The sequence below is a fragment of the Mucilaginibacter terrigena genome, assembly GCF_004168255.1.
Classification (GTDB): Bacteria; Bacteroidota; Bacteroidia; order Sphingobacteriales; family Sphingobacteriaceae; genus Mucilaginibacter; species Mucilaginibacter terrigena.
On the sequence record NZ_SEWG01000001.1, the window covers coordinates 1 to 57,671 of the forward strand.

A 57,671-nucleotide genomic window follows, 5' to 3' on the forward strand; every position below is an offset into this window, starting at 1 on the left:
TCGAAAGCTAAACCGCCATTCCCGCCATACACCCGGCCCGCCTGCTTTGACGTTTGGGCCAGCGCTCATTAGAAAATAGCATCCTATAAATAATGATTCAGAAAAGAAATCCTACCAATCCCACAAATCCGCTTAATCCGGGTTCAAACACAATTATCCGTCCTGTTGTTAATAAGCTAATGGAACCCATCACCATCATAGTAGAAACCCCAAAGGGCAGCGGCCATAAGTACGATTACGAACCAAAGTTAAAGGCCTTTAAACTGAATAAGGTGTTACCGGCGGGAATGGTGTTCCCGTTCGATTTTGGGTTTATACCGGATACGAAAGGTGGCGATGGCGACCCGCTGGATGTGGTGGTAATATCAGAGATCGCTACCTTTTCGGGATGTTGTATTGATTGCCGGATCATTGGCGCTATAAAGGTGAACCAAACCGAACGCGACGGCAGCACCATGCGTAACGACCGCTTTTTAGCCGTGCCAACCGTATCGCAGCTATTTAGTGAGGTAAACACCATGCTGCAGCTGCCCGAGGCCATCATCAACCAGTTGGAGAGTTTCTTTAAAAACTACAATGAACAGGCCGGAAAAAAGTTCGAAGTGATAGAAAGGGTAGAGGCCGAAGAAGCTTACAGGATGATAAAGGACTAAATTTTCCCAGGTGTCCCACTAAATATGACACACTAAACATCAATACATAAACTATTGATAATTAATAACTTACAAAAGTAATAGTTGCACTTTTATTTGAAGTGTTTCTTTATATAAAATACAGAATATTCTGTAAATAAAGATATTATTGATTTTCGACAGGGTGTCCCACCCGTTTCTGAATGGGACACCTTGGTTTTAGATTTTAGAATTACGTCCCGATAGCTATCTGTATCGGATTTATCAGCTTCTTAAATTTTATCTGTGGGTTTACAACAGTAACAAAAAGCTAAACTTTCATAACGAGATGCATTTACCAGCCAGTTGGCCACAAGCGAGGAGGCTTGCGGTAGCAATGCTAACTTAAATTCGAAATTGAACATTCGAAATCCGAGATCTTTCTACTCTACCACCTCGTAAGTATCAACCGGTTTAACCTTATTCTTGAGGGCGAACTGGCCGTTTGGCTTACACTGGAACGATTCTTTGGCCTTGTGGTAAACATCTTCGGTAATGATGATCTGGCCGGCGGTGGCTATGCCCTGCAAACGCTGCGCAAGGTTAACCGAGTCGCCAATAACGGTATAATCAAGGCGTTTTAAGGATGCCGAACCGATGTTGCCCGATACCATTTCGCCGCTGTTGATCCCTACCGAAATGCTTGGTTTGAATATTTTACCGTTGCCCGCGTCTATCTCGGGCTCGTTAGATAAATGGGCTTTAACCGACAACGCGGCATCTATCGCCCTATCCAAATGGAACTCGCCGCGGAAAACCGCCATGATAGCATCGCCCATAAACTTATCAACGTGGCCGCCCTGGGCAATAATTTCCTTTACAATTTTATCAAACAGGCCGTTAAGCAATGTTACCACGGTGTTTGCCGGCACATGCTCGGTAATGGCTGTAAAGCCGCAAACATCAACAAACATTACGGTAGCTTCCAGCAGCTCGTTTTTCATCAGGCTGCCTTCAAACTCCTTATGATTCATAAAATTGAGCACGTTCTCGTCCACATACATCTTCAGGATGTTGTTCTCTTTGATGGCCTTTAATGTTTCCTGCAACTGCCTTACGTAAGAAATTGTTTTCTGCATGGTAAGGTCCAGATCGTCAAAATCAACCGGCTTCATGATAAAATCGAAAGCGCCGCGGTTCATGGCGGTGCGGATATTTTGCATATCGCCGTAAGCCGATACCACTACTGCCTTAAGTGTGGGGTTAGCATCGGGCAGGTGCGTAAGCAGCGTAAGGCCATCCATTACGGGCATATTGATGTCCGACAGGATAATGTCCAGGTCTGGGTTCTCTTTGATGCGCTCTAAAGCTTCTTCCCCGTTTTGTGCAAAAATAAATTCGTATTCGCTCTCCCTGATCTTGCGGCGGAACTTTTGTTTTACCAGTACCTCCAGATCAGCTTCGTCATCTACTACCAGTATTTTAGCCATTGTGATTTATTGATTATTGATCGGCGCATTTTAAATATGCATACTTGCACATCTGAAATTTGCACGCTATATCGTTTTAAGTTTCTCTTTTAATAAATTAAAATCAAGCGGTTTGGTCAAAAAGTCGTCTGCCCCTTTATCCATCGCCTGCTTGTAGTTTTCTTCGTCGCCGTAAGCAGTTATCATCATCACCACGGGCGGTGGCGGCGTTGGAAAATCCTCGCGGATGTGTGTTAGCAACTCTATACCGCTCATGCCCGGCATATTAATGTCCGACAGGATCAGCACCACTTCGGAGTGTTTGCCCTTCAGGTAATCCAGTGCTTCTTCGCCGGATTGAGCAAAGTCGAACTCTACCTCGTGGTTTTTAATTTCTTTACGAAAGCGCTGTAAAAAAAGCGGCTGAACGTCTGCTTCGTCGTCTACGACTAATATTTTCATGCGAAAATAATTATTGATCTTTTAATTGTTGAGTTAATTACCCATTTATTTACCCCGCATCAGGCAACCGGCAAGGTAATGATAAATTCAGAGCCCTCGCCCTCTTTACTGTTGATGTTGATATGCCCTTTATGGGCTTTTACAATAATATCATAGCTAAGCGATAAACCCAGCCCGGTACCCTCGCCCGCCGGTTTAGTGGTAAAAAATGGCTGCATAATTTTATCCTTTATTGCATCAGGGATGCCACTGCCATTATCTTTTACCATAATCTCTACTTGAGCCCCCCCGCCCCCTGAAGGGGGAGCAGGAATTACACGCGTAGAAACCTCCACACGTGGTTTAAAATCGCCGCCGATGGTTTTTTGCTTTTGATGCACGGCGTAAAACGCGTTAGTGAACATATTGAGCAGTACCCGGCCTACATCCTGCGATACGATGTTGATGGATGGGAGGTTAGGGTCCAGATTGGCAACCAGCTCGGCGTTAAATGATTTATCCTTGGCGCGCAGGCCGTGGTAGGCCAGGCGAAAGTATTCGTCGGCAATGGTATTAAGGTTAGTTGGTTCTTTTACATTGCTGCTGGCGCGGCTGTGCTGCAGCATACCCTTAACAATACCATCGGCACGCTGGCCGTGGTGACGGATCTTTTCGAGGTTTTGCTTGATATCGGCAGCTATGGCGTTGGCTTCTTCCATATCGCCTTTGGCCATCTCTGCTTCCATTTCGTCAATTAGCTCCATACTTACTTCAGAGAAATTGTTAACGAAGTTTAGCGGGTTCTGGATCTCGTGGGCAATACCGGCGGTAAGCTCGCCTAAGGATGCCAGTTTTTCCTGTTGGATCAACTGCGCCTGGGTGGCTTGCAGCTCTTTAACCGTTTCCTGCAGTTCGTTACGTTGTTTTGTTATTTCGGCGGTACGGGCGGCTACCATAGCTTCCAGTTCGTCCCTGCGCTCGCTGATCCGCCTTAATTCCTGCTGTTGCTTTTTTGAGGTTGACAGGCGCAGGTAAATCCACGAAAACGCGGCAAGTTGCCCGCAAATAAAAAACGCCTCGTTATTTTCGTAAAAGGTTGGGGCAACGCGGGCAGTTAAGGCGCTTATCATAGCCGTACCTACAAGTGGTAAATAGGCGTTTAGCAAAACGGTAAATGATTTAAAATCTTCCTGCCGTTTAAGATACTCAACCACTGCCAAAAGATAAACGGCCGAAATTAAGAGCAGCCTATCTTCATCAACCTGTTTATCAAGTAAGATAAAGGCGATAGCTATCCCTCCAAGAATATTAAGCGGCCATCGCCATTTGCTACGAAGCGCTGTAAACTTAATTGCTTTATTTATCCGGAGAGCTAATAAAAAAGCGGCAATCAGCGGAAAAAAATACATAATTACACTACAGGTTTAAATTTAGCCTAAGATAAATATTTATGCCGAACTATATTAACGCGAGAGATTTAAAACTTAACAAAGTATACAATTACCTGCAACACAATGTTGCCATAAACGCCGGCTAAAACATCGTCCATCATTACCCCTGTACCGCCGGGCAGGGCTTCCATTTTGCGGATGCCAAGGGGTTTTACAATATCAAAAAAACGGAAAAGCACCAGGCCTGTAAGCAGGTAATATAAATTTGGCGGGATAAACAACATGGTTACCAGCATACCGGCAACTTCATCTATTACCACCCGGTAGCTGTCCTTACCCCAAAAGGGTTCTACCTTATCGCCAACGTAAATGCCCAGCAGGGTTATGATGATGGTGGCGCCCAGTAAATATAGCGGGCTATGAAAGTTAGACTGCCATAAAAGCCAAATGAACGGGCAGGTAACAATGGCAGCAAGCGTGCCCCCACCCTTTATATACCCTATCCCGAAAATAGATGCAATGAGTTTCAATCAATTAGTGATTTAGTGAATTTGATTTAGTGATTTCCAAAAAAGCTTTTTGCTTTGGTCTCTTCGCTTTTAGCTTCCCGCCCAATCAGCTTTTATCCAATACATCCTCCGCAGCCTCGGCTACTTCGGGTTCGATAATATTCTTTTTAGGGAAGTTAAAGAAGATGGAAGTAAGTACCGGGATAACAAATACCGCTACGGTAAACACCGATACAGCAATATCAGCGGTTTCGCCTTCCATAAATTTCGAGAAACCGGCTTCGGGGAAGAAGTGTACATATAACGATGATGTTAATTTAGCCCCCAGCACACCTATCACTAAAAACGCTACTGTTTCTAAAAATGTAAATTTCTCCATCAGTTTTACAAAGGCCTGGGCCACAAAACGCATGGCCAGGATCCCGATAAACACTCCTGTGTAGATCAAAAACACATGATCTGTAAAAGCAACGGCGGCAAATACGTTATCGATAGAAAAGGCCAGGTCCATCAGTTCTACCAAAGCAACAGTAGCCCAAAAGGTGCCGATTAAGCCTACGGTTGATTTATACAGCCAGTTCTGGTTTTTATCGACAGACTCTTCCTCTCCGCCATCGGCACTTGCTGCTAACTTCTTTTTAAAATAGCCAAAAGCCAGGTATAACAGGTATAACCCCCCCAATGGTTTTAACCACCATATTTTTACCAGCCATGCCGCTAAAAACAAACAAACCCCACGCAATACGTAAGCGCCTATAATACCGTAACGCAAGGCCCGGTTACGCTGGTGCTTCGGCAGATCGAGCACCATGGTTGCCAATACCGCGGCATTATCAACCGATAAAAGGCTTTCGATAACAATGAGGTTGAGTACAACCAGCAGGCCTGCTTTAATATCCGGGCCAAGTAACGTGTGTAAAAAATCCATTGGTGATAGGGTTTTAAATTATATCTGTATTTAACATGGTTTTTAAAATATTAGCCTGCACGTCAAACGCGTTCATGTGCGCCAAAAAGTTCACATCGGCTATTTTCTTGTAATCGTCGGCCAATAGGGCCGTAATATTTTGCGGCAGATTGGTTTTTAATAAACCGGCCTTGCCCGTTAACTGTACATTTTTATCGCGCAGTTCGCGTATCATGCGTTCGCGCTTGCTTACGGTGTTCTTCAGGTCAAGGTCGCCAAGTTTGGCCACATCGCAAAACAACAGGGTATTATTCAACGGCGAAAACAGGAAATACTTATTTACATCGGTGAACCGGTAAACCTCCAGTACAATATCGTTGGCGCGCACACCACAGTAGAAATCGATCTTAAAATCGTACTTGCATAAACCGCCCATCAGCTTGCGCTGGATGGTAGCATACTCGTTCGAGTATACATCGGCGGGGTTATAGGCAAGTAATTCGTAGACCAGCTCGGTTGAGATACTAAAAAAGTAGTCGCCCGAAAAATGCGCGCTGAACTTGTTGATATTACCTACAAACGGGTACTCGGCCGAATTATCTGAAAGTACCTGGAACAGCTTGCGTAACGACTGGCTCATTTTTAGCGCCTGTCGCTGCTTATCGTTGGTGTAGTTCTGCTCGGTATAAACCGAATCTTCCATCTGCTCTATCAACTGGTTATTAAGTGCTATCTCATCAAGCAGCAGATCGGCCTGGGCCTCGTTGTTCTTCTTGATCTTTTTAAGCAGATCGATAAGCGATTGTGTAAACTGGAGATGAAACATCTCCAGCTGGTTAATGTCAAGATCGGGGTTGGTTTGAAACAGCTGGTGCAGCACCTGTGTGCGCAGGTAAATTTTATAAATTACGTCGTTATTAAAAAACACGGATAACAGCTGCAGCTTGCTGATAACCCGTGTCGACGAATTTAATATGTTTAGCCTGTTTTCATCCATATGCCAATTAACGCGTATTGGTCACATTCTTTTTCAACTCAGTTTCTAAAGTTTGCAACTCGGTATTAAGCGTTTTCCTGTTTTGTGTACCCTCGTCATGGATCCTCTTCACCTCGGTTAAAGTTTCAATTAACGATTGCGTGGTACGTTTTAAAGTATCCAAAGATACCACAGTTTTCTCATTCTCGCGGGCTACGTCAATACTGTTTGTTTTTAACAGCTCGGCATTTTTAAGCAAAATGGTGTTTGTCGTGTCCGAGATCTTCTTCTGCATCTCTACATTCGCCTTCTGCCTGTTTAGCGCTACGGCAATGGTGAGCTGGTTTTTCCAAACCGGGATGGTGGTCGATACTATCGACTGCGCCTTTTCGGCAATGGTAGTGTTGTTATTTTGCACCACGCGGATCTGCGCAAGCGATTGCAGCATAATAAAGCGCACCACTTTCAGATCGGCCAGGCGCTTATCCAGGCGGTTCACAAAATCGCGCAGGTCGGCAATTTCGTAATCCTGGTAACCGGCAGGGTTGCCATCCATTACAGCCAATTGCTCGTTAAGCTCTTTGTATTTTAACTGACCGGCAATGATCAGTTCTTCCATTTGATGAATGTAGTCTACATTACTGTCGAACATGGTTTGCAGCGATGCGTTGTCCTTGATGGAGTTTACACGGCCCGCTTTAATTTTATTGGTGATCTTGTCAACATTGTTTACCACCAGGTCGTACTTAGAGAACATCTTTTTGGTATCCATAACCAGCCTGCGCAAAAGGGGGATACGGGATATGATCCTTACAAAAGCGTTCTGCTCCAGTTCGTCAACATCAATATAATTCAGTTCGTGCAGCAGGTCGGTAATTAAGGTACCCACCTCGCCTGAGTCAAACGTGCGTACCGATGTAAGGAAGGTATTACTATAACGTTCCATAGAGGCCTGCACATCGGTACCATAGTTCAGTATCGAGTTTACGTCGCTCGGATTTAAGTCCTTGCTTTTTTCGCTGTACTTTTTAACTTCATCGGGCGTAATGTTTGTCAGGTCAACATTACCTTCTTTATCAAGTTTAACCGGGGTGGTACTGCCTGCTACCGGCGTGGCGTTGGCGGGTTCTGCACCCTCTTTGGTTAGGTTGGTTTCCATTTTGTTTGTTTTAAAAGTTTTAGCCTCTCCCTGCCCTCTCCGAAGGAGAGGGTTCTAAAAAATTGCTTCTTAAAGCCCCGCTCCTTCGTAGAGGGGTTGGGGAGAGGCCTTTTATTTTATAAAAAATTCCTCATTACCGTGTTCACGGTTTCTTCCAGTTTGCGGTCTTTGGTGGGCTCGCCAATAGCGTTGAATTTCCATTCATCATTTTTAACGTAGAAAATACCCATCACCATAGATACATGGCCCCTGAAGCTGGCGTCGTGCGCGATATCGTATGTAGCGAAGATCTCGTTAACGCGTTTTGGTGTGCCTTCGTAAATGCGGATGGACGCGAACGGGATGGTGCCAAAATCCTGGCCCCTAAAACTGTTCAGCACAAAAGCCACGTGTTTAACTGCCGGGTTAAGGCTGCCGAAATCAAGGGTGATCACTTCGTTATCCAGGCCGTCATCGCCGCCCATATCGCCGGTAAGGTCATCGCCGCTGTGGCGTACCGCCTGGTCTTTGGATTTAAGGTTGCCAAAATACACCACGTCTATCAGTTTTTTATTCTCGTCAAACAAGGCGCAGCTGGCATCAAGGTCAACCGCTTCTTTGCTGCTGCCAAAGCCAAATAAGCCCTTCTTTTCTATAGCGCCCCAGTTTATACCTACGCAAACGCTTTGCAGCTTGCTGCCGTTGCTTTTTTCAAGGCTTATACGCTGCCCTTTTTGAAGATTAATTGCCATATTTAATTCTTTTAATTTTAATGTAACGCTTAGTCCGAAGTCTGTAGTCGAAAGTCCGAAGTCGGAACGGACTTGACTTAAGACTTGCGACTTAAGACTATCGACTTAGTTATATTTATTTAAATAATCCTGCAGGCCGCCTTTCATGCCGGCGCCAACTGCTTCAAACTTCCATTTGTTATCGCGTTTGTAAATACGGCCAAACTCAACAGCTGTTTCTATCGAAAAATCCTCCTCTAATTCATATTTAAGCACATCGGTATTGGTAGCGGCATCAAAAACACGTACGAATGAGTTGCGCACCTGGCCAAAATTCTGGCGGCGGCTGTCTGCCTCATGTATGGTTACCACCACGCAAATTTCGGTAGCGCGCGGGTCAATTATGGTCAGGTCTATTTTGATCTGCTCATCGTCGCCATCGCCGGCACCGGTAAGGTTATCACCTGTGTGCTCAACAGCGCCATCCGGCGATTTAAGGTTGTTATAAAACACAAAGTGCTCGTCGCTCAGGATCTTTTTGTTATCGCCCAGTATAAAAACAGAAGCGTCCAGGTCAAACGCTGTACCGGTTGATGAGGTGTTGGTATCCCAACCCAGGCCTATAGTAAATTTAGGAGCGTCGATAGCTTCGCGCTGCCCTTTTTGAAGATTAATTGCCATTATGTATTAGTTTATTTTGTTTAAAAGTTTTGACTCTCCCCGCCCTCTCCGAAGGAGAGGGTTCTAATTATTTTATTCCCCCATTTTCTCCAAAGCCGAGGGTTCCAGTAATTGTTGTTTTATAAATGTAAGATTTTGTTCGTAGGCTTCAATGGTATGGTAACCGTTGCCCAAAGCCATGTTGTAAAGCTGCTCTGCAAACGCTGCCGACTGGTTTTCGATAAACAAGCTAAAGCCATCAAAACTATAGTTTAATATGTATTTTACAATGCGTGTATTGATGCGGAAATCGCCGCTTTTGATGATATCCTCCAGGTGAAAAATTGATTTTACATGGTGATAGTTCAGATAGTTCTCCACGTTGGGGTGAATGTCCTTGTTCATCAGTTCGGCAAAGTACAGCATGTGGATATCGTTATCCAAACCATAGGCCTTAACCATTTTCATGATCATCCGCTCGTGGCTGCCGGTAATGCGGATATCGTCTAAAAATATCAGCGTTTTGCCCGTCAAAAAGTCTTTATCGATATGGAACCGGTCGTTACCTATCAGGTTCATGCGCTGCTCGGCGTTCAGCTCGCCGTAATCTTCTTTGTAGGTGATGGTGCGGTGCACCTTGGTTTCCTGCACTACAGGCAAGCCTTTTTCGGCCAGCCAGTGGTTCAGGCGGTACACAAACCAATCCTTCATGGCAAAGGTTGCCGTCGGGATGAACGAGTACGGGCTGGAGATCACCACTATTTGCCTGGTAACCGGGTTTGTGGCCAGGTAATCGTTTATAAAACCTTCGGCCAGGGCGGTACCAAAATCTTTAGATACCGCTCCGTCGCCAAATTTAAAGCGACTGTAATCGTCGGCATCAAAGCCAAAACGGGTATCGTGGTGTATATGGTGTAACGAATATGTGGTAGATATCATTAACTTATAAGGCTTAAAATGGTAGTACTGTTTGAGTTGATCAGCAGCGAGCTGATACCCAATTCATTCGCGGGTGCAACGTCGTTTTTAGGATTATCGCCCACATGCATAATATTATTTAACGGGATATTTTTACCTGCATTACATATATCGATATTGTTTAGCATGGTTTTAAAAAATTGATGATTTGGTTTTGACATGCCTGCCTCGTCAGAGTATAGCTGAAAGTCGAAATAGTTATCCAGCCCGTAAAGCGCTAATACTTTTCGTAATGTTTTCCCGGTGATGTATCCTGTGTTGCTCAACAAACTAAAAGTTGCCCCGCTTTTTTGTTTTAGATGCTGCAGGGTATCAATTGTTACATCCGAGTAGATGCGCGGCGGGTACTTAAACAGCAGCTGTTCCATTTGCAGGTGCAGTTGCCGGTAATCGATATCATCAATATTTAACTTATCGCCGTTGATGAGGCTGATCACCATCAGGTACATTTCGTCGGCATCGATGTTCTTTCCTGTTTTTTCGTTCACGGCGTTGCACATCAGGTCAACCTGGCGGAAAACCCGCGCAACATCCTCAACAGATTGGCCTGTTTTATTAAAATTTTGGTGGAAAAAATGGGCCCGCTGGATCTTAAATTCGGGGTCGGATTTGATGAGCGTTAACCACAGATCAAAAGAATAGTGCTGATAGTAAGGCATTGGCAGATGTAAACAGGTTATAAAGTAAAGCGAAGCAAACTTTATCTAATATATGCCTTTTCTGCTTAAAAAACTAACTTTTTAAATGAAGTTTATGTTATGTTAGAGGGCTTTCGGACAGCTCAATTCCCTCCCTCGGGAGGGGTGTGTTGGAACGCGCGGTGGCAGGGAGGGGTTTGAACGAGATGTATGTCGTATAACCCCTCCCTGCACCCTCCCGTTGGGAGGGAATCGCGCTGGCCTCTGCTTTAAAAATTTAACGTAAAAATCCGATTGACCTTACTGCACCGCAAGTGCGGCCCGGTACACCTGTATAGACCGGATGATGGTTTGTACGATTTGAGTTTGGCCTTCTTCAGAGTTAAGATACTCCTCCTCGTCGGGGTTATTAATAAAACCTGTTTCTATCAGTACCGCCGGCATGGCGCTATTAGCCAGTACGTAAAGGCTTTGTTCGCGCACACCTATCGATTTGCGGCCATCGGTTTCGGTAAATTCCTGGTTTAAATATTCGCCGAAACGGATGCTTTGCTTGCGGTATTTTTTGGTGAAGGCATCCAGTATAATGGCGTTTGATGGGTCGGATGCGTCTAAAGCCTGGTATTTTTGTTTATAATCGGGCTCTATCAATATGGAAGCGTTCTCGCGCATTGCTTCCATCTGCTCGCCGGTACGTTTCGAGGCATAAACCAGCAGCATCACCCCGCTTTGCTTATGCTCGCGATAGGCGGTGCCTTCGGCAGATGAGTTACAATGGATAGAGATAAACAGGTTCCCCTGAGATTTATTGGCGATATCCGACCGGCGGCTCAGTTCTATAAAAGTATCATCAGAACGGGTCATGATGGTGGCCAGGTCGGGGATCTGCGCCTGTATGGCTGCCTGCAGCTTTTTGGCGATGGCGAGGGTGACGTTCTTTTCGTACGACGACAAGCCCTTCGCGCCGGCATCCTTACCGCCGTGGCCTGCATCAATAATAACCGTTTTTAACTTAAAGCCGCTGGCTTTAATAGTATCTGCCGCTGGCGTGAACGAACACAGCAATGTATAGAAGGACAGGATGCTGAACGTAAATATCAGCCTGAAATACTTTTTACTCATTTATATAATTAGGGAACGCTAATTTAAAACTCTGTGTATTAGCCTGCAAATAATTTGAAGTTGTTATTTGTTTTGACTGTTATTTGGCACGAAAGATTAATAAAAGAATATAAAGCAATATAGTTGCAATACGTTAATTAACCCTTGCGGCACCTTTTTTACTGCATTTTGGGCAAAGGCCCGATGCATACAGCGTAAATGCCTGCGGCTCGAAACCCGCCGGCAGGGTTAGCCTCGGCATGTTCAGCTCATTAATGCAGTACACATTTTTGCATGCAGTACAGTTAAAATGCAGGTGCTCGTCGTGATGATGGTTTTCCTTGCAATCCGAGTGGCAAACCGCGTAATTGGCGGTGCCATTAAGGTCGAACACCTTATGGATGATGCCTTTCTCCTCGAACGTATTTAAAATACGGTACAGGGTTACGCGGTCAATATCGTTCATCACGCTTTCCAGGTCGGGCTGCGAAGTGGCCGTATTTTTCGAATACATCATAGACAGCACCCTCAACCGCGGCGCGGTTTTTTTAAGGTTATGCTTTTGCAGCATGTCCTCAAACTGGTAGTTATTTTTTACTTGTGCCATTTATTGTCCAAATTTATAAAAAGCGGTTAAGCTGCTTTATGCTCATCGTGCGGATGATTATGTTTAAGGTGAAAGAAACTATCGCCCGCCTTGCAGGTACCCGCGTATTTATAGTTCACAAAGTGCGCGGCCGCTATCATAAAACCGCCCATGGGCACCACAACGGCTTCTACCCAACCGGTAATAAATAAGTGGCCAACAATGATAGTGGTAAAGCCGGCCAGCATTAAAGCCAGCGGCAACACGCGGTGGTGCTCTTTAAAATAAGATGTACCTATTGACGAGATGCCCACTACAAGCGCTATGATGATCATGATCCACTCTACCCAGGGATTGGCCAAAAAGCCCAGGCCAATTAAGGGCAAACTGGTAAAAAAGACAGGCACCGCCGCGCAATGTATAGCACAAAGGGTGGAAGCTGTCATCCCTACATTATCAAGTTTTATGGCTTTTAACCGCTGGATCATGCTGCAAAGATAATACAAATGCAACATTATTGTATTTAGAATTGTTGATGATTTGTAAAATGAAGTGTTTGCTACCGGCTGTTTGCTATCGCAAACGTTTTAGACCAGTAATGGGTTAAGCTTTCAGCTTAACAGTCTTATTCAATGAATTTGCTGCCCGTTTGCTAATTTTGCTTCGCAAGCTGAAGTTTGCTTGTTTTAGGCAAAAGTTGAAAATTTAGACCAGTATTGGGGTAGCATTAAGTCTCAAGTTCTAAGTCTTGAGTCTCAAGTTCTAAGTCTAAAGTCTCAAGTTCTAAGTCTTGAGTCGTAAGTCAAACTGAAAAATCGACTATAGACTTAAGACTTACGACTTCTCTAATGCCTTGCCCTGCGCTTCAATACGCCACCCGCGGCCTCTTTGATAATACTGGTAAAGATGAATGCTTTGGGGTCGATATCGTGTACCATGTTCTTCAATCGCCTGAGCTCTAAACGCGTAACTACGGTAAATACGATATCTACAGGGTGGCTCACGTCAAAGCTGTCTTTCAGGAACCCCCGTTCGCCTTTGTAAACGGTAATGCCCCGGCCAAGCTGCTTTACCAGCATTTCTTTTATAGCCGCGTTTTGCCCCGATATGATGGTTACGCCGGTGTATTCTTCCAGGCCTTCTATCACAAAGTTGATGGTGCGCGATGCGGTATAATAGGTTAATATAGAGTATAATGATGTGGGCAGCCCCAGCTTTATCGCCGCTATCAGGAATATCACAATGTTTATCCCCAAAATGATCTCGCTGATGGTAAAGCTGATGCGCTTGCCGGTATAAAGCGCCAAAACCTCGATACCATCCAGCGCGCATCCGCCGCGGATAGCCAGGCCGATCCCCGTTCCCATAAACACCCCGCCAAATATGGATACCAGTAGTTTATCGGAAGTTATTTTTTCGGGATACGGGATATAAAGCAGGCAAAGCGCCACGCCCACAATAGCCAAAAAGGTTTTCACCGCGAAGGATTTATTCACCTGGAATGCTCCCATAATAATGAACGGGATATTGGCAATGATAATAACGTAGGCAATGTTTACGTGGTAAAGTTCGTGTATCAACAGGGAAATGCCGGTTACGCCACCATCAAAAAACGCGTTTGGTACCAAAAAACTTTTTAATGCAAACCCACAGAAAAGGATGCCTGCAAGCGTATAAACGGTATCTAAAAAACTAATTTTTATAGCGTTATTGTTGGTCATTAAGGTTAAAGTTTTGTTTCGCAAATCTCTTAAATTTTCCTGTTTTTTCGGCTCCTTATTTTTTAGGGATGCATTGGTAAAGTAACGGTGGCCCTGCAAAAAGTTTACCTGCATGGTATCCCATTGCTTTTCGCTTTTTATGGTGCCAAGCGCCTGCATTTCGTTAAACAGCCTGTTGCCGGTACGTATAAAATCTTCGCGGCCCAGGTAGTCCAGGTCGGCATCGCAAATAATTTCTTCCAGTAAGGTCTTGGGTTGCTGGGGCAATTGTGTGGCCATTATCAGCGTACATATTTTTTCTATGTCTGCATCGGCGTAGCCAAATTTTGGTAACGCCTGGCGGGCAATATTGCATGATGCTGCTTCGTGGTTATGAATGTGCTCCAGGTAACCGCAGTCGTGGTACAGGGCGGCTGCCAGTAAAAGCCTGGTATCCTCTTCATTAATATTTTCCTGGCGGGCAATTGCCTGTGCCGAATGGTAAACATCAAGGGTATGATCTACGTTATGGTAACGGAACTGCACCGGCAATTCGTGCTGCAACCTATCCAGTATATATTTGCCTTCGGGGCTTTCAACCATATCATCAAACCATTAATCGGTTGCGCTAAGATATTAATTAGAGGGGAAAGTTGGGTTACTTCCTTTTCGCAATTTTACTCACCCCGACAACGCTGCGCTTGTCTACCTTCTCTGCTGGGCAAAGAGGATGAAGAGAAAATAGACCCTCTTTCCAGGCAGCGGAAAGAGGATGGTTGAGGGCCTATAGCCAATGGGATGGAAGCTTTTTGTCACCGCTTCCTGATTAGTGTACCCGCAACGTCATATAACATACCAGCTGCTGCAACAGCGTGTTTTTAGCATTAATTTTGAATAACATCTGTAAAAAATGGGTGTTATCATCCTTATAGGATCAATATGAGCGCAAATAAATTATCAGATATAAAATATTCCGTATTAGACCTGGCTACCGTTGTTGCAGGCAGCACTCCGGCCGATAGCTTCAAAAAAAGCATGGATGTAGCCCAACTTGCCGAAAAAGTTGGCTATACTCGCTACTGGTTTGCCGAGCATCATAACATGATGAACGTGGCAAGCTCTGCAACAGCTGTATTAATAGGCTACATAGCAGGCGGTACATCAAAAATAAGGGTAGGGTCGGGCGGTATTATGCTGCCAAACCACGCGCCGCTTATTGTGGCCGAGCAATTTGGTACGCTTGCATCGCTTTATCCGGGCCGTATCGACCTTGGTTTAGGCCGCGCACCCGGCACCGACCAAACTACAGCCCTGGCCATCCGCGGCGAAAATTTTAATGCCGCGCATAATTTTCCGCGGGATATTGTGAAGCTGCAAACCTATTTCTCGGCCGATAATGCTACAAGTAAAGTAAGGGCTATCCCCGGCGAAGGCCTTGACATCCCGATATGGGTGCTGGGCTCCAGTACCGATAGCGCCAAGGTTGCCGCTGCCATGGGTTTGCCGTATGCATTCGCCAGCCATTTTGCGCCAACCTATTTTAAAGAAGCTATCCAGATCTACCGCGATAATTTTAAGCCATCCGAATACCTGCAAAAGCCATACGTAATGGCCTGTGTAAACGTGGTTGCTGCCGATACCGATGGTGAAGCCGAATACCTTTCCACATCCGTAAAGCAATTTTTTATGGGGGTGGTAACCGGTAAAAGGCAGTTATTGCCGCCGCCTGTAAAAAGCATGGACAGTATTTGGAACGTTTTTGAAGAAGAAGCCGTGATGCAGATGCTGGCCTATTCGTTCATTGGCGGCCCCGAAAGGATCAGGGCAGAACTTGGCGCCTTTGCCCAAGAAACAGGTATTAATGAAGTAATGGCTACCTCGCACATTTTCGATCACCAATCACGGATGTACTCGTATAAAGTTTTTGCCGATGTGATACGGAATACCAATTTCGCCCCGCTAAATATTGATTTATAATAAGTGAATCAGCCATAGCTCTTAGTATAAACAGCTTCATAAATACTTTCTTAAAAGGACATATTATTTAGTATATAATAATATATTAGTGTCGGATATTGTAATGGTTCGCCGGTTACAATATGCCTAAGTATTTTTAGTAAGGCTCCCCCTGGTTAATACTAATAATGGGAATTATGCTGTTTCTGACAAGGTCAAAAAGAAAGATCAATTCAGTTTGCTGGGTATTCTTTTTGCTTGCCGGATTTTTGCGCGCCAGTGCGCAGGCGCCCGATATAACTTATACCACCCCCAAAGTTTATGCTCCCGGTATAACCATCCCCAATTTAGTGCCTTTAAATAGCGGCGGTGCGGTACCTGCTACCATTTACAGTACAGTTAGCACCTTTGCAGGAAACGGCACTATCGGCCATGACGACGGGCAGGGCGAAATGGCGCAATTTATCGAGCCAAATGGTTTGGATAAAGATGCCGCGGGAAATATGTACCTGGCCGATCAGGATAATAATCGGATCCGCAAAATAACCCCTGGTGGGCTGGTTAGCACCTATGCCGGCAACGGTTTACCGGGCAATGTAAATGGTTTTGGCAGCACAGTAAGTTTTAGCGGCCCGCGCGATATTGCGATAGACGCCGATGGGAACATGTTTGTAGTGGCTGTTTACAGTAACGTGGTAAGAAGAATAGATGCTGTAACAGGGGAAGTAACAAATTTTGCGGGCAAAGGAACTCCGGGCTTTGCCGACGGGCCGGCCAATACCGCGACATTTAACAGCCCTACAGGTATAGCTATTGACGCGGCGGGGCTTTTATACGTAGCCGATGGTGGTAACAACATGATCCGTATCATTTCTAAAACCGGGTATGTTTACACCCTTGCAGGCGCCAGGCAATTTGGCAGGGCCGATGGGCCGGGCAACATGGCCAGGTTTAACGGGCCGACAGGTATAACCATTGGCCCCGATGGTAATATATACATTACCGAAAATACCAACAGGCTTATCAGGAAAATGACCCCTAACGGCTTTGTAACAACGATAGCCGGCGATGGTACTTTTGGCTTTGCCGACGGGCCGGCATTTTCCGCCAAATTTGGGTTTCCCGCGGGCATAACCTTTGATGCCTCGGGCAATATTATTGTGGCCGACTGGGGCAATAACCGCATCCGTAAAATAACCCCGGCGGGTATAGTGTCAACACTGGCGGGCAACGGCTTGTTCCCACCGGTTAACGGCTTGGGTAAAGATGCACAGTTTAATTTACCGGCGGGCGTAGTTATCATTGATGGCAATTTATATGTATCCGAATTTAACAATAATCTTATCCGCAAGATTGTATTAACAGGTTATACCATAGATAAGCCCTTGCCCGCTGGCCTGGTATTCGACCCTAAGACAGGTATCATCAGCGGCAAACCAACCGCGTTATCACCCCCAACAGATTACGAAATTACCGCGTATAATAAAGATGGCAGCAGCGTTACTACTGTAAATATCAAAATAGATAATTTGCCGCCCCCGCCGGTGGTGCCGCCGCCCGTTATATCGTACCAAACACCGCAAAGTTATACGGTTAATACCCCGATAAGTCAGCTATTACCCGTTAATACCGGTGGCCCTGTACCTGCCAGCGCTTATTCGCAGGTTACCAGGGTAGCCGGTACGGCAGCTGTAGCGGGCTACGTGAACGGACCGGCCAATACGGCAAAATTCTCTGCCCCTTATGGTGTAGCTGTTGATAAAAATGGCAACCTGCTTGTATCAGATTATTATAATTCGGTGATCCGCAAAATAACCCCCGGCGGCCAGGTAAGCACCTACGCGGGTATCGGTTCGCCGGGCTCTGCAGACGGGCCGGCCAACTCGGCAAGCTTCGACGAACTGATGGGTATTACAATAGATGCCGACGGCAATTTATACATAGCCGACTCTAACAATAAAAAGATCAGGAAAATAACGCCGCAGGGTGATGTTAGCATTTATGCAGGCGACGGCTTACAAGGTGCAGATAACGGAGATGTGCTTACAGCAAGCTTTGGGAACCCTACAAGCATTGCTATGGATGCCGGCGGCAATATGTACGTGGCCGATCAAACCAATTCGGTTATTCGTAAAATTACCCCGGCAGGCGTGGTATCCACATTTGCCGGTACGGTGGGGGTACAGGGCCACCTGGATGGTATAGGTACAAGCGCCCTGTTTACCAACCCCGAAGCTATAGCTGTAGATGCGGTGGGTAATGTATATGTCACAGATCTGGCGGGTTACGTGCGCAAAATAACCCCGGCCGGCATGGTAACTACTATTGCAGGTAACGGCACTACCACTGTTACTGATGGCCCGGCGCTTTCAACGGGTTTTTACGGCCCATCGGGCATAGCTGTTGATGCCGTGGGTAATGTTTACATATCTGATACCTATCATAACATCATCAGGAAAATAGACCTGACAGATAAAATATCAACGCTTGCCGGCAATGGGGCACAGGGCAATATGGATGCTATAGGGGTAAAAGCAAATCTTTTCCGCCCCGCAAATTTGACTTTAGATGGCAGTGGAAATTTATTTGTAGCCGAGCAGGTTAACAACACCATTAGTAAAATATCACTAACCGGTTATTTTATAGATAAGGACCTGCCCCGTGGGTTAGTGTTCGACCCTAAAACAGGAAGCATTAGCGGTACGCCAACTATAGCTTCGCCGTTAACCAGCTATACCATTACAGCCCATAATTTAGGTGGCAGCAGCAGCACTGTTGTAAAAATCAAGGTAGATGGCTTACCACCTGTCCCGGCTGTGCCTGCCCCAAATATCAGCTATCAAACGCCGCAAAACTATACGGTTAATGCAAGCATATCACCGTTAAGACCAGCAAACACAGGCGGCGCGGTGCCGGCAAATGTTTACGGCGTGGTAACCACCTTCGCCGGCAGTAGCCAGTCGGGTAATGCAGACGGTACGGGTACATCGGCAAGGTTTAGCAGCCCCGCCGGTTTAACCATAGACAGGGATAATAATATTTATGTGGCCGACATGGCCAATAACAAAGTACGGAAGATAACGGCGGCGGGTGTGGTCACCACATTTGCGGGCAGCGGCGCCGCAGGTAACGCCGACGGGCAGGGTACGCTGGCATTACTTAATACGCCGCACAGTGTGGCCGTTGATAACTCGCGGACCGTTTACCTGGCCGACCAGAATAACCACATGATCAAACGCATCAGTCCAACGGGGCTGGTTACTACCTTGGCCGGCAGCGGTGCCCAGGGCGCCGGTGACGGGCAGGGGCTGGCTGCCAGCTTTGATCAGCCAAACAGTATTGCTGTTGATATAAACGGCAACCTGGTTGTAACAGATGCTAATCATACCGTAAGGAAAATAACCGCAGCAGGGCTTGTTTCTACTTTCGCGGGTGGCCAGTATGGCACTGCTGATGGTAATGGAACCGCCGCCAGTTTTTCGCAGGCTGCCGGTGCGGCTGTAGATAAAGCCAATAGTATTTATGTGGTAGATATTGCCACCGGCAGGCTCCGTAAAATAACGCCGAATGCACAGGTAGCCACTATTGCCGGGAGTACTTTAGGTTACGCGGATGGCACAGGCAGCGCGGCACAGCTTAATAACCCGGCTTTTGCAGCAGTTGGCCCAACCGGCGATGTGTTTATTACCGATGAATTAAATAACCGCATCAGGCGGGTAACCCCGGCAGGTGTGGTAACAACCTTTGCAGGTAACGGCGCGCAATCGTCTGTTGATGGCACGCTTTTATCAGCGAGTTTTTATTACCCTTACGGGATAGCGTTTGATAACGCGGGGAACATGTTCGTGTCCGAGATCAATAACAACACCATCCGTAAGTTATCCTTAACTGGGTACACTATTGATAAAACGCTGCCCGCGGGGCTATCTTTCGATTCTAAAACAGGTATTATCAGCGGTACGCCAACCGCAATTTCGCCGGCCACAATTTATACTATAACAGCTTATAATGCGGGTGGAAGCAGCACTACTACAGTAAGTATTAAAGTAAGCGGCTTAACACCACCACCTGTTGTGCCGCCTGATATCACCTATCAAACACCACAAACCTATACGGTTAATACAAGTATTTTGCCGCTGGCACCTGCAAATACAGGCGGCCCTGTACCCGCAAACAACTATGGCACGGTAAGTACTTTTGCTGGCAGCGGCCAACCATCAGATATCGACGGCTTAGGCACTGCCGCCGGCTTTTATTACCCCCAGGGGATTGCTTTCGACCATTCCGGGAATTTGTTTGTGGCCGATATTCAAAATCATAAGATCAGAAAGATAACTCCCGCAGGCCAGGTATCTACCTTTGCGGGCAATGGCAGTATAGGATTTAATAATGACGGGGGGACCGCCGCCACATTTCATTCTCCCTATGATCTGGCTATCGACGATGCGGACAATATATACGTTTGCGACCTGGAAAATAACGCGATAAGGAAAATAACGCCTTTGGGTATGGTTAGCACTTTTGCAAGCAGTACCTCCCCGTCGTCAAATGATGGCACTAATTCCTATTTATCGTTCTATCAGCCGGAAGCGATCGCAATTGATGCCGATGGGAACTTAATTGTTGCGGATAACAGCAATTACATCAGGAAAATTACACCTGCAGGTGTAATGAGCATTATAGCGGGTAACGGCAGTAAAGGATCTGTGAATGGGCCGGCCGCCACTGCCAGTTTCGAATTGTTCCACGGGTTAGCTATAGATAAGGCGGGCAATATATACGTATCATCCGGCGACGACATCAGGATGTTGACACCCGCGGGTATAGTGAGCACATTTGCCGGGGGCGGGCAATTTTACAGGCCGGCCAGCCTGAAGTTTGACGACGCCGGCAATTTATATGTGGCAGATTTTGGCAATAACCGCATCAGGAAGGTAACCCCGGCCGGTGTAGTTACCACCCTTGCCGGCAACGGTAACGGAGGCTTGGTCAACAGCGATCTGTTAACGTCTGAATTCAATTTCCCCCACGGAATAGCCATTAGCCCTTCGGGAAATATTTTTGTATCCGAAATAATTAACCAGGATATCAGGGAATTACAGTTAACAGGTTACAGTATTGATAAAACCTTACCTGCGGGATTAACTTTCGATGCCAGAACGGGGATCATCAGCGGTACGCCAACTGTGCCATCGCCCGAAATAATTTACACCGTAACGGCTTACAATGCAGGAGGGAGCAGCAGTGCAGCCATCAGCATAAAAGTAAATGATTTACCGCCACCCCCGGTTGTAGTGCCGCCGAATATTAGCTATCAAACACCACAAACCTATGTTGTAAATACAAATATATCACCCCTGGCTCCGGTTAATTTGGGTGGCGCGGTACCCGCAAACGAATACGGCAGGGTTAGCACATTTGCGGGCAACGGCCAGGCCGGCGACGTGGACGCTACTGGCCTTAACGCGCGATTTTACGCCCCCGAAGGCATAGCCATAGATAAAAATGATAATATTTATGTGGCCGATGCATTAAATCATAAGGTGCGGAAGATCACCCCTTCGGGGCAAGTTTCTACTTTGGCAGGCAACGGTAGTGCAGGTAATGCGGATGGCTTGGGTGCAGCTGCCAGGTTTGATTCGCCTGCTGGCCTGGCTGTTGATAAATTTGGTACGGTTTACCTTGGGGACCTAAATAATAACCAGATAAAAAAAATAAGCCCGGCGGGGCTGGCTACCACATTTGCCGGCGATGGCACTCAAAGTACTGCCGATGGGCAGGGCACCGCAGCCGGAATATACAAGCCCAACAGTGTTACATTTGATATAAATGGAAATATCATTATTACCGATAATAGTTTTTTGATAAGGAAGATAACGACTGCAGGTTATGTAAGCACCTTAGCCGGTAGCCTTTACGGCACTGCGGATGGGAACGGTACAGCCGCCAGTTTTGCGCAACCGGGCGGGGCGGTAGTAGATGCAGCCAACAATATTTACGTAGTTGATAGTGGCAGCGGAAGGCTGCGGAAGATTGCGCCCAACGGCCAGGTTACTACCATCGCCGGGAGCTCTGCAGGATATGCCGATGGCATAAAAACTGCCGCTAAATTTAATTTTCCGGGTTCTATAGCTATGGATAGGCTTGGCAACCTTTTTATAGCAGATGTAAGTAATAACAGGATAAGGCGGGTAACCCCGGCAGGGGAAGTAACCACCTTTGCAGGGAATGGTGTAGCGGCATCAACCAATGGCACGCTTTTAGGTTCCAGCTTTAACACCCCTTACGGGATCGTTTTTGATAGTTCGGGCAATTTGTTTGTTTCTGAAATTGTAAACCACACCATCAGGAAGCTATCATTAACCGGCTACACTATTGATAAGCCCCTGCCCGCGGGCCTGGCGTTCGATTCTAAAACGGGTACCATCAGCGGCAAGCCAACCGTTACTTCGCCGGAAACCATTTACACCATAACCGCTTATAATGCAGGTGGCAGCAGCAGTACAACTATCAGTATAAAAGTTGTTAATGCAATATTACCACCTGCAGTTATCACTTTCCCGCCTATTGTAAATAAAACCATTTGCGATGTAGATTTTTCGGCGGGGGTAACCAGTACCAATGCAGTTACGCCCATTACTTATACCAGCAGCAATGCGGCGGTGGCAACCGTGTCTGTAACCGGGCAAATCCATATAACCGGCAGCGGCACAACCACTATTACCGCTTCGCAGGCCGGCAGCGCGGTTTTCGATCCTGCCTTGCCGGTTTCACAATCGTTAACGGTAGCCGCCCGGGATATACCATTGGTTACCATAGCGCCTGATTTTAACACAGGTTGCGAGGGGATGACCATCACCTTTACAGCTACCAGCAGCCTGCCCAACGTAAACTACCAATGGCAAATAAACGGAGTAAATACCGGCACAAACAGCCCAACCCTTGCGGTAACCGCGATCAGTAAAACCGATGTGGTTAAATGTACGGTAACTACAACCGGGGTGTGCCCGGCAAGCGGCACGTCCAATCCATATACAAATACAAGTATCGATCCTGTTGTAACTCCTGCCGTTACTATTCAGTCGTCGTCGACTGGGCCTGTGTGCAGCGGTACCGAAATAACGTTTACTGCAACAACCGAAAACGAAGGCCCGGCGCCGGTTTATCAATGGCTTGTTAACGGTGCTAATATTGGTACCAACAGTAAAACGTTTAAATCGTCGACATTAAATAACAGCGATGTGGTGAGCTTTATGCTCACAAATACCGGGGGCGCATGCCTTACAACTTTATACGCTTACTCAGCCCCCATTACAGCGGATATTATCGAATCGCCTACGCCTGCGCCATCTGTCAGTATCAGCCCATCGGCAAATAATGTGTATGCAGGCACAGTCATAACTTTCACAGCCATACCGCTTAACGCGGGTGCGGTAAGTAAATACCAGTGGAAGGTGAACGGTGTAAACGTCGGCAATAATTCGTCAACTTATACCAGTTCTGCCATTAACAATAACGATAAAATTACCTGTACAATTACAGTGAATATTAATTGCACCTACGAGGCCACAAGCCCCGATCTGGTTGTGAGTGTATTGTTACCACCTACAGTTAGCGCCATTAATACATTTACCCCCAATGGCGATGGCATAAATGATACCTGGGCTATAGCCAACCTGGTTAATTACCCTGCTTGTAAGGTTTATGTTTATAACCGCGCGGGTACTTTGGTAATGGAATCTAAAGGCTACAACAAAGCATGGGATGGCACATACCAGGGCCGTACCTTGCCGGTTGGCGTTTATTATTATATCATCGATCTTAAAAACGGGACTAAAAGCGTAACGGGTAATGTAACTATACTGCGGTAAATGTTACCGTTGTTTATTTATCGCCCGATAAATTTGCAGCAGGGTACAACAAACAGGCGTATTAAATGTAATTTAGTCTATAAAATGCTGTTAATATAATTTACGGCACAATATCTACAAATGAGTAAAGTATTTACAATAACAGAGGGACTTGAAAACTTAGGCGCCATGAGCACCGGCGGACAAGGCTCGGTATATAAGGGCCGGCGTATGGGGCCTGTTTTAACAGCCATAAAGTTGCTGCCAACACCCATCCACACCGAAAGCGAAGACGATAAAAATTTCCGCAGTTTCCGTAACGAGGTGAGCAAACTGCAAAAAGTTAACGAGCAGCCTAACCCTAACGTGGTGAAGATCTTAAGCTCGGGCATTACCGATAGCGGGTCGTTCCCATACATCGAAATGGAATATATTGAGGGCCCCGATCTTTGCGAACTGCTGAAGGCCCCGCACGATAAAATTTTTATGCTGAAAGAGGCCATCCGCGTGGCCGACCAGCTGGCAAGCGCCCTTGCCCATTGCCATAAGGTAGGGGTAAAGCATGGCGATGTTAAAAGCAATAACGTAAAATATAACATCCATACCGGTAATTATGTACTGCTCGATTTTGGCCTGGCCATCATGACCGAAGAGCAGCGCCGCACCAGCATCCGCCACGCCGGGGCTATAGAGTTTATGGCACCCGAGCAGCACGACGGTAAAATGCTGCTGGAAACCGATATTTATAGTTTCGGTATCATTTTGTATGAATTATTGACCGGCGATGTGCCGTTCCCCATGCATGGCGGTGGCGATGCGGGCCGTAACGCGGTAATGCTGGCGCATATCGAATCGCCCGTACCCGATCTGCTCAACGCCAGGCGAAACAACCTGCCTGATAGCTGGGACGATGAAAAGAAGGCCCGCGAAATGCAGGTGCCACAATGGTTGTTAAAGCTGATAGACAAATGCCTTGAAAAGGACCCTGCGAAAAGGTTTAGTAACGGTACAAAGTTGCACGATGCCATTGTAACCGGCAGTTTAAGCGGGTCGGATAGTTTTGACATTTCGGGTGGGCTTAGTAACGCCGCCCTGCGTAGCGAGAACGAACGCCTGCATAACCAACTGATGCAATACCAGCAATCGGGCGCGCCAATTGTAAAGCAATTCGCCCCAGAGCCTGTTGAGGACGAATCGCGCATTTCGCTGTCAAAACCGTATTACTATACGGTGATGGTATTGCTGGTGGTATTTATGGGTTTTTCGGTTTATGCTACCTTTTTGAAGAAACAGGGCACCCCGCGTCAGTTAAGCCAGGATTCAACAAAAACAAAAGCTGATACCAGTACAGGCGTACCTGATTACGGCTCCAGGTTCCCTACGGATAATGCCGCGGAGCAGGACACGGCAACGGTCCCGGTTAAAAAGGATACGACGGTTAAAAAACCGGTAGTGATACCGCAGAAACCGGCACCGGATAGCAGCGAAACGACAGAAACGGATACCACATTAAAACCGGAATAGTTTTATTTCGGGTTTCGGATTTTCGATTTCGGATTTAATGTTTACAGATTTAGGTTTTAGAATTTAGAGTTTAAAATAAAAATGGCTTCAACACCAAATTTTTGGCAGCGTATAGGCATACAGGATTGGTTTTTAACCAACGAAACTACCGAGAAGGCAAAAGCGAAAGCGCTTACGCCCGATACGGTTTACAGTTACATAGTAGACAAGTTTAAGGATTCGATAAAGGACCTTTCGTTTGCCGACCGTGTGGTGTTTTACCACGAGTTTATCATCAGCTTTAATGCTGATGATTATAAGGAGTTTGTGGCCGATAAACAAGGTATCTTCGGTCTGATTGTGCAGGAAACCGTTACCAAGTTTTACGAGATCCTGAAAGAATATCGCGCGGCCGGTAAAACGGTGAAGCCTTCGGGCTCCAAATGGGTGTTCCGCCTGGTATCGCACCCCGACTATGCCCGCGGCGATAAAGGCTTTATAGGGAAGCTGCTACCCGATAACAACGAAAAGCAGCAAAACCTGCGCGTTACCTTTATACCACGGCAAACTGGCATAGCCCAAACGTTTGATGTAAGCCAGGAGGCGTTAAAGGGCTTTACTTATTATAGCGAAGGTTACTTCGAGATCCCGTATGAAGAAGCACTTGAACCTGAAGAGCAAAAAGCGGCCAAGGCCCAAAGCAATATAGCCCGGCTGGAAACCATCATCCCCGACCAGCAGTTTGCCGGTAAAAAGGTAGAATACCTGATGAATACCGATGACATCATTGTATCGGGCAGCGAAGAAACCCGCGAGGAATCCAACATATTTACCATCCCAAGTGATTGGGTGAACGCGCCGCATTTACAGATAAGGTATAATAAGGCCGATGGCAAGTTTTACCTGGCATCGTTCGGCGAAATAACCACTTTGAATGAGATTACGGTTGAGCGCAGCGATGTTAATTCGCCCAAATGGGTTGAGCTGCCGGTAAACTCGCGCATGTTACTCAATGGTATAATTGGCTTAAACCTGTTTAAAGCATAGATCATCATGTCACAAATATTATCCATAGGCTTATTGGTAATTGGTTTTTGCCTGCTGGCAACCCACTTTATCGATATTAAAAACTCAGGTAAACGCAATGGCTGAAAACTATTTTGGATTAACCGATACCGGTAAGGTACGTACCAATAACGAGGATACCTTTATTGCCCAGAAGGTGATGGGTAACCGCATGGCGCTGGTTGCCGTAATTGATGGTGTTGGGGGCTACAACGGTGGCGAGGTAGCCGCCGCCATAGCCAAAGATGTTTTTACCGACCGCTTAAGCGGCCTGCAGGGCGAGATAATCCCCGCCATGATAGATGCCTTTAAACTGGCCAGTCAGCAGATCTCGGAGAAAAAACTGAAAGATAAAGACCTGGAAAGCATGGCCTGCGTGGCTACCATGGCTTTGGTTGATGTAGAAAATAATCAGTTTTTTTATGCCCACGTAGGCGATACCCGTTTGTATTTGTTGCGCGATAATTCGTTGGTGAAGATCTCTAAGGACCATTCCTTTGTGGGTTTTCTGGAAGACAGCGGCAGGCTTACCGAAACCGCCGCCATGAACCACCCCAAACGCAACGAGATAAACAAAGCACTTGGCTTTACCAGCCAGATAGATACCGACGAAAGCTTTATAGAAACGGGGCAATCGCCGTTTTTACCCGGCGATATGCTGCTGCTTTGCAGTGACGGCCTCACCGATCTGGTGGATAAATCCGGCATCCTGGATATCATTACGCAGAATACTTCGTTGCAGCAAAAAGCAACCGAACTGATAGCGGCTGCCAATGCAAACGGCGGCCGCGATAATGTTACCGTGGTACTGGCAAAAAACGATAAAGTTCAGCAGCGGCCCCAGGCTACTATGCCGGTAACATCGCAGGCGACAAAGAATGACGAAGCGGGCGAGGGGGTACAACCCACCCACCACCGGCAACACGTAGAACCCGAAATAATATACAAAGCCCCTATGGGACCAAATAAAAACCTTGGCCTTACACTCATTTTGGCCTTTTTGTGCCTGCTGTTCCTTTCGTCAACCATTTGGTTGTTTGTAACCAAACAACGCGAAGCCACGCCGCTTGAGCAATCGGGCCCGGTTGCAGAAAAACTGCGCAACGCCGATGAAGTAAAATTGCAGGATGCCATTGATGCCTTTAAAGGTGACACACTGGTACTATCCGATACCTCGTTTAAACAGCCCATTATCATTACCGATACCCTGCACATTGACCAGGATACCCTGTACATTAAAGTTAAAGGGAATATTACCTTACAGCGGGATACCGCGTTTAACGGGCCGGCCCTGGCAATATCAACAGATAGTAAAGTGGTAGTGCTGGAGAACCTGAAATTTAAAGATTTTGATACCGGTATCAACCTGGGCAACACCGGTTTGTTTTTAAAGAATACACAGTTTATCAACTGCAAGCTGCATGTACAGCGCAAGTACAACCTTACTGCCGATAAACCGGTAACCGCCGATTTTCCGGCTACAAGGGTACGTACAGATACTCCAACCCAAACCCCAGCCAGGCCAAATGGAACCCGATAAAGTACCCTCAGTAACCCGCTGGAAGGAACGCGTCTTTTTATTTTTGATAAGCGTTCTGTTTGTGTTTTTATTCTTCAGGCTGTACTCGGTTTTACAATCGCGCTTTGCAGATGTGGAGCCTCGCCTGCAGGATGGCACCATGATAAACCTGAACGCGCCCGACCCGGCAGGGCAGTTAAAGAGGCTGCTTACCAAAGGATATTATTTTGAAGATAAAAAGGATATCGGCCTGATTACCAATACGGTTGCTAACAACATAGGCACCGGGCAAAAGATTGATAATATTGGCGAGCTGAATAAGCGCAAGTATTTTATTGTTGCTGATGATGCCTTTGAAAAGGGCGGCGAATCATTTAAACGCAGGGTAGAGGCATCCCGCTCCCTATTGGGCTACACCGGCGATGATTCTGTACGATTTGTGCAGGAACGAAAAAGCCCGGCGCAAGTGCCTTCGGTAACAGACCTTGCCGGTGGAGAATACAGCATCAGCGCTATCATCACCAACAAAAAACAACCGGTGCCGGGCGTGCTGATCCGCCTGGAGATGATATTGCCGCAGGACAGCATTTTTAACGACGAAGAGGTTGAAGACGTTAAGCTGATAACCGAAAACGGTAATGGCTTCAAAAAAGTTTACCTGCCTGATAGTGCCGGCAAGCGCCGTTTACAGCAGTTAACCGCCTATGCCCGTACCAATGAGCAGGGCATAGCCGAGTTTAAGAACCTGCCCGAAGGCAAAGCATTTAAACTATTGCCCCTGCAGCCCGGCTACCAGTTTGGTACATCGCAGGGTGTACAAAATCTGGACGAGGACGTAAGCCTAACTTTTAGTCAGCAGCCGCATACCATCAGGCTTTTTTCTACTAAAGATTTTAATATCCTGAAGAAGGAAAAATCACTCATCATCCGCACCCCGGCCGACTTTAACCATTGGTTTTTGATCATAGCAGGCAGCTTTATAGGGGCGTTTTTATTTGTTCATTTATTACTCTCTTGGAGGTACGCAACATCCGACCAATTGATACTGCCGGTGGTGATGATACTTACCGGGCTATCTTTTTTAACCCTGCTAAGCTTGCAGGACCCCTTGCGCGACAGGTTTTTAGCAAAAGATATGCTGATTTACCTGGGCATTGGCCTGGTTGCCATGCTGGTAATGCTGCAATTTAAACTTCGCCGCTTTACACCCGATTCGTGGGTTTACCGCATGCTGGTATTTAAGCACAACCGCAATGCAGCAAACGGCTGGCCCTGGGTGGTGCTGGCGGCAACGCTGCTGGCCATGACCATTAAATTTGGTACCGGCCCCGAGGGCAGCGGCGTAAAGGTGAACCTTTTCGGTTTTCAGCCCAGCGAAATTGTAAAATACCTTATCATCCTTTTCCTGGCGGGATTTTTTGCCGCAAACGAAAAACTGATCAGCGAGTACACCAGTTGGAACAAACGCTGGTCGTTTTTTTCATTCGCGTTAATTGCCATATTGGTGACCTTGTTGTTGTTTCTTTTATTAGGCGATCTGGGCCCGGCAATGGTGGTATGCTTCACCTTCATCGTACTGTTCTCGTTTTCGCGGGGCGATTTCATGTTTATGGCGGGGGCGGTGGTGCTTTATGTTATTGTGTCGTGGGTGGTAAAAAATGTTTGGCTATCGGCATTGATAACCGCGGCTATTACTGCGTTGTTCATGCTGTTCAAACGTCGCTCGTTAAGCGAATCGGCTATGATGGTGCTCATCATTATGGCCGCCTTTTTAACCATCGACCAAATTCCGTATTTAGGTAAGCTGTTTCCCGGCCCGGTGCAACGCCTGGTTGACCGTAAAGCCATCTGGCAGGATGCCTGGAACAACGAAGTTTATGGTGGCGACCAGGTAGCCAACGGCCTTTGGGCCATGAGCAGCGGCGGCGTAAGCGGGCAGGGTGTAGGCGAAGGCTTTGCCAAGACAATCCCCGAAGCGCATACCGATATGATACTGCCATCCATGGGCGAGGAATTTGGGTGGACGGGGATCGTCTGCATCTTTATCCTTTTCCTGGTTTACCTGCACCGGTCCATCATCATCGGTCGCCGAACGGGCACACCATTCCTGTTTTACCTCTGCGCGGGCATAGGTATTTCCACATTCGTGCAATTTATGCTGATAGCGGGGGGATCTACTGGCGCATTGCCGCTATCGGGCGTTTCGCTGCCGTTCCAAAGCTACGGCGGGTCGTCGCTGGTGGCTAATTTACTGGCATCGGGTTTTTTACTGTCGGCATCGCTGGTGCAGGGTACGCCTGTGCAAATGAGCTACATATCGCGCCAGCAGGATAAAAACCTGGTGCCCGCGCTGATAGCGGCCTGCGTGGCCATTACCTTGTTAACGGTTAATGTTTCGCGCTATCTTTTCAATAATAAAAAATGGGTGGTGCAGCCCGCGCTGGTGGCCGATAAAAGCGGTATGCGCATGTTTAGCTACAACCCTCGTATTGCCATATTGATGAACAGGCTGCAGGCCGGTAACCTGTACGACAGGGACGGGGTACTGCTGGCAACCAGCAAACCCGAGCTTGTTAAAAAGCAGCACCGCGAACTGGTAAAGGCAGGCGCTATTGGCTACAATATTGATTCGGCCATGCATAAGCGGCTGGACAGGTACTATCCTTTTGACGAGCAGATGTTCTTTTGGACGGGTGATGCCAATACTGGTGTATTTAATGGCAGCCCCAACGGCTATTTTGCCGAGTACGAACATGCCGCCGAATTGCGCGGCTTTAAAATGCCGACCGAAAAATATAACGTTACTGCCAACCGCTACCAGGAAGACCGTTTCCTGGCCCGTGGTGTAAAGGAAATGACGGTAGTTAAAAAAGATTACAGCGCCATTGCGCCGCTGCTTATTGCGGGGATCAACAGTAAAGAGGCGGAAGCTTTTAAAAACCGTAACCGGGATGTGAAGCTGACAATGGATGCCGGCCTGCAAACCAGCATCCAAAACTCTATAGCACAGGATACCTCGCTGCTGGATAACCGGGTATCGGTAGTGGTGATGGAATCAAACACGGGGGATGTGCTTACCTCGGCGGTTTACCCATTGCCGCCCGTACACGATTGGGAAAAGCTGACCATGAGTTATTACGACCAAAACCAACTGGCCGGCTGGACAACTACGCAGGACCTGGGCTTTACCCTGGCCACGCAGCCGGGCTCAACAGCAAAGCTGGCCACTACAATTGCCTCGTTCAATAAGTTGGGTTTGGCCGCTGCAAATAAGAAATTTAATGTAGCCAGTTACGAGCGCATCCGTACCAAAGGTTTAGAGCCTGATGAAACCGGCCTGATAACGCTGGAACGTGCCGTGGCAAAATCAAACAACGTTTACTTTATTAAGCTGGCCAACCAGGAGCACCTGCAGGAGGATATGGCTACCGTTTACCTTAAAACAGGGATGTTTTTACATGGCGTAGGCGGCTATTATTACGGTCGCGAAAAAGAGAACGCCGCCCAGGAAGAAAAATGGCGCGAGCTTTGGCGCAAAACCGAGTTTAACACCAAGCCACGGTACGATCCTAACAACATCCGTAAAACAAGGGCCAAGGGCATTTCGGGCATGGCATGGGGGCAAGGCGAACTGATTGCCACACCGGCATCTGTTGCACGTATGGCTGCGGGGATAGCTAACCAGGGTACTATTTTGCAAAACCGCTATGTGCTTAAAGTGGCCGATTCGGTAACACATATAAAGCCGGGCGTTAAGCTTACCAACGACCCTAAATACGCCGCATTATTGCGCCAGTACATGATAGAGCAAAGCGCGCCAAAAGAATGGACGCTGGGTATAGCCGTAGCCGGTAAAACCGGTACGCCCGAGCGCATCTGGAAAAAACAGCAGATAAATGATGGCTGGTATGTGTTCTTCGCGCCAAAGGCAAATGGCAGCGGCAACATGGTGGTTTGCGTTAGGATCGAGTCGACAAAGGGCTCTTCTGACGCGGTAAGGCTGGCGGGTAAGCACGTGATCCCCTTCCTGCGCGAAAAAGGTTACATTAAAAGCATCAAAGAGCAAACAAGTGAATAAGGCTGTGGTTTAGCATAATATAAAACTGATTTTTAGGTTGAATATATAAGTACAAGGCGGTATCATGTTTAATTTGTTCAAAAGTGATAAGGAAGATCGTCCGGCTGATGTAAAAGGCGTCCGGTACGAGTTACTGCAATTTATTAAGCAGGAACTGCAAAAGGCCGAAGGTGGCGAAGGCGGAAATATCAAGGGGCTTAACCTTTACATTGCCTGCCCTTCATCAGAATGTGCGGTGTTTGAAGCTGCCGTTTATGCCGATGAACCCGAAGTGTTTAAAGATGAGGTACAGCGCATTGCCGATGATTACGCCGTAAACCTGCCCGAAAGCTGGCAAATGGATGTGGTGCTGAACCAGGAATTCCCGCCGGAAGCGGTGAGATCGAATAAATTGGATGCCGCGTTCTTCATCAAAACAAGCAAAAATTTTATTAAACAAAGCGCATCGGCCTACATCAGGGCACTTAGCGGCGAAACCGAAAAACCGGAATATAACGTAACGTCTGAAGGCGAAAAGATCCACATTGGCCGCGATAAAAAAGCGCAGGGCGACGATGGCTTTTTCCGCACCAACCACATAGCTTTCCCAAGCGATAGCGCTAACGACGCCAACAAATATGTGAGCCGCCAGCATGCCCGCATAGAGTGGAATAACGATGCCGGCAGGTTTATGATATTTGCCGATGAAGGGGGAGTACCGCCTCGTAATAAGATAAAGATCCGGTCAGAAAAGAGTGAGGATGTGATTAAACTAACCTCCACCCATATCGGCCACCAGTTACAGGAAGGCGACCAGATCATTTTGGGCGAATCGGCAGTTTTAGAATTTAGTTATCAACCGGCAACGCATGAGTAAGGTTTTTACCATAACCGAAGGATTGGAGAACCTGGGCGCGCTGCGAACGGGTGGGCAGGGCTCGGTATATAAAGGCCGTCGCATGGGGCCGGTGCTTACCGCGGTAAAACTGCTGCCAACGCCAATCCATTCGGAAAGCGACGACGATAAAAACTTCCGTAACTTTAGTAACGAGGTTGCCAAGCTGCAAAAGGTAAACGAAGAACCCAACCCCAACGTTGTAAAAATACTAAGCTCGGGCATCACCGATAGCGGCTCGCTGCCCTATATCGAGATGGAGTATATAGAGGGGCCAGACCTGTGCGAACTGCTGCAGCCCCCGCACCCAAAGGTTTTTATGCTGAAGGAGGTTATCCGCGTGGCCGACCAGTTGGCGAATGCCCTGGCGCACTGCCACAGCGTAGGTGTAAAACATGGTGATGTAAAAAGCAATAACGTAAAATATAACGTACACACCGGTAATTATGTGCTGCTTGATTTTGGTTTGGCCATTTTGACCGAGGAAGAGCGCCGCAGCAGTATCCGCCACGCCGGGGCGATAGAATTTATGGCGCCCGAGCAGCACGATGGCGCCATGTTGCAGCAAACGGATGTGTATAGCTATGGTATAATACTTTATGAATTGCTGACAGGTAGCGTACCTTTCCCGCTTACCGGTAACGGCGAAACCGGCCGCAACGCCATTATGCTGGCCCATATGGAAGCCCCGGTACCCGATCTTCGCGAAGCGAGAAAGAAAAACCTGCCCGACGATTGGAGCACACTGAAACAAACGCAGGAAATGCAGGTGCCGCAGTGGCTTTTAGAGGTGGCTGATAAATGCCTGCAAAAATCGCCCGATGCCCGTTTTAAAAGCGGTGTTGAACTGCACGAGGCCATCATAAACGGCAGCCTTTCGGCCGATGGCAAACTAAGCACAACCGCGATACAGGCAGAGAACGAACGCCTGCAGCACCTGATCACACATTACCAGCAGGAAGAAGCTGAAAAAGATAAACAACTATCATCATTAAAAATATTGGCTGCCCAAACCGGTGCCAGGTTCAATAAAGAGCAGGGTACATTTGAACGTAACAAAGGGATAGTTTTTTTACCTAAGCTTGCCTTTACGGGAATTGTTACCGTAGCAATTTTATTTGCGGCCTTGTTTGTTTATGCTTTCTATACCAAAAAGCAAGCAACCGTTATAAAGCCTGTATATGTAACCGCGCAGGATTATATGAAGCCGCCCTTTATGGCAAGGCCGTATAATTATGATAGCGTAGTACGGGCAAACAACCGTAAATTGGCGGCTGCACGTAAGGCTGCCGCAAACAAAGCGATAAAAGCTACGGTAGATTCGGCAGTAAAACAAGCCACACCTGTTAAGAAAAAGCGCAAGAAATTTTTGGGAATATTTTAAGGGATTTCCAATTTCTGATGTTCGATTTCGGATTTTGAATATCAGGATTTAGGAATTAATCCCGATAGGTATCGGGATTAGTATTAACCATAGCCAGCATATCTCCGATACTTTTTGCCGTGCGGATGAGGTTAACTTCGGTATCGGTTAGGGCTGTAACAAGATCTGCAGGTTGGTTACCAATAGCCATCAGCACGTTAAAATACTCGTTGAGCTTCTCATTACTTTGCGCCGGGATTTTACCCGCGAGTCCAATTACCGGTATACCTTTGGCTTTTGCCCGCTTTGCTACTCCATAGGGGCCTTTTCCCTGTAAGGTTTGTTCGTCTATACTGCCCTCGCCGGTAATAACCAGCTGGCTTTTTTGCAGTGAGGTGTCAAAGCCGGTCAGTTCCAGCAGGTAGTCGATACCGTTTACGAGCCTGGCGTTTATATGCGCAAATAAACCTGCTGCCGCACCGCCCGCTGTGCCGCCATATTTTGCCGCCCCCATATCTTTATCAAATTGTTTTTGGGTGATATCATTAAACTTCGATAAGGCTGCATCCAGTTTTTTAACCGCATCGGGCGTTGAGCCTTTCTGCGGGCCAAATACAGCAGCCGAGCCATTATAGCCCAATAGCGTGTTATCAACATCGCAAAGCACTATAACTTCGCAGTTAAATAGACGTGGGTCTAAATTAGCGCGGTCTATTTCTTTTAGGTTTGTCAGGCTTTCGGGCAGGTTATTCAATTCGCTGCCGTCTGATCCCAAAAACCTGATACCTAATGCGCTTAAGATCCCTGTACCACCATCAACCGTCGCGGAGCCACCCATAGCTATCAGTATTTTGTTTGCGCCCATATCCAGCGCTTTTTTAACCATTTGGCCGGTGCCACATGAGGTGGCGCGCAAAGGGTTCAGCTCATCGGTTTTCAGCAGCCTTAAACCCGATGCATCGGCCATTTCTATCACCGCTGTTTTGCCGCCCTCTATTAACCCAAAGGATGCCATAATTGACCTGCCCAGCGGGTTGTGCACCTGCATATTTACCCGCGTGTCGTTGAACTGTTTGATGATGATCGCCGCTGTACCGTCGCCGCCGTCGGCAATTGGGAAACATTCCGTTGTGCAGCTTAGGGCGCTTTGTTTTAAACCTTCAGCTATGGCCAAAGCAGCTGCATCGGCGGTTAAGCTATTTTTAAAAGCATTGGGGGAGATGAGGATGTGCATTACAATATAAACGATAACAGGTAAACAATAACGAACGAGACAATGCCCATACAAACCGTAGCAACCGAATACACTTTTAACATGGTGTTCATTTCCAGTCCCGAGAATTTGGCTATTACCCAAAAATAGGCGTCGTTAGCATGCGATATCATCATAGAGCCTGCGCCCATAGCCAGCACACAAAGCAGGTGACCCTTCTCGTTATCCAAGCCAAGCGCGGGCAGTAATGGCAGTACGATAGATGCCGCCGTAATAATAGCCACGGTGGATGAACCCTGTGCCGTTTTTAAAACAAAGGTGATGAGAAAAGGGAAAAAGATACCCATGCTTGCCAGCGGCAGGGCGGCGCTTAAGTGGTCGCCAATTTTTGTGGAGGCCAGCACCGCGCCAAACGCACCGCCTGCACCGATGATCACCAAGATACCGCCGGCCTTTTCCGCGCCTTCCTGTAATAATTTGCCAATAGTTTCTTTACTGAAGCTGCGCAGGCAATTAAAGGCAAGCAGCACACCAATGGCCAAAGCAATAATAGGGTCGCCCAGCGCGGTAAGGATATTGATAAATGGGTTTACTGGGGTTTGCTCAACTACTAAAAAAGCTTTGATGCCTATTAAAATAATAGGCACTACTACCGGTAAAAATGCTTTAAAGGGCGAGGGTAGCTGAGTGTTTTTCTCGATCAATACTTCTTCACCAGCAACAATAACGGGCAGCTTTTTACCTGCATAATTAGCCCATAAATAACCTGCCGCCATAGCAGGGATGGCCACGCCAATGCCGGTAAGTATCAGTTTACCATAATCTACGCCTATAATGCCTGCCGCCGCGGCCACGCCGGGATGTGGCGGTATCAAACAATGCACCGCGTATAACCCCGTGGCCAGCGATGTAGCCATAATTACTAACGAGATGCCCGTGGTACGGGCGAGCGACTTATTCAACCCGCTTAAAACGATATAACCCGAGTCGCAAAATATGGGCAGGCCGACGATGAAGCCGGTAATGCTCATGGCCAGGGCCGAGCGCTTTTCGCCTATGCTTTTAAGTATGGTATTGGCCATTACGCGGGTGGCGCCGGTATGTTCCAGTATTACGCCAAGTGTAGTGCCTAATACAATTATAAAACCAAGCGATTTTAAGATATTACCAAATCCGTCCTTAATAGAAGTAAGCACGCCGCTAAGCGGCATACCAACGCCTAACCCCATTAAAAAGCAGGCTATAGCCAGCGCGAAAAACGCATGTATCCGCCACTTTGCGGTAAGCAGCACAATAAGTGCTATGCCCGCTACCAGGCAAATTAAAACGCGCGTGAGTGAAATATCCATTAACAGGTAAGCTTTGGTTGCCCCAATATAAGCATTAGTACCGATGGCTAAAATTTGCAGCTGATGAAATGGGTAAACAAATAATATCCTATATTTAAAAACCAATATACTGCCAAGTATCACGTATGAAACATTGCCTTATCAGATGTATGCTGTTAATAGCTATCGTATTGGCCCTGCCCGCGATACTGTCGGCACAGGAACATAAAACCATGCCCATTGGTGCGCCCGCGCCCGATTTTAAACTGAAAGGCGTCGACGATAAAACCTACACCCTGCAATCCTTTAAAGATGCTAAGGTGCTGGCGGTGGTATTTATATGCAACCATTGCCCAACATCGCAGGCGTACGAGGAACGGATCAAAAAAATGACCGCCGATTACAGGGCCAAAGGCGTGGCTTTTGTGGCGATAAGCCCGAACGACCCCTCATCCTTGCGGTTAGATGAACTGGGATACAGCGATGTAGGCGATTCGTTTGCCGATATGAAGCATCGCGCGGGCGAACGAAAATTCAACTTTCCGTACCTGTACGATGGCGAAACAGAGATAGCATCAAGGCAATACGGCCCGGTAGCTACCCCGCATATTTTTATTTTTGATAAAGACCGGAAGCTGCGTTATAATGGCCGGATAGATGATACCGAAGACCCGGCGAAACCGGTAGGGGTAGCAGATGCCGTAAATGCCCTTGATGCGCTGCTGAATAATAAAGAAGTGCCGGTTGCGGTAACTAAAACCTTTGGCTGCTCGATAAAATGGGCCGAAAAACGCGACTGGATCCAAAAGGCCGCCGTAACCTGGGCAAAAGAACCTGTGAGCCTGAATACTATTGATGCCGAAGGAATTACCAAACTGGTGAAAAATGGCAGCGGTAAATTGCGCCTGATAAACCTTTGGGCTACCTGGTGTGTGCCCTGCGTACAGGAGTTCCCGGAATTGGTGACCATAAACCATATGTACCGCGACAGGGGGCTGGAGTTTGTAACCATCAGCGCCGATGCAACATCCCGGCAGGAAAACGCCCTTAAATTTTTGCAAAACAAGCAGGCATCGGGCAAAAACTATATTTATACCGGCGATGATAAGTATAAAATGATAGAAGCGGTTGACCCCAAATGGGATGGTGCGCTGCCATATACCATGCTGGTTGACCCCGACGGCAAAATTATTTACGCCAAACAAGGGATCATTGACCCCGAAGCGCTGAAGAAAATAATTTTTGATGTGCCGATGATGGGCAGGATATATAAAGACTAAACCTTATATGAAACGACAACTATTTATATTGCTGTTGCTGCTTGTGCCACCGGTGGTTTATGCGCAAACAGATACCGCTAAACTTGATATTCCGATGCAGGGCGGGATGATTAACTATGAAGCGAAAGCCCTAATAAAAAGCAGAAGCGTAGCCGCGGCCCGCGACAAGGCAATCCAATGGATGGTGAAACACTTCCCGGCTAATAAAACCGCAGCGATAAAAAAAAGAACGGATGTGATAATTGGCGAAGGCATTTTTAGGGTGAATGTTAACCGCAACGGCAATTATTTTTGGCTGAAGTTTGAAATTGATATTACAATGGAAAACGGTTCGTACACCTTAAATGTTTATGATTTTTATGAGAAACCTATTGAGAAGGGCATTAGTAACGAATATTCGAAAATAGGCTACCGCTGGTGGGATTACCGGCGCGGCCACCCGTGGTCGGCAGAGGATAAGCCGCTATTTATCGGCCTCGATAAAAAAAGCCGTGCTTTGCTGGCATCATTTAAAACCGCTATGGAACAATAAACCGTGAAATACATTCGCATGAAAAAAATATTGTTATTGATAGGTATTGCCTGTGTTAGCCTTATGGCTTGTGCACAAAAACAAAAGCCGTTTAAAGTACTTGCCCTGTACGAGAATGGCGGGCATCATGTAGAATACTCCAAACGGGCCAAAGTATGGCTTAACGGGTTAGCCGCGCAAAAAGGGTTTACTGTAGATTATATCCAGAATACTGATAAAATTGACGATGCTTTCCTGGGAAATTACCAGCTATTTATCCAATTGGATTATGCGCCCTACGCCTGGAAGGATAAGGCGGCTAAAGCGTTTGAAAGATACATCAGCGAGGGCAGGGGAGGCTGGATAGGTTTTCACCATGCTACGCTTTTAGGCGAGTTTGACGGTTACCCCATGTGGGGCTGGTATTCACAGTTTATGGGCGGCATCAGGTGGAAAGACTATATAGCAACTTTTGCAAAGGGCACGGTGAATGTAGAAGATAAGCAGCACCCGGTAATGAAGGGTGTGCCTGCATCGCTCCTTGTACAGCAGGAAGAATGGTACACTTATGATAAAAGTCCCCGGCCAAATGTGCACGTACTGGCCAGTGTAGATGAAGCTACCTACAACCCCCGGCAAGCCAAAGTAACCATGGGCGACCACCCCGTAGTGTGGACCAACCCGCATTATAAGGCGCGGAATGTTTATATTTTTATGGGGCATTCGCCAAATTTGTTTGATAACCCGGCTTATACAAAGTTGTTTAGTAACGCTGTTTTTTGGGCGGCAGGGGCCTCTCCCCAACCCTCTCAGAAGGAGAGGGAGCAGAAGTAGCTATTGATAAACATTAATTACTATGATGAAAAAGATATTTTGTTTGACGATGCTTGTCATGCTGGCTACAACTGTGTTTGCGCAGCAGCCAAAATTTAAGGTGCTGGCGTTTTATACTACCACCGTAGAGAGCGACCATGTGGATTTTGCCAATGATGCCATTAAACATTTTACCGCGCTGGCGGCAAAAAAGGCTTTGTGTTTGATACCACCACCAATTGGAACCTCATTAATGATGAACACCTGAAAGAGTATAAACTGGTGATATGGTTAAACGAGTTCCCGCAGAACGAGGAGCAGCGCGCGGCATTTGTAAGGTATATGGATAAAGGCGGCGCATGGCTGGGTTTCCATGTGGCAGGATATAATGATAAGGATACCCACTGGCCGTGGTTTGTACAATTTATGGGTGGCGCTGTATTTTATAATAATAACTGGCCGCCGCTGCCTGCAAAGCTGATCGTTGACGATACCAGGCACCCGGTAACAGCAGGCCTGCCCAGGCATTTTACCGCGCCGATAAATGAATGGTACGGCTGGAAACCAAACCCGCGGATGAGCAAGGATGTTAAGGTGCTCATCACTTTAGACCCGGCAAATTATCCCTTAGGGAAAAAAGATGTGATCAGGAGCGGTGATATCCCTGTGGCCTGGACAAACACCAGGTACAAAATGCTTTACCTTAACATGGGCCACGGCGACCATATATTTACCACCGGCTTGCAAAATAAACTGTTTGAGAATGCCATTATGTGGCTGGGTACGCGTAAATGATTATTTACCCACGGGATCGATGTTCAGGCTCCTGAATAAATTGGCATCGGGCTGTTGATCGGTGTTGTGAAATTTCCCCTCCATTACGCTCTGGCCTGTAACACCGGGGTTATTGCCATAACCAAGCGGCCATTTGGCCTTGGTGTTTGATATACTTAAACCGGCAAGCGAAGCTGCCTGCAGGCAAAAATCGGTGCAGTTGTTGCTGCTCAGGTGATAATCCAGGTCCTCGTATTTTTTGGTGAGTTTAAGGATCCTTTCAAAGCTCTTCCTGGAAATAAACTTGCCTACGATCTCATCCCATTTGTGGCCGGTATCATCTTTAAATTCCGAATCGGCAGATGGGTCCCACGGCGTGGCAAACAGTATTTTTTCTTTTTTAGGATAAAACCCAAACGAACAGGATACATAAGTAGAATCGGCATTATACTTTATCAGGGTAATAAAAGTATGGCCTGTGTTGCTAAAAACAAAAACCTTAGGCTTGCCCGATATGGGTTGCTTTACATGAAAGAGCAGGGCGTAAGCTATCGCGGGTTTATTATCATTAAAAGTACCTGCAATGCGTTTGTAGTTGGTGTATTTATTTTTAGATCCCTTTACTTTTTCTGTTTGTATGGCAAGCAGCGAATCGTCCTTGGCGTTTATCGGCAGTTCATAAGCTCCTATTTCATCATCAGCATCTTCAGGAGTATCGCCATTTTTCCTTGCCTTTTTATTGGCGCGGTCAACAGTTTTAAAGAAACATTTCATAGCCAGCGGATACAGTTTTAACCTGGCAAACAAGTTGGCAAAACGGTATAGGGCCTTGCTGTTCTTTTCATTTTCGGCAATGTTGTTACCCAGTTCAAGTTGTTCCAAGTAGCCCATTAACTGCTTGCGCTCCTGCGATTTGTTAAGATTAAGCGCTATAGTTTTTTGGAGCGAATTATCGTCGTCGTCATCAAAAATACTTTTGGCGGCTGGCGCTATATATGTAGCTGCGGGGGCTTTAATATCGGGGATGTTATTGCTGGTATCGGTTTTTAAAGGTTTGTAGGGCATTGATGCCGACAATTGGGCATGTGCAATGAAGCTGCTATGTATTAGCAGCGCTAATAGTATCGGCTTAAAAAAAACAGATCGATTAGGGTTTTTCATATTAATATTGTGAATTGATAAGGTAACGCGTTAAGGCGGGGGGAACCTATCAGCAACAACAATATGTACGTTTAATACATGTTAATTATAACAATGAAACATGCTTATGCGCTAAATATAGCAACTAATATATAGCATACAAAGCAGCTACAACAATTTTACATTATTTAGCAGGGGCTATTGTTATATTTGTTTTTAAGGCTAAGTTTTATAGCTATTAATTAAAATTAAAAAATGAGCAGCCACCTGCAATGCCCGGTCGATAACGTAAAAGTGAACGAAAACAAAGTAAGGATGATAGCCTTGCTGGTGCTTTTACTGGGTACGTTGTTTTTAACAACCGGGTACGACCTGGTAATACTGCTGCTGTTGTTTGATTTTTTTACCAGGGCTTTTAATCACCAAAAATATAGCCCGCTGGGCTGGGTGGCCGATGTGCTTATCCGCAGGCTAAATGTTCCCTATAAACCAACTAATCGCGCACCAAAGCGCTTTGCAGCAGGTATGGGTTTTGTGTTTGTGATGCTTATTTTATTTGCGATGTTCTTAAACTGGAATATTGTATCGGTGGCCCTTACCGCCGGCTTATGCCTGTTCGCTTTTCTGGAATCATTTGCCGGGTTTTGTATGGGCTGTTATATTTATACCGGCTTGCATAAACTGCTAAGGTTATTCAGGAAGGCTTAAGGCCTGCCTTTTATGCCATCTTCTCAATTTTTCACCTGTATATTAATGTTTTACCAGGGAGTTGTTTGGAGATACTTGCGTCTGTTATCCCCTTATAATTATTTTGATAAAGTTTCTTTTTTTCATCATCTTTAAGCAATCGTACCAAATATGTTCAGGTATTCACTCCGCTGTAGTGCATCGGGCAAAACAGGCGGATTACCCGGAACAGTATCGGTGCTGACTAATATCTTTAACCTTAATCACCTTTTATGAGATTTTATCGCTTCAAAGCAAAACCGCTACTTTTCAAATCTTCGGTTGAGGACCCCGAAAAATTCAGGGGCGACGAGTATGTAGAAAAACTAAAAGAACTAAGAACGTTAAAAGTTGCGCCGGGAAAAAAGGTGATCATCATAGGTGCCGGTATTTCGGGATTAAGCGCCGGGCTGGAGTTAAAGAACCTTGGCTACAACGTTCAGATCCTGGAAGCCCAGGACGACCATATTGGCGGGCGATTAAGAACATGGCGGGAAGGGCCCCTCCACGCCGAACTTGGCGCTATGCGTATCCCTAAAAGCCACACACTTACCCGTTTTTATATAAAGGAGCAAAACCTAAAGTTAAGGCCATTTGTGCAGGATAACGAAAATACCTTCGCACACATCCGTGGTAAAAAATTTACACGCAGTAATAAGGATATCGAGGCGTCAAAAAAACTATTCAAACTTTCTGACGAGGAAAAGGCCCAGAATTTAACACAGTTATCCGAGCGGGTGCTGAAGGCTATCATCGATACGTTCACCCCCGAAGAACAGGCGGATATTTTCAGCGTACAGCCGGTTACTGATAAAATAAAACACCTCGACCGCAGCAACTTGTTCGATGCATTTAAAAAGGCCGGGCTTACCGACGAGGCATCGGAATATGTGCTCACACATTTTGGGTTAGAAACCTACCTGCCAACCTCGCTGGCCGAGCATATCCGCGAAGAAATGGATGAAACATGGGTTCCTGATGGGTTTGCTGAATTAGAAAAGGGCACCGATAGCCTTGCTACAGCGGTTTACTCAAAACTTAAAAAGGAAACAACCATATCGGCAAGGGTGTTTAAGATAGAGCAGGACGAACATAGCGCGCATGTGTACTATCGGGATAAAAATGATAAAGAGTTTAAGATTACCGGCGATTGGGTGATATGTACCGCCCCGCTTGGCCTGGTATCAAAAATGGATGTAGGCGGTGCGCTTTCGCCCCAAAAGATAAGGGCGATAAGGCGGGTGAATTATGATTCATCTACCAAAATAGTGGTAAAAACACGCAACCGTTTTTGGGAACTAAAAGATGGCATATACGGCGGAGGTACTATTTATGACGGGCCTGCCGGCCATACCTGGTACCCGTCGGACAATAGCGTTAACCCCGACCCCAAAATATCAAACGCGCCATCGTTTTTGCTGGCTTCATATACCTGGGGGCAACTGGCCAGGCGTGTTGATGCCCTTCCCGAAGAGGCTTTAAAGGCATTTGTGTTAAAGGAATTACGAAAAGTGCACCCTTATGTGCAGGATGAGGATATAACAGAACTTAAACGCTGGAGCTGGACTACCCACCCGTGGGCCTCGGGTGCTTTCGCATTTTTTAACCCCGGCGAACACCAGTTTTTGTATAAGGAACTGAAAACACCCGACGGTAAAGTTCTGCTGGCGGGCGAGCATTGCTCGCTAACGCACTCCTGGATCCAGGGGTCGCTGGAATCGACCATAGATGCCTGTACACATATCATTAAAAATTCCTAAACCTGATAAGCCATGACCATAGCACAATACATATTGCATTGCCTTAAAAAGCACGGCTGCCATCATATTTTTGGCGTTCCGGGCACTTCATGCGCCGGGATATACAATGCTGTTGATGCCGACCCTGACCACGATATTAAATACCTGGTTACTGTAAGCGAGTTGGAAGCAGGGTATATTGCCGATGGATACGGCAGGTTTGCGCCCATGTCGGCCGTGTGCGTATCGTACGGGGTGGGTAACCTCAGCATGATCAACGCCATTGCCAGCGCCTATACCGAAAAGGTTCCGATGATCGTACTAAACGGCGGCCCAACCAAAAGCGAGCAACGCGATCAGGATAATTACAGCATCCTGTTCTCGCACTCTACCGGCCGGCCAAACGCCGACCTTGAGATCTATAAACATGTAACCGTAGCTGCCGAAATACTAACCGATATGTCGACAGCGCAGGAACTGATATCAGGCCTGTTTAAAAAAGCCACGCAAACGCCCGGGCCGGTTTACCTGGAAGTTGCCAATAACCTTTGGGATACCCAAATAACCACTATAGAAGAAGAGGATGAGCCGGTAGATGATATTGTGGACCCTGCTGCAGTTGATGCTTTTTTTAATAAACTTTACAACAAAACCTCCCGGCCGGCTCAACCTGTTATTTTGTTAGGCTCCGAGATTTGCCGGAGAGGACTTGCCGACCTGGCATTATCGGTTATCGAGCATTTTAATATACCGTTTTGTACAACGTTACTGTCCAAATCAGTTATCAGCGAATCGCATCCGTTGTTTATCGGCACTTACGACAGCGACCTGGTAAACAAACCGCCGCGCAGGTACGCCGAAAGTTCCGACTGCTTTATCGCGCTTGGCTGTGTTTTTGGTATCGATCATGGGTCGTTGGTGAAGAAACAGTTCGATTTGATGGTAGATGTATCTTACGGAAACGCAAGGATAGGGCCTGTTGGATTTGAAAATGTATCGCTTAAAAGCTTCCTGGAAGGGTTGTTATCGCATAAGCAAACGCAATCGCTAAAGGCCGGCGAATCGGCAGCCCTCGATACGCAGAAGCTACTGAGGAAGGAATCGGTAAAACCTACGCACGATACCGTATTTAAATCGATAAACAAATTCCTGAGCGACAAAGGTGACCAAATGCTGATGGTTGCCGATACCTGCTTAAGCAGCTATCCCGCGTCTGATCTGCAGATGCCGTCAACACGGATGTTTTTGGCTAACCCGGTATGGCTTTCCATAGGCCAGGGAACCCCGGCCAGTATTGGCGCGCACCTGGCTACAGGCAAGCGGCCTTTAATAGTAAGCGGCGATGGCGGCTTTCAGATGATAGCCCAAACATTCTCTACTATGGTGAAGTATAAGATACCATGCATTATTGCGGTTATTGATAACGGGTTATATGGCATAGAGCAGTTTTTGCTGGATAAAAAGTTCTATACCGACCCCGCTGCGCCGTCTATCGGCTTTAATAGTTTAAACCGCTGGAAATACGAACTGTTCCCCGAAATATTTGGCGGGGGTAAGGGCTTTAGGGTAGCCGATACCGAAAAGTTTTATGAAACCCTTGAAGAAGCCTTCGCCTATAATGATGGCCCGGTAATTATTGCAGTAGAGGTTAACCCTAAGGATATCCCAACAGAGTATGTAAAGAAGATAGAGCGTTTAAAACTCTAAGATATATGATTGCAAAGATGCTGTAAATAACTATTTACAGCATCTTTGTTATAGCCTGTCAATGCCAGATAATATACTAAGCATCTCCGGGTGTATCGCCTTTCCAGGCTTTAAAAAGCGACAATAGAATTAAAAAGCAACGCTTAACATGGTTACTTAAATCTGATCATGGAAATCATTTCCCCTTTGGGGAGCTCATGTGCTGTATAATATAGGCTCAGCTCGTGGCCGGGGTTTTTCTTTTGCAGTTGCAGCAGGTCTTTTACCGCTATCGTCATTTTTGGTCCCGATCCGGCAGCGTTGGTAAAACTCCATTTATGCAAAGTGTTACCGTTCTCATCCTTTAGTGCAACAGCCCTGCCCGTGCCTGTACCTTTGTTAATGCAATGGGTGTAAGCTATCTGTAGTTTGTCGTTTTGTTGGGTTTTCTCTAATTGCAATACCCTTAAGTTCAGCGGCTGGTTCACATATTGTTTCATCAGGAGCCGGTTATTTAAATAGATCTCATAACTGTCCAACCCAAACCTGTTGGTGAAACCCGAAGTGGTAAAACTAAGTGTGATGAGCGTAAACAGTAGCATCAACGCTCCATCTAATCTGATTTTTTTCATAATGTTGTTTTTTTGAGCAATAGTAAGCGATCAATCTGCATCACCCAAAAATTGTAGAGCAACAACCAAAATAGTAGACATCAGTTCCGCATTTTACTGGTGCAGGTTAAAAAGCAGGAAGTGTTTAAAGCAAAAAAGCCTCATTAACAAGAGGCTTTTGCGGGTTGGATAGAACCAATTGGCGGAGAGGGAGGGATTCAAACCCCCGGTACCTTTAACAGTACACCTGATTTCGAATCAGGCACATTCGATCACTCTGACACCTCTCCGGATATCGGGCGCTAAAATAAGTGTTTTATTGCAAAAGCCCTACCCGAACCTGATTTTAAATAACGTTCAAAATCATAAGCCTTATATCTGTCAGGAAACGAACAACACCAAATAAGTTTTGCAGGAAGGTGTGATTTAGTTGCAGGTACATATCCTTTTTTATGCCGGGTAAACCTTTCTTTTAAGTTTACAGTACATCCCACGTAATGTTTATCATTACTAATTTCAAGGATGTAGACATAATACCACATATTAAGTGTTAATGTAAAAAAGCCTGATGAAAATCACCAGGCTTTATATTTTAGGTCAATCATTAATATCGACCGAGACCCTTATGAGGGCAACTCTCCTTCGCAAGCACAGCGGACTTCGTCCGTCGTAGCTCGCTTCGGCGAGCGAAGGCGGACTATCAGGGACTACAATCGAACACTTAACCGCATTTTTAGCATTTGTAGACAGTTTAAAATTGAAATAAAAGAGTGACATGTTGCGGAGAATACGTGCTTGATCCAATTAATTAAAGTTTGTATATGTGTTTCTAATTATTAAAAAGGCAACTATAATGCAAGGCTTTGAGTTCTAAAAAATGATCTATATTTTTAAATGATTTTTACCTTACATGCTCGACACCCTAATAAAAAAAATACGGTCACTTGACAATTTCTCTCAAAACGAGATCGATTTTTTTGTGGGAAGTTTGGAGCCTTTCCAGATTGCTAAAGGGGAACACTTTTTAAAGGAAGGGCAGGTGTGCCGTCATTTGGGATTTATAGAATCGGGCCTGGTAATGTACTATCGAGTTTATGATGGCGTAGAGATACCTACAGATTTTGCTCTTGAAGGCGAATGGATGGGTTATTTGAATAGTTTTACTAACAAAACGTCCGCCGATCTTAGTATTAAAGCTTTGGAAGATACCAACTTACTGCGCTTATCGGCAAGCAATTTTGAGAAAATATACCAGTTGCAACCCCGGTTTATCAAACTAAAAGATCACTATACCGAAATGTCTTTTGTAAGCCACACCCGCCATACTGCTGATTTGGCTATGCTTAATGCCAAACAGCGTTATGAGAAATTTATGAAAGAAAAAAAGGAGTTGGTCAATCGCGTTCCGCAGTATTATATAGCTGCTTACCTTGGTATCAAACCGCAATCGTTAAGCCGGTTAAGAAAATGATGCCCAAAATCGTTTCTTAACAAATGTGAACGAACTTGTTTTTGTTTGACGGCAATTTTGTGCCATAATTTAAAAACAAGAAATCATGACACATTTAAAATTACATTCATTAAAAGCACTATTTACAATAATTGTATTAAGCTTAAGCCTGGGCACTTACGCGCAGGATTGGAAAACAGAAAAGAGATTTGACGTACTTTTTGGCCTGGCCCAGCCGGTATTGGCCAAAGGGTTTAATATTGAAGGCGACTACATTAACAACCGCTTTATTTTTGACTACTCGCACGGCGCATCTTTAGACTTTAGCGGTAAACTGGTACCCACCGAACTGCGTAAACAAAACATTGCCATTCACGAGCCCTGGACAACCGGCTTTGGTGTTGGTTACCGTTTAAAAGAGTGGTTAAACGTACGTGCAGAATCTAAATGGCACAAGTTTGAGTATTACTATGATGGCGAACCGCAAAACGCTGGCACCCAAATTACTTCATATCAAACCTTCACAATGGGGGTTGGCGTGTATGGTTCATACCAGCCATTTAAAAAGAAGGATAACTTTCTAAAAGGCTTCCTGATTTCGCCAAGTGTGCGGTTTTGGCCAACGGTTAGCTCAAGTTTAAAAAATGATAAATTTACTTATCTAAATAAAACTACAAACACGGTTGAGGAAATCAAAACACTCGATGCCGGATCAAACTTTAGCCCTATAGTAGTTAACATCAGCGTGGGTTATTCTTTTCAGCTTAAAAAGAAAAGATAATGCCTGCCACTATTAAAGCTGTTGTTTTTAAAACGCCGCAGCTTAAAGCCAGCCGGATGTTTTTTGAGGAAGTATTGAAACTCCCCATTAAAGAAAGTTCCGTACGTCATTTCGTGATCTATTCTAAAGGAATCCGGCTGGTTTTTGTTGAATCGTTAAGTAATTTCGAAGTGGAAATTTATATCAATGATCCGTCGAAAAGCCCAACGATACCTGATTTAGAAAATTACACCGACTCCAATGGCATCCGCGTTGTCATTGCAGCACATAAATAATTAATCATGAACCTTTCCTTTAAAATTAAAAAATCGCGTGATTTTATATTTGATTACCTCACCGATATGCAAAAATTTGCATCGGTACACCCGGTAATTACTAAAATAGTTGAGCAAGCTAACGGCGGCTATTTGGTTTACGAAACACTAAAGCTTGGGTTTATACCAATTTCGTTTACTTATCCTGTAAGCATTGTCGCCAATCCAGATGAAAATACAATTGTTATGCAGGCAACGGTAATGAAACTAACTAAAATAGAAATGACATTTAATTTAGCTGAGCTAAGCGACTTTACAGCGGTGCACGAATATATATCTTTTGGTGCTCCCTTGCCTGTCAGGGTTATTTTACAGCGTGTTTTCAAAAAGCAGCATCGTCAGCTCTTTAAGAACATCGCGACACGTTAGTATCTACCAAGCCATTATAATTTTGCGCAGGCCTGTGCAGACAGCACTTCCATTGTTTTCAGTATCGGCGTTATTGTTTTACCTTTTTCAGACAAGGTATATTCTATATGCAATGGCTTTAGCCGGATTACGTTTTTAATCAAAATCCCGGCTCCTTCCAGATCTTTCAACGCGTTCGAAACAGATTCTTTATTTGATCCGGGCAATTGTTTAAGCAGGGTATTAAACCGCAAAGGGCCTTCCAGAGCCAGTCGTATGATCATCGGCTTCCATTTGCCCGTTACCGCTTTCAAAGTTTCTTCGGCCGGGCACTCGGGACTGGTTAAATCTTCAGTTTCGTTAGTCATTTAGTTATCTCAACACAATGTACAGAAAAATATTATAAAAATAAAACATTAATAATCAATGATTTATGGTAGTCAATTTTTTCTGACTTATTGCACATCTTTAAAACACGCTGCAAATTTGTGCTATAAAATCAAATTTTAAAACAATGAAAAGTAAAAGTATCAAAGATCTTTTTGGATCAGTCGCCTTAGCCGGCATGCAATTGAAAAACCGCATGATAATGGCCCCCATGACAAGGGCAAGGGCTATTGGCGCTATCCCCAATGATCTGATGGCGTTATATTACGCGCAAAGAGCTACCGCAGGCTTAATTATTACAGAAGGAACAGCACCCTCACCAAACGGTTTGGGCTACGCCCGCATCCCTGGTATTTTTAATGATGAGCAGATTGAAGGCTGGAAAAAAGTCACAGAAGCTGTTCATAACGACGACGGAAAAATATTTGTACAGTTAATGCACGCCGGCAGGGTGACGCATTCGGCTAATTTGCCGGCAGGTGCAGAAATCGTATCATCCTCTGCAATTGCCGCGAGCGGAAACATGTGGACCGATACACAAGGCATGCAAGCCATGGAATTGCCCCGGGCAATGACAAAAGCTGATATTGAAAACACCATCGGCGAATTTGTCTCAGCCGCTATCAACGCCATAAAAGCCGGATTTGATGGTGTAGAACTACATGCTGCCAACGGTTATTTATTGGAACAATTTTTAAACCCCAATACCAACGTCAGAAAAGATGAGTATGGTGGTACCATTGAAAACAGAAGTCGTTTTGTATTAGAAATTGCGCAGGCGGTTATCAAAGCCATCGGTAAAGAAAAGGTTGGCGTGAGGATATCGCCTTATGGCACTTTTAACGATATGCAAGTCTATGCGGAGATCCCGGCAACTTATAATTACCTGGTGAATGAATTGCAGCAACTGGATATCGCCTATCTGCACATGATAGATTTTGCTGCCAGAGCAACAACAGAGGGGCAGAGCCTGATCAAATCAATAAGAAAACACTTTAGCAATACACTGATATTAAACGGAGGCTATGACAAAGCACGTGCTGAGCAGGCATTACAGCAGGATGAGGCTGACCTTATTTCTTTTGGATCGACATTTATCTCCAATCCTGACCTGCCTTATAAATTAGCTAACAACATACCATTAACCCCGCCTGACGCGCAAGCATTTTACACGGCAGATGAAAAAGGGTATACCGATTATGCAGTAGTAAACTTAAATGAAATATTAATAGCCACTAAATAAAAATTGATATGGAAAGCAATAACCCGCTATTATGCGATTACGAAACCGGCACGTGCGAAATGCCCGGTTTAGGTACAATAAATGAAGACACACTGATCTACGATAAAAAGCAAAAGCCGGTGCAGATCACCTATTTTACCGACCCGATATGCTCATCATGCTGGGGCATTGAACCGCAACTGAGGAAATTAAAACTGGAATACGGCGCATACATTAATATAGAATACCGCATGGGTGGCTTGCTACCATCGTGGGATGGTTTCAATGGTGGCGGAATCACCAAGCCGTCGGACGTTGCCCACCATTGGGATGAGGCAAGCCGCTATTACCAGATGCCTATTGATGGCAATGTTTGGCTGGAAGATCCGCTGGATTCATCTTATCCACCATCCATCGCCTTCATTGCGGCAAAAATGCAGAATGATGCTAAAGCAGATAAATTTTTGCGCCGCATAAAAGAAATGGTCTTTACCGAAAAAAAGAACATTGCCAAATGGGAAAATCTTTATCAGGCAGCCTTGCAAACCGGACTGGATGCTGAAAGATTTAAACAGGATTTTGAGGGAGAGGCCAAGCGATTATTTCAGGCCGATCTGAATTTTGCCCGGACAATGGGAGTAAGGGGCTTCCCAACTTTGTTCTTTGCGAATGATGGGGGAGAGCAGCAGATACTCAAAGGTTTTAAGGCGTATGAACATTTTGAGCAAATGGTTAAGGATCTGTACCCCGGTGCTAAAAAAGCGATGATAGACACTGATGCAAGCGCTGTTTTTGAGTATTACCCTACACTAACCACTAAAGAGTTTTCAGTAATTACCGACGATACCTTAGAAGCATCGCGAAAAATACTGCAGGGCCTGGCTAATGATGGCTTGCTGGAAAAAGTAGCTACCCGTAACGGAGATCTCTGGAAAAAGAAATAGGCTATAAATTTCCGTTTCGGTGTTAATTTCTGCTGCTTCGCTGTTTTTCGTTATCGGGCGTCGGTCTTTCTTTTGCAACTTGCCGCAGTGAGCCAGGAAGAAAAAGATTATTTAAATTTGAGAAGGAATTTGTTGCACCATAGCATGAAATGGAATGTTTTACCCTACGCTTTAATTACCGCCTTGTCGGTAATTGCGGCGTTTATACGCACTTATGCGCTGGATATGGGCGCATTAGTGAATTTTTGGGTAACCGTTTTTCAAATCGCCATGCTATCCCTTGTTTGGATAGTGATAAAAACCATCGGTAACAAACTCAATAACTATTTACCATTTGAAGAAAGCGTAGTTAAACGAACGCTTTTACAGATCCTGATCTCCCTTGTTATAATTACCCCGCTGTACGTGGGCTTTGTTCATATCATAAGGGGCTTTCATCTTGCCTTTATGAACACGGCTTTTCTTGCTATTGGCACTGTGTTGTTCTTTGTACTGGTATTGTTTATGAACCTGGCTTACAACGCGTATTTTTTCTTTCGCGAGTGGGAGAATTCCATTAAAGAAAAAGCACAACTGCAAATTGAGGCTGCCGAACTGGGTAAGGACCGGTCGATGATGAAATATCACCATTTAAAGAACCAGGTTAATCCGCATTTTCTGTTCAACACCTTTACCTCATTAGATGGACTGATACAAACAGATCCCGACCTGGCATCTGATTTTGTGCGGCATCTATCCAAGGTCTACCGTTATGTTTTACAAAACAAAGAGAACGAGGTAGTAACCCTGCAAACAGAAATTGATTTTATAGGCCACTATATCAGGCTGCTTAAAATACGTTATAAAGATACCTTCGGCATCAAAATCAATATTTCAGAAGCGGCGCTCGATCATGAAATTGTGATGGTAACCCTGCAAATGCTGATAGATAACGCTATTAAACATAACTCCTTACAGGTAAGCAGTCCGCTAAACGTAACCATTTGGGACGAAGGTGACTACCTGCATGTGCGGAATAATAAGCAACTGCGTAAGCAGATAGAAACATCTAATCAACAAGGCTTACAACAATTGAAGGAACTGTATTCTTTTTTAACCGATAAGCAGGTTATTGTAAATGATAAGGCTGAATTTTTTGAGATAAAACTACCCCTGCTATGAGAATACTGATAATTGAAGATGAAAGCCTGGTGGCCGAAAGCTTGATAAAACTGGTTAAGCAATTAGAACCATCAGCAACTATACTAGGGCCTTTATCAGAAGTAAAGCAAGCTATACAATGGTTTGCAGACAATCCGCAGCCCGATCTTATCCTGTCAGATATTCAATTGGCTGATGGTATAAGCCTGGATATTTTTGCCGGAAACACACTTACCTGTCCCATTATTTTTACCACCGCTTATAACGAATATGCCATCCGCGCTTTTAAGGTAAACAGCATTGATTATTTGTTGAAACCCGTAGATAAAGCAGAGCTGGGTGCCGCGTTTAAAAAATTCCACCTCATGCAATCAAAGTTTGATGACGCGGGGTATTTGCGCGAGATTAAAGACCTGTTTGTTAATTTTAATAGTCCCAAGCCTTTTAAAGAACGGTTTGCCGTGCATATAGGCCGATCGGTAACTTTGGTGCCGGTGCAAAATATCGCCTGCTTTTTGAAAGAAGAACTGATCTTTTTGATCGACCATGAAGGTACCCGTTTCATTACAGATTACCGCTCGTTAGATGAGGTGGAGGAACTGGTAAACAGCAAAGTATTTTACCGCGCCAACCGGCAAAACTTAATCCATTTGCCGTTTATTGAAAGCTACCGAGGCGATGATACCGGCAAACTCACCCTCAAAATGCGCGATATAAAAACCAATGATCTCATCATCAGCAAAGAGAAAGCTGCTGATTTCAAAAAGTGGTTTGATCAATAGTTTCCCTTCTTCCGTTTCGGTGTTCAATTCTTCCGTTTCGCTGCATTACTTTTTCTAAATAGCTTACATAGCTGTCTCTTTGTCACATAATTAATTGACAAAAAGAATCAAGTAATGAAACATCTACTTCTTATCATCGGCATTTGCGGTGCAATATTTACCGCCAATGCCCAAACCACCAAGCTGCTTCGCCTGGAGGACTGCTACGTGCAGGCCCGAGCAAATTATCCGCTGGTAAACCGGCAGCAACTCATCAGCAAAAGCGCGCAGTATTCTATCGAAAACGCCGCCAAAGGTTATTTACCGCAAATCAGCATTAACGGGCAAGCCACTTATCAAAGTGATGTAACCCAGGTCCCTATTAAACTGTCGGGTGTTGATGTGCCAACTATCAGCAAAGATCAGTACAAGGCTTTTGCCAGTATCAATCAAACCATTTATGATGGCGGCGCTATCAAATTGAAAAAACAGATGATCCAGGCAGAAGCCGATCTGAACAGCCAGCAGTTGGAAGTTGACCTGTATCAGCTAAAGGAGCGGATCAATCAACTCTTTTTCGGGGTATTGATAGCCAACCAGCAATTAGCACAGACCGATACCGTTAAACGCGACATTCAACTGGGTCTGTCTAAAGTAAACGCAGCCATTGTTAACGGAACAGCGCTAAAATCAAACGCTGATGTTTTACAGGCCGAGTTGCTAAAATTAGAACAGCGCGGTATTGAACTGAAAGCTACACGGTCGGCATTTATGCAGATGCTGGGTTTATTTATTAACCAGCCTTTAGCTGATGATTACGTATTGGAAATGCCTGCGCAAATAATTGCCAATTCCGCCATTAGCCGCCCTGAGCTTAAACTTTTTGATGCGCAAAAAACGCTGATCGACTATCAAGCAAAAAACGTTACCTCAAAAAATCTGCCTAAACTGGGCTTATTCCTTGAGGGTGGTTACGGTCGCCCGGCTTTAAATATGCTGCAAAATAATTTCGATAGCTATTATGTAAGCGGCTTACGCATGAGCTGGTCGTTATCCGGCTTTTACACCAGCAAAAAGGAAAAAGCCATACTGGCCATGAACAGCCGGTTTGTTGATTATCAAAAGGAAACCTTCCTTTTAAATACCAACCTGCAGCTTAAACAGGCAAGCGCGGACCAGGCTAAAAGCACCAATCTTATCGCTTCCGATAATGCCATCATTAGCCTGCGCTCCCGGATAAAAAATACAGCCTTGGCACAATTGCAATACGGCGTGATCAACGCTAACGATTACCTGCGCGAAGTAAATGCCGAAGATCAGGCTAAACAAAACCAAACGCTGCACGGCATACAGTTGCTTATGGCGCAATACAATCAAAAAACAACATCGGGAAACTAAACACCAATTAATCAACAACATGAAAAAGATAATTATAATAGCACTTACAGCTCTCATTTTTACAGCATGTACTAACAGCGACAAGGAGTACGATGCATCCGGCACATTTGAAACTACCGAGGTAATGATCTCGGCAGAGGCTACGGGCGAGATCAAACAATTTGACATTAAAGAAGGCGATGTATTAAAAGCCGGCCAATACCTGGGCTATATTGATACCATTCAGCTTAAATTAAAGAAGGAGCAACTCCAATCGCAGATCAATTCTGTACAAAGCCGTACGCAGGATATTACAGCGCAAACCAATCCCTACAACAAGCAACTAGCGCTAACACAAACCACCTTAAATACACAGTTGCATGAAAAAAAACGCATTGAGAACCTGCTGAAAGCGGATGCCGCCACCCCAAAACAGTTGGACGATATTAACGCCGAGGTAGATGCTACCCAAAAACGCCTTGAACTGATCAAAAGTCAACGTGAAGCACAGCTATCAGCACTAAATATTCAGAATGATGGACTGGTAAAAGATGTTGCTCCGTTACAAGCACAGATAGATCAGATTAATGATCGGCTGGCTAAAAGCCGCATTGTTAACGAAGTAAGCGGAACCGTTTTAACCAAATATGCCGAGGTAAATGAACTGATGACAGAAGGCAAACCACTATATAAAATTGCCGACCTAAGTACTCTTATTTTAAGAGCTTACCTATCCGGTAATCAGTTATCGGCTATAAAAATTGGGCAGTCGGTTAAAGTGATGATCAATGATGTGAATGGCAAATACAAAAACTACAGCGGCAAAATTGAATGGATAAGTAACAGCGCCGAGTTTACGCCTAAAACTATCCAAACCAAAGATGAACGCGCCAACCTGGTATACGCCGTAAAAATAAGGGTACCTAATGATGGTTATTTAAAAATAGGCATGTATGCCGATGTAAAACTTTAACCATGGAAGCAGTTGTATTGAATAACGTTAGCAAAACCTACGGCAAAGAGCGCAAGGTTGCGGTAGATAGTGTCTCTCTCACCGTAAATAAAGGCGAGCTGTTTGGGTTGATCGGTCCTGATGGTGCGGGTAAAACCAGCATATTCAGAATGTTGACCACGTTATTATTACCCGACGGCGGAACCGCTACGGTTGACGGCTTTGATATTGTGAAAGATTATAAACAGATCCGTAATAACGTAGGCTATATGCCGGGGAAATTCTCGCTTTATCAGGATCTGACGATTGAAGAGAATATCAACTTTTTTGCTACGGTGTTTGGTACCAGCGTTGAAGAAAACTATGATTTGATAAAGGACATCTACGTACAGATAGAACCCTTTAAAAATCGCCGGGCAGGTAAATTATCAGGCGGCATGAAACAGAAGCTGGCATTGTGCTGCGCTTTGATCCACAAACCTACAGTACTTTTTTTAGACGAGCCAACCACAGGGGTAGACCCGGTTTCGCGCAAAGAGTTTTGGGAGATGCTGAAGCGCTTAAAACAGCAGGATATTACCATAGTGGTTTCTACCCCATACATGGATGAAGCAACCCTTTGCGACAGGATAGCGCTGATACAAAACGGCAGGATATTGCAAATTGATACGCCCGATAAAATTGTACAAAGCTATCCTGACAAGCTGTACCAAATTAAAGCCGACAGGATGTACGATCTACTTAAAGAGCTAAACGTATACCCTAAAACTTTAAGCTGCTTCACTTTTGGCGAATACCTGCATTTGTCGTTAACCGACGAGAGCGAACAGGCGGAGAAAGAACTGATACAACACTTACAAAATAAAGGCTTCCACAATATTGAAATGGGTGCCGTAACGCCAGGCATTGAAGACTGCTTTATCCAACTGCTGAAAAAATGAAAGAGACCGTTATAAAAACAGATAAACTAACCAAACGCTTTGGCGACTTTGTGGCCACTAATGAGATAAGTCTGGAAGTTTACAAAGGCGAGATCTTTGGCTTTTTAGGAGCCAATGGGGCAGGTAAAACTACTGCCATGCGCATGCTTTGCGGTCTATCAATCCCCTCATCGGGGCAGGCTACTATCGCGGGTTTTGATGTGTATAAACAAACAGAGCATATCAAAAAGCACATTGGCTACATGAGTCAGAAGTTTTCGCTGTACGAGGACCTTACAGTGCTGGAGAATATTCGGTTCTTCGGCGGTATCTACGGCCTGAGTAATGCTGATATCAAAACAAAAAGCGAAGCTTTACTTAATGAACTTGGCTTGCAGGATGAAGCTAAAACGCTGGTAGGCTCGTTACCGCTTGGCTGGAAGCAAAAGCTATCTTTTTCGGTGGCCATATTGCACGATCCTAAAATCGTTTTCCTTGATGAACCTACCGGTGGCGTTGACCCGGTAACGCGGCGTCAATTCTGGGACCTGATCTATAACGCCGCGGATAGGGGCATTACCATATTTGTTACCACACACTATATGGACGAGGCCGAATACTGTAACCGGATATCGATTATGGTTGATGGTCGCATACAAGCGCTGGACAGCCCTGCAAATCTTAAAAAACAGTTCAATGCATCATCTATGGATGAAGTGTTTTTTGAATTGGCCAGAGGGGCGAAGCGGGGAGAGTAACATCACAAAAAAATTAACATGAAACAGTTTTTCATATTCGTAAAAAAAGAGTTTGCACATGTGCTGCGCGATAAAAAAACGCTGCTCATTCTTTTCGGCTTGCCGGTAGCGCAAATTTTGATATTTGGCTTCGCGCTCACTAATGAGGTGAAGAAATCAAAGATCGTTATTGTCGACCAGGCAAAGGACCCGGCATCGCAAGCCATTATCACAAAAGTGGGCGTAAGCCAGTATTTTCAGATAGAGAATACGGTTGCCAACAAACGGCAGATAGAAGATCAATTTAAACAGGGAAAGATTAAAATGGCTGTGGTTTTTCCGCCGTATTTTAACCGCGATCTACTGCATCAAAACAAGGCGACCATACAGGTAATAACCGACGCTACCGATCCTAATACTGCTAACACCTTAACCAACTATTTTTCGGCCATAGTAGCCGATTACCAAGCGGA

General features: G+C 45.7%; 51 protein-coding genes and 1 tRNA gene (1 of these 52 running past the window's edge). 30 read left to right on the forward strand and 22 right to left on the reverse strand.

Features of this window, described 5'->3' with window-relative positions; all coding sequences use genetic code 11:
• Positions 1-179: 179 nt before the first annotated feature.
• Positions 180-653, forward strand: a complete 474-nt coding sequence (locus EWM62_RS00005; protein ID WP_162499750.1) for an inorganic diphosphatase — start codon at positions 180-182, stop codon at positions 651-653.
• Positions 654-1,054: 401 nt separating this feature from the next.
• Here EWM62_RS00005 and EWM62_RS00010 read toward each other — a convergent pair whose 3' ends face one another.
• The 15 genes from EWM62_RS00010 to EWM62_RS00080 all read right to left on the reverse strand — a co-directional run bounded on the left by EWM62_RS00010 (position 1,055) and on the right by EWM62_RS00080 (position 14,439).
• Positions 1,055-2,101 carry a response regulator gene (locus EWM62_RS00010; protein ID WP_129874593.1) on the reverse strand — a complete coding sequence of 349 codons (1,047 nt, stop codon included), beginning with the start codon at positions 2,099-2,101 and terminating at the stop codon, positions 1,055-1,057.
• Between the two features lie 66 nt (positions 2,102-2,167).
• Positions 2,168-2,542, reverse strand: a complete 375-nt coding sequence (locus tag EWM62_RS00015) for a response regulator (protein ID WP_129874594.1) — start codon at positions 2,540-2,542, stop codon at positions 2,168-2,170.
• A gap of 59 nt (positions 2,543-2,601) precedes the next feature.
• Positions 2,602-3,930: a sensor histidine kinase gene (locus EWM62_RS00020; protein ID WP_129874595.1), complete on the reverse strand. Its 1,329-nt coding sequence runs from the start codon at positions 3,928-3,930 to the stop codon at positions 2,602-2,604.
• A 68-nt stretch (positions 3,931-3,998) separates the two neighbouring features.
• Positions 3,999-4,442 (reverse strand): phosphatidylglycerophosphatase A family protein, encoded by a 444-nt coding sequence (locus EWM62_RS00025; protein ID WP_129874596.1) that lies wholly within the window; start codon positions 4,440-4,442, stop codon positions 3,999-4,001.
• A gap of 85 nt (positions 4,443-4,527) precedes the next feature.
• Positions 4,528-5,349 (reverse strand): TerC family protein, encoded by an 822-nt coding sequence (locus tag EWM62_RS00030; RefSeq protein WP_129874597.1) that lies wholly within the window; start codon positions 5,347-5,349, stop codon positions 4,528-4,530.
• Positions 5,350-5,362: 13 nt separating this feature from the next.
• Positions 5,363-6,325, reverse strand: a complete 963-nt coding sequence (locus EWM62_RS00035) for a hypothetical protein (protein ID WP_129874598.1) — start codon at positions 6,323-6,325, stop codon at positions 5,363-5,365.
• A 7-nt stretch (positions 6,326-6,332) separates the two neighbouring features.
• The gene (locus EWM62_RS00040; protein WP_129874599.1) at positions 6,333-7,463 is read right to left on the reverse strand and encodes a toxic anion resistance protein; all 1,131 of its coding nucleotides are present in this window, start codon (positions 7,461-7,463) and stop codon (positions 6,333-6,335) included.
• 116 nt (positions 7,464-7,579) lie between these two features.
• A complete protein-coding gene (locus tag EWM62_RS00045) occupies positions 7,580-8,194 on the reverse strand; it encodes a TerD family protein (protein ID WP_129874600.1) in 615 nt (204 codons plus the stop codon).
• Between the two features lie 105 nt (positions 8,195-8,299).
• Complete coding sequence (locus EWM62_RS00050; protein WP_129874601.1) at positions 8,300-8,854, reverse strand: TerD family protein; 555 nt, start codon at positions 8,852-8,854, stop codon at positions 8,300-8,302.
• 72 nt (positions 8,855-8,926) lie between these two features.
• Positions 8,927-9,772 carry a phosphoribosyltransferase family protein gene (locus tag EWM62_RS00055; RefSeq protein WP_129874602.1) on the reverse strand — a complete coding sequence of 282 codons (846 nt, stop codon included), beginning with the start codon at positions 9,770-9,772 and terminating at the stop codon, positions 8,927-8,929.
• Positions 9,772-10,470 (reverse strand): HAD family hydrolase, encoded by a 699-nt coding sequence (locus tag EWM62_RS00060; protein ID WP_129874603.1) that lies wholly within the window; start codon positions 10,468-10,470, stop codon positions 9,772-9,774. The genes EWM62_RS00055 and EWM62_RS00060 overlap by 1 nt, the downstream gene beginning before the upstream one ends.
• Positions 10,471-10,749: 279 nt before the next feature.
• Positions 10,750-11,571, reverse strand: coding sequence for an N-acetylmuramoyl-L-alanine amidase family protein (locus tag EWM62_RS00065; RefSeq protein ID WP_129874604.1), 822 nt, complete (start codon positions 11,569-11,571; stop codon positions 10,750-10,752).
• Positions 11,572-11,704: 133 nt separating this feature from the next.
• Positions 11,705-12,157: a Fur family transcriptional regulator gene (locus EWM62_RS00070; protein ID WP_129874605.1), complete on the reverse strand. Its 453-nt coding sequence runs from the start codon at positions 12,155-12,157 to the stop codon at positions 11,705-11,707.
• 26 nt (positions 12,158-12,183) lie between these two features.
• The gene (locus tag EWM62_RS00075; protein ID WP_129874606.1) at positions 12,184-12,624 is read right to left on the reverse strand and encodes a MerC domain-containing protein; all 441 of its coding nucleotides are present in this window, start codon (positions 12,622-12,624) and stop codon (positions 12,184-12,186) included.
• 357 nt (positions 12,625-12,981) lie between these two features.
• Positions 12,982-14,439, reverse strand: a complete 1,458-nt coding sequence (locus tag EWM62_RS00080) for a YitT family protein (protein ID WP_129874607.1) — start codon at positions 14,437-14,439, stop codon at positions 12,982-12,984.
• A gap of 336 nt (positions 14,440-14,775) precedes the next feature.
• Here EWM62_RS00080 and EWM62_RS00085 point away from each other — a divergent pair, with 336 nt between their 5' ends.
• The 8 genes from EWM62_RS00085 to EWM62_RS00120 all read left to right on the forward strand — a co-directional run bounded on the left by EWM62_RS00085 (position 14,776) and on the right by EWM62_RS00120 (position 34,065).
• Positions 14,776-15,813 carry an LLM class flavin-dependent oxidoreductase gene (locus tag EWM62_RS00085; RefSeq protein WP_129874608.1) on the forward strand — a complete coding sequence of 346 codons (1,038 nt, stop codon included), beginning with the start codon at positions 14,776-14,778 and terminating at the stop codon, positions 15,811-15,813.
• A 176-nt stretch (positions 15,814-15,989) separates the two neighbouring features.
• Positions 15,990-23,663 (forward strand): NHL domain-containing protein, encoded by a 7,674-nt coding sequence (locus tag EWM62_RS00090; protein WP_162499751.1) that lies wholly within the window; start codon positions 15,990-15,992, stop codon positions 23,661-23,663.
• 120 nt (positions 23,664-23,783) lie between these two features.
• Positions 23,784-25,166 carry a serine/threonine protein kinase gene (locus tag EWM62_RS00095; protein WP_129874610.1) on the forward strand — a complete coding sequence of 461 codons (1,383 nt, stop codon included), beginning with the start codon at positions 23,784-23,786 and terminating at the stop codon, positions 25,164-25,166.
• Between the two features lie 81 nt (positions 25,167-25,247).
• A complete protein-coding gene (locus tag EWM62_RS00100; protein WP_129874611.1) occupies positions 25,248-26,192 on the forward strand; it encodes a hypothetical protein in 945 nt (314 codons plus the stop codon).
• Positions 26,193-26,289: 97 nt separating this feature from the next.
• A complete protein-coding gene (locus EWM62_RS00105; protein WP_129874612.1) occupies positions 26,290-27,750 on the forward strand; it encodes a PP2C family protein-serine/threonine phosphatase in 1,461 nt (486 codons plus the stop codon).
• Positions 27,737-31,807, forward strand: a complete 4,071-nt coding sequence (locus EWM62_RS00110; RefSeq protein ID WP_129874613.1) for an FtsW/RodA/SpoVE family cell cycle protein — start codon at positions 27,737-27,739, stop codon at positions 31,805-31,807. Before EWM62_RS00105 ends, EWM62_RS00110 begins: the two co-directional genes overlap by 14 nt.
• 64 nt (positions 31,808-31,871) lie before the next feature.
• Positions 31,872-32,663, forward strand: coding sequence for an FHA domain-containing protein (locus tag EWM62_RS00115; protein ID WP_129874614.1), 792 nt, complete (start codon positions 31,872-31,874; stop codon positions 32,661-32,663).
• Entirely contained in the window at positions 32,656-34,065 is a 1,410-nt protein-coding gene (locus EWM62_RS00120; protein ID WP_129874615.1) for a serine/threonine protein kinase, read from the forward strand. Before EWM62_RS00115 ends, EWM62_RS00120 begins: the two co-directional genes overlap by 8 nt.
• Before the next feature lie 55 nt (positions 34,066-34,120).
• On the opposite strand, the gene EWM62_RS00125 is transcribed toward EWM62_RS00120, so the two are convergent.
• Both EWM62_RS00125 and EWM62_RS00130 read right to left on the reverse strand, forming a co-directional pair.
• A complete protein-coding gene (locus tag EWM62_RS00125) occupies positions 34,121-35,278 on the reverse strand; it encodes a glycerate kinase (protein WP_129874616.1) in 1,158 nt (385 codons plus the stop codon).
• Positions 35,278-36,606 carry a GntP family permease gene (locus EWM62_RS00130; protein ID WP_129874617.1) on the reverse strand — a complete coding sequence of 443 codons (1,329 nt, stop codon included), beginning with the start codon at positions 36,604-36,606 and terminating at the stop codon, positions 35,278-35,280. Before EWM62_RS00130 ends, EWM62_RS00125 begins: the two co-directional genes overlap by 1 nt.
• 125 nt (positions 36,607-36,731) lie before the next feature.
• Between EWM62_RS00130 and EWM62_RS00135 the strand changes: the two genes are divergently transcribed.
• The 5 genes from EWM62_RS00135 to EWM62_RS00155 are packed head-to-tail and all read left to right on the forward strand — an operon-like array spanning position 36,732 to position 39,984.
• Entirely contained in the window at positions 36,732-37,865 is a 1,134-nt protein-coding gene (locus EWM62_RS00135) for a redoxin family protein (RefSeq protein WP_129874618.1), read from the forward strand.
• Between the two features lie 7 nt (positions 37,866-37,872).
• Positions 37,873-38,397, forward strand: a complete 525-nt coding sequence (locus EWM62_RS00140; protein WP_129874619.1) for a hypothetical protein — start codon at positions 37,873-37,875, stop codon at positions 38,395-38,397.
• An 18-nt stretch (positions 38,398-38,415) separates the two neighbouring features.
• Complete coding sequence (locus tag EWM62_RS00145) at positions 38,416-39,210, forward strand: ThuA domain-containing protein (protein ID WP_129874620.1); 795 nt, start codon at positions 38,416-38,418, stop codon at positions 39,208-39,210.
• A gap of 22 nt (positions 39,211-39,232) precedes the next feature.
• Complete coding sequence (locus EWM62_RS00150) at positions 39,233-39,457, forward strand: hypothetical protein (RefSeq protein WP_129874621.1); 225 nt, start codon at positions 39,233-39,235, stop codon at positions 39,455-39,457.
• Positions 39,409-39,984 carry a ThuA domain-containing protein gene (locus tag EWM62_RS00155; RefSeq protein ID WP_129874622.1) on the forward strand — a complete coding sequence of 192 codons (576 nt, stop codon included), beginning with the start codon at positions 39,409-39,411 and terminating at the stop codon, positions 39,982-39,984. Before EWM62_RS00150 ends, EWM62_RS00155 begins: the two co-directional genes overlap by 49 nt.
• Here the strand turns inward: EWM62_RS00155 and EWM62_RS00160 are convergent, their stop codons facing one another.
• On the reverse strand, positions 39,985-41,124 hold the full coding sequence (locus EWM62_RS00160) for a hypothetical protein (RefSeq protein WP_129874623.1): 1,140 nt from the start codon (positions 41,122-41,124) through the stop codon (positions 39,985-39,987).
• Between the two features lie 234 nt (positions 41,125-41,358).
• Between EWM62_RS00160 and EWM62_RS00165 the strand changes: the two genes are divergently transcribed.
• From EWM62_RS00165 to EWM62_RS00175, 3 genes are all read left to right on the forward strand, one after another.
• The gene (locus EWM62_RS00165) at positions 41,359-41,811 is read left to right on the forward strand and encodes a DUF4395 domain-containing protein (protein WP_129874624.1); all 453 of its coding nucleotides are present in this window, start codon (positions 41,359-41,361) and stop codon (positions 41,809-41,811) included.
• A gap of 251 nt (positions 41,812-42,062) precedes the next feature.
• A complete protein-coding gene (locus tag EWM62_RS00170; RefSeq protein WP_129874625.1) occupies positions 42,063-43,589 on the forward strand; it encodes a flavin monoamine oxidase family protein in 1,527 nt (508 codons plus the stop codon).
• Between the two features lie 12 nt (positions 43,590-43,601).
• The gene (locus EWM62_RS00175) at positions 43,602-45,275 is read left to right on the forward strand and encodes a thiamine pyrophosphate-binding protein (RefSeq protein ID WP_129874626.1); all 1,674 of its coding nucleotides are present in this window, start codon (positions 43,602-43,604) and stop codon (positions 45,273-45,275) included.
• Between the two features lie 152 nt (positions 45,276-45,427).
• On the opposite strand, the gene EWM62_RS00180 is transcribed toward EWM62_RS00175, so the two are convergent.
• From EWM62_RS00180 to EWM62_RS19760, 3 genes are all read right to left on the reverse strand, one after another.
• Positions 45,428-45,886: a hypothetical protein gene (locus EWM62_RS00180; RefSeq protein WP_129874627.1), complete on the reverse strand. Its 459-nt coding sequence runs from the start codon at positions 45,884-45,886 to the stop codon at positions 45,428-45,430.
• A gap of 179 nt (positions 45,887-46,065) precedes the next feature.
• Positions 46,066-46,155: transfer RNA gene (locus EWM62_RS00185), tRNA-Ser, on the reverse strand.
• Positions 46,156-46,167: 12 nt separating this feature from the next.
• Entirely contained in the window at positions 46,168-46,407 is a 240-nt protein-coding gene (locus tag EWM62_RS19760) for a GIY-YIG nuclease family protein (protein ID WP_129874628.1), read from the reverse strand.
• Positions 46,408-46,775: 368 nt separating this feature from the next.
• Here EWM62_RS19760 and EWM62_RS00195 point away from each other — a divergent pair, with 368 nt between their 5' ends.
• The 4 genes from EWM62_RS00195 (at position 46,776) to EWM62_RS00210 (ending at position 48,779) form a co-directional block, all read left to right on the forward strand.
• Positions 46,776-47,336, forward strand: a complete 561-nt coding sequence (locus EWM62_RS00195; protein ID WP_129874629.1) for a Crp/Fnr family transcriptional regulator — start codon at positions 46,776-46,778, stop codon at positions 47,334-47,336.
• Positions 47,337-47,421: 85 nt separating this feature from the next.
• The gene (locus tag EWM62_RS00200; RefSeq protein ID WP_129874630.1) at positions 47,422-48,096 is read left to right on the forward strand and encodes a hypothetical protein; all 675 of its coding nucleotides are present in this window, start codon (positions 47,422-47,424) and stop codon (positions 48,094-48,096) included.
• Positions 48,096-48,371, forward strand: coding sequence for a hypothetical protein (locus EWM62_RS00205; protein WP_129874631.1), 276 nt, complete (start codon positions 48,096-48,098; stop codon positions 48,369-48,371). The genes EWM62_RS00200 and EWM62_RS00205 overlap by 1 nt, the downstream gene beginning before the upstream one ends.
• 6 nt (positions 48,372-48,377) lie before the next feature.
• Positions 48,378-48,779: an SRPBCC domain-containing protein gene (locus EWM62_RS00210; protein ID WP_129874632.1), complete on the forward strand. Its 402-nt coding sequence runs from the start codon at positions 48,378-48,380 to the stop codon at positions 48,777-48,779.
• Positions 48,780-48,793: 14 nt separating this feature from the next.
• On the opposite strand, the gene EWM62_RS00215 is transcribed toward EWM62_RS00210, so the two are convergent.
• Complete coding sequence (locus tag EWM62_RS00215) at positions 48,794-49,126, reverse strand: winged helix-turn-helix transcriptional regulator (protein ID WP_129874633.1); 333 nt, start codon at positions 49,124-49,126, stop codon at positions 48,794-48,796.
• Between the two features lie 146 nt (positions 49,127-49,272).
• On the opposite strand from EWM62_RS00215, the gene EWM62_RS00220 reads away from it, so the two are divergent.
• The 9 genes from EWM62_RS00220 to EWM62_RS00260 all read left to right on the forward strand — a co-directional run.
• A complete protein-coding gene (locus EWM62_RS00220; protein ID WP_129874634.1) occupies positions 49,273-50,388 on the forward strand; it encodes an alkene reductase in 1,116 nt (371 codons plus the stop codon).
• Between the two features lie 8 nt (positions 50,389-50,396).
• A complete protein-coding gene (locus EWM62_RS00225; protein WP_129874635.1) occupies positions 50,397-51,311 on the forward strand; it encodes a DsbA family protein in 915 nt (304 codons plus the stop codon).
• A gap of 144 nt (positions 51,312-51,455) precedes the next feature.
• The gene (locus EWM62_RS00230) at positions 51,456-52,472 is read left to right on the forward strand and encodes a sensor histidine kinase (protein WP_129874636.1); all 1,017 of its coding nucleotides are present in this window, start codon (positions 51,456-51,458) and stop codon (positions 52,470-52,472) included.
• Positions 52,469-53,233 (forward strand): LytR/AlgR family response regulator transcription factor, encoded by a 765-nt coding sequence (locus EWM62_RS00235; RefSeq protein WP_129874637.1) that lies wholly within the window; start codon positions 52,469-52,471, stop codon positions 53,231-53,233. Before EWM62_RS00230 ends, EWM62_RS00235 begins: the two co-directional genes overlap by 4 nt.
• A gap of 114 nt (positions 53,234-53,347) precedes the next feature.
• Complete coding sequence (locus tag EWM62_RS00240; RefSeq protein ID WP_129874638.1) at positions 53,348-54,610, forward strand: TolC family protein; 1,263 nt, start codon at positions 53,348-53,350, stop codon at positions 54,608-54,610.
• A gap of 19 nt (positions 54,611-54,629) precedes the next feature.
• Positions 54,630-55,562, forward strand: a complete 933-nt coding sequence (locus tag EWM62_RS00245) for an HlyD family secretion protein (protein WP_238989242.1) — start codon at positions 54,630-54,632, stop codon at positions 55,560-55,562.
• 2 nt (positions 55,563-55,564) lie between these two features.
• A complete protein-coding gene (locus EWM62_RS00250) occupies positions 55,565-56,482 on the forward strand; it encodes an ABC transporter ATP-binding protein (RefSeq protein ID WP_129874639.1) in 918 nt (305 codons plus the stop codon).
• Entirely contained in the window at positions 56,479-57,219 is a 741-nt protein-coding gene (locus tag EWM62_RS00255) for an ABC transporter ATP-binding protein (protein ID WP_129874640.1), read from the forward strand. The genes EWM62_RS00250 and EWM62_RS00255 overlap by 4 nt, the downstream gene beginning before the upstream one ends.
• 18 nt (positions 57,220-57,237) lie before the next feature.
• On the forward strand, positions 57,238-57,671 hold the 5' portion of the coding sequence (locus EWM62_RS00260) for an ABC transporter permease (protein ID WP_129874641.1). Its footprint extends 673 nt past the window's final position; the window shows 434 of its 1,107 coding nt (coding positions 1-434); its start codon is at positions 57,238-57,240; the stop codon falls past the right edge of the window.

Excerpts from the sequence above, each read along its gene's own strand:
- EWM62_RS00095 (WP_129874610.1), top strand. The coding sequence starts at position 23,784 with ATGAGTAAAGTATTTACAATAACAGAGGGACTTGAAAACTTAGGCGCC.
- EWM62_RS00135 (WP_129874618.1), top strand. The coding sequence starts at position 36,732 with ATGAAACATTGCCTTATCAGATGTATGCTGTTAATAGCTATCGTATTG.
- EWM62_RS00220 (WP_129874634.1), top strand. The coding sequence starts at position 49,273 with ATGAAAAGTAAAAGTATCAAAGATCTTTTTGGATCAGTCGCCTTAGCC.
- EWM62_RS00100 (WP_129874611.1), top strand. The coding sequence starts at position 25,248 with ATGGCTTCAACACCAAATTTTTGGCAGCGTATAGGCATACAGGATTGG.
- EWM62_RS00145 (WP_129874620.1), top strand. The coding sequence starts at position 38,416 with ATGAAAAAAATATTGTTATTGATAGGTATTGCCTGTGTTAGCCTTATG.
- EWM62_RS00130 (WP_129874617.1), bottom strand. The coding sequence starts at position 36,606 with ATGGATATTTCACTCACGCGCGTTTTAATTTGCCTGGTAGCGGGCATA.
- EWM62_RS00120 (WP_129874615.1), top strand. The coding sequence starts at position 32,656 with ATGAGTAAGGTTTTTACCATAACCGAAGGATTGGAGAACCTGGGCGCG.
- EWM62_RS00250 (WP_129874639.1), top strand. The coding sequence starts at position 55,565 with ATGGAAGCAGTTGTATTGAATAACGTTAGCAAAACCTACGGCAAAGAG.
- EWM62_RS00255 (WP_129874640.1), top strand. The coding sequence starts at position 56,479 with ATGAAAGAGACCGTTATAAAAACAGATAAACTAACCAAACGCTTTGGC.
- EWM62_RS00040 (WP_129874599.1), bottom strand. The coding sequence starts at position 7,463 with ATGGAAACCAACCTAACCAAAGAGGGTGCAGAACCCGCCAACGCCACG.
- EWM62_RS00180 (WP_129874627.1), bottom strand. The coding sequence starts at position 45,886 with ATGAAAAAAATCAGATTAGATGGAGCGTTGATGCTACTGTTTACGCTC.
- EWM62_RS00105 (WP_129874612.1), top strand. The coding sequence starts at position 26,290 with ATGGCTGAAAACTATTTTGGATTAACCGATACCGGTAAGGTACGTACC.
- EWM62_RS00175 (WP_129874626.1), top strand. The coding sequence starts at position 43,602 with ATGACCATAGCACAATACATATTGCATTGCCTTAAAAAGCACGGCTGC.
- EWM62_RS00170 (WP_129874625.1), top strand. The coding sequence starts at position 42,063 with ATGAGATTTTATCGCTTCAAAGCAAAACCGCTACTTTTCAAATCTTCG.
- EWM62_RS00035 (WP_129874598.1), bottom strand. The coding sequence starts at position 6,325 with ATGGATGAAAACAGGCTAAACATATTAAATTCGTCGACACGGGTTATC.
- EWM62_RS00205 (WP_129874631.1), top strand. The coding sequence starts at position 48,096 with ATGCCTGCCACTATTAAAGCTGTTGTTTTTAAAACGCCGCAGCTTAAA.
- EWM62_RS00125 (WP_129874616.1), bottom strand. The coding sequence starts at position 35,278 with ATGCACATCCTCATCTCCCCCAATGCTTTTAAAAATAGCTTAACCGCC.
- EWM62_RS00075 (WP_129874606.1), bottom strand. The coding sequence starts at position 12,624 with ATGATCCAGCGGTTAAAAGCCATAAAACTTGATAATGTAGGGATGACA.
- EWM62_RS00090 (WP_162499751.1), top strand. The coding sequence starts at position 15,990 with ATGCTGTTTCTGACAAGGTCAAAAAGAAAGATCAATTCAGTTTGCTGG.
- EWM62_RS00005 (WP_162499750.1), top strand. The coding sequence starts at position 180 with ATGGAACCCATCACCATCATAGTAGAAACCCCAAAGGGCAGCGGCCAT.
- EWM62_RS00150 (WP_129874621.1), top strand. The coding sequence starts at position 39,233 with ATGATGAAAAAGATATTTTGTTTGACGATGCTTGTCATGCTGGCTACA.
- EWM62_RS00165 (WP_129874624.1), top strand. The coding sequence starts at position 41,359 with ATGAGCAGCCACCTGCAATGCCCGGTCGATAACGTAAAAGTGAACGAA.
- EWM62_RS00215 (WP_129874633.1), bottom strand. The coding sequence starts at position 49,126 with ATGACTAACGAAACTGAAGATTTAACCAGTCCCGAGTGCCCGGCCGAA.
- EWM62_RS00055 (WP_129874602.1), bottom strand. The coding sequence starts at position 9,772 with ATGATATCTACCACATATTCGTTACACCATATACACCACGATACCCGT.
- EWM62_RS00065 (WP_129874604.1), bottom strand. The coding sequence starts at position 11,571 with ATGAGTAAAAAGTATTTCAGGCTGATATTTACGTTCAGCATCCTGTCC.
- EWM62_RS00020 (WP_129874595.1), bottom strand. The coding sequence starts at position 3,930 with ATGTATTTTTTTCCGCTGATTGCCGCTTTTTTATTAGCTCTCCGGATA.
- EWM62_RS00060 (WP_129874603.1), bottom strand. The coding sequence starts at position 10,470 with ATGCCTTACTATCAGCACTATTCTTTTGATCTGTGGTTAACGCTCATC.
- EWM62_RS00115 (WP_129874614.1), top strand. The coding sequence starts at position 31,872 with ATGTTTAATTTGTTCAAAAGTGATAAGGAAGATCGTCCGGCTGATGTA.
- EWM62_RS19760 (WP_129874628.1), bottom strand. The coding sequence starts at position 46,407 with ATGTGGTATTATGTCTACATCCTTGAAATTAGTAATGATAAACATTAC.
- EWM62_RS00015 (WP_129874594.1), bottom strand. The coding sequence starts at position 2,542 with ATGAAAATATTAGTCGTAGACGACGAAGCAGACGTTCAGCCGCTTTTT.
- EWM62_RS00245 (WP_238989242.1), top strand. The coding sequence starts at position 54,630 with ATGAAAAAGATAATTATAATAGCACTTACAGCTCTCATTTTTACAGCA.
- EWM62_RS00230 (WP_129874636.1), top strand. The coding sequence starts at position 51,456 with ATGAAATGGAATGTTTTACCCTACGCTTTAATTACCGCCTTGTCGGTA.
- EWM62_RS00110 (WP_129874613.1), top strand. The coding sequence starts at position 27,737 with ATGGAACCCGATAAAGTACCCTCAGTAACCCGCTGGAAGGAACGCGTC.
- EWM62_RS00200 (WP_129874630.1), top strand. The coding sequence starts at position 47,422 with ATGACACATTTAAAATTACATTCATTAAAAGCACTATTTACAATAATT.
- EWM62_RS00070 (WP_129874605.1), bottom strand. The coding sequence starts at position 12,157 with ATGGCACAAGTAAAAAATAACTACCAGTTTGAGGACATGCTGCAAAAG.
- EWM62_RS00080 (WP_129874607.1), bottom strand. The coding sequence starts at position 14,439 with ATGGTTGAAAGCCCCGAAGGCAAATATATACTGGATAGGTTGCAGCAC.
- EWM62_RS00210 (WP_129874632.1), top strand. The coding sequence starts at position 48,378 with ATGAACCTTTCCTTTAAAATTAAAAAATCGCGTGATTTTATATTTGAT.
- EWM62_RS00225 (WP_129874635.1), top strand. The coding sequence starts at position 50,397 with ATGGAAAGCAATAACCCGCTATTATGCGATTACGAAACCGGCACGTGC.
- EWM62_RS00010 (WP_129874593.1), bottom strand. The coding sequence starts at position 2,101 with ATGGCTAAAATACTGGTAGTAGATGACGAAGCTGATCTGGAGGTACTG.
- EWM62_RS00195 (WP_129874629.1), top strand. The coding sequence starts at position 46,776 with ATGCTCGACACCCTAATAAAAAAAATACGGTCACTTGACAATTTCTCT.
- EWM62_RS00030 (WP_129874597.1), bottom strand. The coding sequence starts at position 5,349 with ATGGATTTTTTACACACGTTACTTGGCCCGGATATTAAAGCAGGCCTG.
- EWM62_RS00050 (WP_129874601.1), bottom strand. The coding sequence starts at position 8,854 with ATGGCAATTAATCTTCAAAAAGGGCAGCGCGAAGCTATCGACGCTCCT.
- EWM62_RS00085 (WP_129874608.1), top strand. The coding sequence starts at position 14,776 with ATGAGCGCAAATAAATTATCAGATATAAAATATTCCGTATTAGACCTG.
- EWM62_RS00140 (WP_129874619.1), top strand. The coding sequence starts at position 37,873 with ATGAAACGACAACTATTTATATTGCTGTTGCTGCTTGTGCCACCGGTG.
- EWM62_RS00045 (WP_129874600.1), bottom strand. The coding sequence starts at position 8,194 with ATGGCAATTAATCTTCAAAAAGGGCAGCGTATAAGCCTTGAAAAAAGC.
- EWM62_RS00240 (WP_129874638.1), top strand. The coding sequence starts at position 53,348 with ATGAAACATCTACTTCTTATCATCGGCATTTGCGGTGCAATATTTACC.
- EWM62_RS00235 (WP_129874637.1), top strand. The coding sequence starts at position 52,469 with ATGAGAATACTGATAATTGAAGATGAAAGCCTGGTGGCCGAAAGCTTG.
- EWM62_RS00160 (WP_129874623.1), bottom strand. The coding sequence starts at position 41,124 with ATGAAAAACCCTAATCGATCTGTTTTTTTTAAGCCGATACTATTAGCG.